At 70.7% G+C, this 57,179-nt stretch carries 47 protein-coding genes, 5 tRNA genes and 1 pseudogene (2 of these 53 running past the window's edge); 22 read left to right on the forward strand and 31 right to left on the reverse strand.

Annotation, left to right across the window (positions count from 1 at the left end):
* Window positions 1-21, reverse strand: partial view of a 3-isopropylmalate dehydratase large subunit gene (gene leuC / locus ACIBU0_RS27430; protein WP_398823346.1) — the 5' end (the start) only. Its footprint begins 1,410 nt before the window's first position; only the first 21 of its 1,431 coding nucleotides appear in the window; it begins with the start codon at window positions 19-21; its stop codon lies off the left edge, out of view.
* Window positions 22-222: 201 nt separating this feature from the next.
* On the opposite strand from leuC, the gene ndgR reads away from it, so the two are divergent.
* The gene (gene ndgR / locus ACIBU0_RS27435) at window positions 223-939 is read left to right on the forward strand and encodes an IclR family transcriptional regulator NdgR (RefSeq protein WP_003997614.1); all 717 of its coding nucleotides are present in this window, start codon (window positions 223-225) and stop codon (window positions 937-939) included.
* An 81-nt stretch (window positions 940-1,020) separates the two neighbouring features.
* On the opposite strand, the gene ACIBU0_RS27440 is transcribed toward ndgR, so the two are convergent.
* On the reverse strand, window positions 1,021-1,551 hold the full coding sequence (locus tag ACIBU0_RS27440) for a DUF4188 domain-containing protein (RefSeq protein WP_398823350.1): 531 nt from the start codon (window positions 1,549-1,551) through the stop codon (window positions 1,021-1,023).
* A gap of 89 nt (window positions 1,552-1,640) precedes the next feature.
* On the opposite strand from ACIBU0_RS27440, the gene ACIBU0_RS27445 reads away from it, so the two are divergent.
* On the forward strand, window positions 1,641-2,288 hold the full coding sequence (locus ACIBU0_RS27445; protein WP_398823353.1) for a MerR family transcriptional regulator: 648 nt from the start codon (window positions 1,641-1,643) through the stop codon (window positions 2,286-2,288).
* A 50-nt stretch (window positions 2,289-2,338) separates the two neighbouring features.
* Here ACIBU0_RS27445 and ACIBU0_RS27450 read toward each other — a convergent pair.
* The 10 genes from ACIBU0_RS27450 to ACIBU0_RS27495 form a co-directional block, all read right to left on the reverse strand.
* Window positions 2,339-2,411 (reverse strand) — tRNA-Glu (locus tag ACIBU0_RS27450).
* Between the two features lie 28 nt (window positions 2,412-2,439).
* Window positions 2,440-2,511: transfer RNA gene (locus ACIBU0_RS27455), tRNA-Gln, on the reverse strand.
* A gap of 20 nt (window positions 2,512-2,531) precedes the next feature.
* Window positions 2,532-2,604, reverse strand: a tRNA-Glu gene (locus ACIBU0_RS27460).
* Between the two features lie 29 nt (window positions 2,605-2,633).
* Window positions 2,634-2,706, reverse strand: a tRNA-Glu gene (locus tag ACIBU0_RS27465).
* Between the two features lie 21 nt (window positions 2,707-2,727).
* Window positions 2,728-2,799, reverse strand: a tRNA-Gln gene (locus ACIBU0_RS27470).
* A 93-nt stretch (window positions 2,800-2,892) separates the two neighbouring features.
* A complete protein-coding gene (locus ACIBU0_RS27475) occupies window positions 2,893-3,636 on the reverse strand; it encodes an HAD family hydrolase (protein WP_398823356.1) in 744 nt (247 codons plus the stop codon).
* Between the two features lie 156 nt (window positions 3,637-3,792).
* Window positions 3,793-6,006, reverse strand: a complete 2,214-nt coding sequence (locus ACIBU0_RS27480; protein ID WP_398823359.1) for a hypothetical protein — start codon at window positions 6,004-6,006, stop codon at window positions 3,793-3,795.
* Window positions 6,007-6,172: 166 nt separating this feature from the next.
* The gene (gene gltX / locus ACIBU0_RS27485; protein ID WP_398823362.1) at window positions 6,173-7,657 is read right to left on the reverse strand and encodes a glutamate--tRNA ligase; all 1,485 of its coding nucleotides are present in this window, start codon (window positions 7,655-7,657) and stop codon (window positions 6,173-6,175) included.
* Window positions 7,641-8,426, reverse strand: a complete 786-nt coding sequence (locus ACIBU0_RS27490; RefSeq protein WP_398823365.1) for a fumarylacetoacetate hydrolase family protein — start codon at window positions 8,424-8,426, stop codon at window positions 7,641-7,643. The genes gltX and ACIBU0_RS27490 overlap by 17 nt, the downstream gene beginning before the upstream one ends.
* A gap of 211 nt (window positions 8,427-8,637) precedes the next feature.
* Entirely contained in the window at window positions 8,638-8,823 is a 186-nt protein-coding gene (locus ACIBU0_RS27495) for a hypothetical protein (protein ID WP_398823369.1), read from the reverse strand.
* A gap of 602 nt (window positions 8,824-9,425) precedes the next feature.
* Here ACIBU0_RS27495 and ACIBU0_RS27500 point away from each other — a divergent pair.
* The 8 genes from ACIBU0_RS27500 (at window position 9,426) to ACIBU0_RS27535 (ending at window position 19,935) form a co-directional block, all read left to right on the forward strand.
* Window positions 9,426-13,112, forward strand: a complete 3,687-nt coding sequence (locus ACIBU0_RS27500) for a nitrate- and nitrite sensing domain-containing protein (protein ID WP_398823372.1) — start codon at window positions 9,426-9,428, stop codon at window positions 13,110-13,112.
* A gap of 9 nt (window positions 13,113-13,121) precedes the next feature.
* Window positions 13,122-13,535 carry a roadblock/LC7 domain-containing protein gene (locus tag ACIBU0_RS27505; protein WP_003973453.1) on the forward strand — a complete coding sequence of 138 codons (414 nt, stop codon included), beginning with the start codon at window positions 13,122-13,124 and terminating at the stop codon, window positions 13,533-13,535.
* A gap of 112 nt (window positions 13,536-13,647) precedes the next feature.
* The gene (locus ACIBU0_RS27510; protein ID WP_003997626.1) at window positions 13,648-14,046 is read left to right on the forward strand and encodes a DUF742 domain-containing protein; all 399 of its coding nucleotides are present in this window, start codon (window positions 13,648-13,650) and stop codon (window positions 14,044-14,046) included.
* A complete protein-coding gene (locus ACIBU0_RS27515; RefSeq protein WP_388801008.1) occupies window positions 14,027-14,602 on the forward strand; it encodes an ATP/GTP-binding protein in 576 nt (191 codons plus the stop codon). The genes ACIBU0_RS27510 and ACIBU0_RS27515 overlap by 20 nt, the downstream gene beginning before the upstream one ends.
* Before the next feature lie 387 nt (window positions 14,603-14,989).
* On the forward strand, window positions 14,990-18,283 hold the full coding sequence (locus tag ACIBU0_RS27520) for a nitrate- and nitrite sensing domain-containing protein (protein ID WP_398823376.1): 3,294 nt from the start codon (window positions 14,990-14,992) through the stop codon (window positions 18,281-18,283).
* Window positions 18,284-18,293: 10 nt separating this feature from the next.
* The gene (locus tag ACIBU0_RS27525; protein ID WP_004983065.1) at window positions 18,294-18,707 is read left to right on the forward strand and encodes a roadblock/LC7 domain-containing protein; all 414 of its coding nucleotides are present in this window, start codon (window positions 18,294-18,296) and stop codon (window positions 18,705-18,707) included.
* A 93-nt stretch (window positions 18,708-18,800) separates the two neighbouring features.
* On the forward strand, window positions 18,801-19,373 hold the full coding sequence (locus tag ACIBU0_RS27530) for a DUF742 domain-containing protein (protein WP_398823379.1): 573 nt from the start codon (window positions 18,801-18,803) through the stop codon (window positions 19,371-19,373).
* Window positions 19,354-19,935: an ATP/GTP-binding protein gene (locus tag ACIBU0_RS27535; RefSeq protein ID WP_031224757.1), complete on the forward strand. Its 582-nt coding sequence runs from the start codon at window positions 19,354-19,356 to the stop codon at window positions 19,933-19,935. Before ACIBU0_RS27530 ends, ACIBU0_RS27535 begins: the two co-directional genes overlap by 20 nt.
* 146 nt (window positions 19,936-20,081) lie before the next feature.
* Here ACIBU0_RS27535 and ACIBU0_RS27540 read toward each other — a convergent pair whose 3' ends face one another.
* The 3 genes from ACIBU0_RS27540 to ACIBU0_RS27550 all read right to left on the reverse strand — a co-directional run bounded on the left by ACIBU0_RS27540 (window position 20,082) and on the right by ACIBU0_RS27550 (window position 24,420).
* Window positions 20,082-20,276 (reverse strand): acyl-CoA carboxylase subunit epsilon, encoded by a 195-nt coding sequence (locus tag ACIBU0_RS27540; protein ID WP_398823383.1) that lies wholly within the window; start codon window positions 20,274-20,276, stop codon window positions 20,082-20,084.
* Between the two features lie 57 nt (window positions 20,277-20,333).
* Entirely contained in the window at window positions 20,334-21,917 is a 1,584-nt protein-coding gene (locus tag ACIBU0_RS27545) for an acyl-CoA carboxylase subunit beta (protein ID WP_398823386.1), read from the reverse strand.
* Window positions 21,918-22,071: 154 nt separating this feature from the next.
* Complete coding sequence (locus ACIBU0_RS27550) at window positions 22,072-24,420, reverse strand: polysaccharide lyase 8 family protein (RefSeq protein ID WP_398823389.1); 2,349 nt, start codon at window positions 24,418-24,420, stop codon at window positions 22,072-22,074.
* 154 nt (window positions 24,421-24,574) lie between these two features.
* On the opposite strand from ACIBU0_RS27550, the gene ACIBU0_RS27555 reads away from it, so the two are divergent.
* Window positions 24,575-25,129 carry a YceI family protein gene (locus tag ACIBU0_RS27555; protein WP_398823392.1) on the forward strand — a complete coding sequence of 185 codons (555 nt, stop codon included), beginning with the start codon at window positions 24,575-24,577 and terminating at the stop codon, window positions 25,127-25,129.
* Between the two features lie 73 nt (window positions 25,130-25,202).
* On the opposite strand, the gene ACIBU0_RS27560 is transcribed toward ACIBU0_RS27555, so the two are convergent.
* Window positions 25,203-25,580, reverse strand: coding sequence for a pentapeptide repeat-containing protein (locus tag ACIBU0_RS27560; RefSeq protein WP_398823395.1), 378 nt, complete (start codon window positions 25,578-25,580; stop codon window positions 25,203-25,205).
* Between ACIBU0_RS27560 and ACIBU0_RS27565 the strand changes: the two genes are divergently transcribed.
* The 3 genes from ACIBU0_RS27565 to ACIBU0_RS27575 all read left to right on the forward strand — a co-directional run bounded on the left by ACIBU0_RS27565 (window position 25,579) and on the right by ACIBU0_RS27575 (window position 27,283).
* Window positions 25,579-25,953 (forward strand): hypothetical protein, encoded by a 375-nt coding sequence (locus ACIBU0_RS27565; protein ID WP_398823397.1) that lies wholly within the window; start codon window positions 25,579-25,581, stop codon window positions 25,951-25,953. The two genes, ACIBU0_RS27560 and ACIBU0_RS27565, sit on opposite strands and share 2 nt — an antisense overlap.
* A gap of 119 nt (window positions 25,954-26,072) precedes the next feature.
* Window positions 26,073-26,297: a hypothetical protein gene (locus tag ACIBU0_RS27570; protein WP_398823399.1), complete on the forward strand. Its 225-nt coding sequence runs from the start codon at window positions 26,073-26,075 to the stop codon at window positions 26,295-26,297.
* A gap of 203 nt (window positions 26,298-26,500) precedes the next feature.
* Entirely contained in the window at window positions 26,501-27,283 is a 783-nt protein-coding gene (locus ACIBU0_RS27575) for a S1 family peptidase (protein ID WP_398823402.1), read from the forward strand.
* A 104-nt stretch (window positions 27,284-27,387) separates the two neighbouring features.
* Here the strand turns inward: ACIBU0_RS27575 and ACIBU0_RS27580 are convergent, their stop codons facing one another.
* Together ACIBU0_RS27580 and ACIBU0_RS27585 are read right to left on the reverse strand one after the other, a co-directional pair.
* Window positions 27,388-28,746, reverse strand: coding sequence for a hypothetical protein (locus ACIBU0_RS27580; protein WP_398823404.1), 1,359 nt, complete (start codon window positions 28,744-28,746; stop codon window positions 27,388-27,390).
* Between the two features lie 159 nt (window positions 28,747-28,905).
* The gene (locus ACIBU0_RS27585) at window positions 28,906-31,929 is read right to left on the reverse strand and encodes a glycoside hydrolase family 3 protein (protein WP_398823407.1); all 3,024 of its coding nucleotides are present in this window, start codon (window positions 31,927-31,929) and stop codon (window positions 28,906-28,908) included.
* 235 nt (window positions 31,930-32,164) lie between these two features.
* Here ACIBU0_RS27585 and ACIBU0_RS27590 point away from each other — a divergent pair.
* Window positions 32,165-33,727 (forward strand): annotated as a pseudogene (locus ACIBU0_RS27590) (glycoside hydrolase family 30 beta sandwich domain-containing protein); the annotation flags it as partial.
* A 165-nt stretch (window positions 33,728-33,892) separates the two neighbouring features.
* Here ACIBU0_RS27590 and cimA read toward each other — a convergent pair.
* The 8 genes from cimA to ureA all read right to left on the reverse strand — a co-directional run bounded on the left by cimA (window position 33,893) and on the right by ureA (window position 42,438).
* A complete protein-coding gene (gene cimA / locus ACIBU0_RS27595) occupies window positions 33,893-35,497 on the reverse strand; it encodes a citramalate synthase (protein WP_398823409.1) in 1,605 nt (534 codons plus the stop codon).
* A gap of 307 nt (window positions 35,498-35,804) precedes the next feature.
* Window positions 35,805-37,115, reverse strand: a complete 1,311-nt coding sequence (locus tag ACIBU0_RS27600) for a TolB family protein (RefSeq protein ID WP_398823411.1) — start codon at window positions 37,113-37,115, stop codon at window positions 35,805-35,807.
* Window positions 37,112-37,699 carry a hypothetical protein gene (locus tag ACIBU0_RS27605; protein WP_398823413.1) on the reverse strand — a complete coding sequence of 196 codons (588 nt, stop codon included), beginning with the start codon at window positions 37,697-37,699 and terminating at the stop codon, window positions 37,112-37,114. Before ACIBU0_RS27605 ends, ACIBU0_RS27600 begins: the two co-directional genes overlap by 4 nt.
* A gap of 123 nt (window positions 37,700-37,822) precedes the next feature.
* Window positions 37,823-38,434, reverse strand: coding sequence for a TetR/AcrR family transcriptional regulator (locus tag ACIBU0_RS27610; protein ID WP_398823416.1), 612 nt, complete (start codon window positions 38,432-38,434; stop codon window positions 37,823-37,825).
* Window positions 38,431-38,919: a hypothetical protein gene (locus tag ACIBU0_RS27615; RefSeq protein ID WP_398823419.1), complete on the reverse strand. Its 489-nt coding sequence runs from the start codon at window positions 38,917-38,919 to the stop codon at window positions 38,431-38,433. Before ACIBU0_RS27615 ends, ACIBU0_RS27610 begins: the two co-directional genes overlap by 4 nt.
* 9 nt (window positions 38,920-38,928) lie before the next feature.
* Entirely contained in the window at window positions 38,929-39,978 is a 1,050-nt protein-coding gene (locus ACIBU0_RS27620; RefSeq protein ID WP_398823422.1) for an agmatine/peptidylarginine deiminase, read from the reverse strand.
* A 25-nt stretch (window positions 39,979-40,003) separates the two neighbouring features.
* A complete protein-coding gene (locus tag ACIBU0_RS27625) occupies window positions 40,004-41,716 on the reverse strand; it encodes an urease subunit alpha (RefSeq protein WP_398823426.1) in 1,713 nt (570 codons plus the stop codon).
* Window positions 41,713-42,438 (reverse strand): urease subunit gamma, encoded by a 726-nt coding sequence (gene ureA / locus ACIBU0_RS27630; RefSeq protein ID WP_398823429.1) that lies wholly within the window; start codon window positions 42,436-42,438, stop codon window positions 41,713-41,715. The genes ACIBU0_RS27625 and ureA overlap by 4 nt, the downstream gene beginning before the upstream one ends.
* A gap of 143 nt (window positions 42,439-42,581) precedes the next feature.
* On the opposite strand from ureA, the gene ACIBU0_RS27635 reads away from it, so the two are divergent.
* Complete coding sequence (locus ACIBU0_RS27635; protein WP_398823431.1) at window positions 42,582-44,033, forward strand: cytosine permease; 1,452 nt, start codon at window positions 42,582-42,584, stop codon at window positions 44,031-44,033.
* Here ACIBU0_RS27635 and ACIBU0_RS27640 read toward each other — a convergent pair.
* Window positions 44,030-45,118: a branched-chain amino acid aminotransferase gene (locus ACIBU0_RS27640; RefSeq protein WP_398823434.1), complete on the reverse strand. Its 1,089-nt coding sequence runs from the start codon at window positions 45,116-45,118 to the stop codon at window positions 44,030-44,032. The two genes, ACIBU0_RS27635 and ACIBU0_RS27640, sit on opposite strands and share 4 nt — an antisense overlap.
* A 297-nt stretch (window positions 45,119-45,415) precedes the next feature.
* The gene (locus ACIBU0_RS27645) at window positions 45,416-46,459 is read right to left on the reverse strand and encodes a 3-isopropylmalate dehydrogenase (RefSeq protein ID WP_398823437.1); all 1,044 of its coding nucleotides are present in this window, start codon (window positions 46,457-46,459) and stop codon (window positions 45,416-45,418) included.
* A 142-nt stretch (window positions 46,460-46,601) separates the two neighbouring features.
* On the opposite strand from ACIBU0_RS27645, the gene ACIBU0_RS27650 reads away from it, so the two are divergent.
* On the forward strand, window positions 46,602-48,173 hold the full coding sequence (locus ACIBU0_RS27650; RefSeq protein WP_398823440.1) for a purple acid phosphatase family protein: 1,572 nt from the start codon (window positions 46,602-46,604) through the stop codon (window positions 48,171-48,173).
* 106 nt (window positions 48,174-48,279) lie between these two features.
* Here ACIBU0_RS27650 and ACIBU0_RS27655 read toward each other — a convergent pair whose 3' ends face one another.
* Complete coding sequence (locus ACIBU0_RS27655) at window positions 48,280-48,420, reverse strand: hypothetical protein (RefSeq protein WP_107083653.1); 141 nt, start codon at window positions 48,418-48,420, stop codon at window positions 48,280-48,282.
* Between the two features lie 347 nt (window positions 48,421-48,767).
* Between ACIBU0_RS27655 and ACIBU0_RS27660 the strand changes: the two genes are divergently transcribed.
* Entirely contained in the window at window positions 48,768-48,974 is a 207-nt protein-coding gene (locus tag ACIBU0_RS27660; protein ID WP_398823443.1) for a DUF5988 family protein, read from the forward strand.
* 64 nt (window positions 48,975-49,038) lie between these two features.
* On the opposite strand, the gene pruA is transcribed toward ACIBU0_RS27660, so the two are convergent.
* Window positions 49,039-50,670 carry an L-glutamate gamma-semialdehyde dehydrogenase gene (gene pruA, locus ACIBU0_RS27665; protein ID WP_398823446.1) on the reverse strand — a complete coding sequence of 544 codons (1,632 nt, stop codon included), beginning with the start codon at window positions 50,668-50,670 and terminating at the stop codon, window positions 49,039-49,041.
* A 184-nt stretch (window positions 50,671-50,854) separates the two neighbouring features.
* Window positions 50,855-51,781: a proline dehydrogenase family protein gene (locus tag ACIBU0_RS27670; protein ID WP_398823449.1), complete on the reverse strand. Its 927-nt coding sequence runs from the start codon at window positions 51,779-51,781 to the stop codon at window positions 50,855-50,857.
* A 128-nt stretch (window positions 51,782-51,909) separates the two neighbouring features.
* On the opposite strand from ACIBU0_RS27670, the gene ACIBU0_RS27675 reads away from it, so the two are divergent.
* The 4 genes from ACIBU0_RS27675 to ACIBU0_RS27690 form a co-directional block, all read left to right on the forward strand.
* Window positions 51,910-53,100 (forward strand): PucR family transcriptional regulator, encoded by a 1,191-nt coding sequence (locus ACIBU0_RS27675; protein WP_398823829.1) that lies wholly within the window; start codon window positions 51,910-51,912, stop codon window positions 53,098-53,100.
* 111 nt (window positions 53,101-53,211) lie between these two features.
* Entirely contained in the window at window positions 53,212-54,702 is a 1,491-nt protein-coding gene (locus tag ACIBU0_RS27680; protein ID WP_398823452.1) for an ABC transporter substrate-binding protein, read from the forward strand.
* Window positions 54,699-56,471 (forward strand): ABC transporter permease subunit, encoded by a 1,773-nt coding sequence (locus tag ACIBU0_RS27685; protein WP_398823455.1) that lies wholly within the window; start codon window positions 54,699-54,701, stop codon window positions 56,469-56,471. Before ACIBU0_RS27680 ends, ACIBU0_RS27685 begins: the two co-directional genes overlap by 4 nt.
* Window positions 56,461-57,179, forward strand: the 5' portion of a protein-coding gene (locus ACIBU0_RS27690) for an ABC transporter ATP-binding protein (RefSeq protein ID WP_398823458.1). The gene runs 259 nt beyond the window's last position; the window shows 719 of its 978 coding nt (coding positions 1-719); the start codon lies at window positions 56,461-56,463; its stop codon lies off the right edge, out of view. Before ACIBU0_RS27685 ends, ACIBU0_RS27690 begins: the two co-directional genes overlap by 11 nt.

The raw sequence follows: 57,179 nt of genomic DNA on the forward strand, positions 1-57,179 counted from the left end.
CTCCGCGAGTGTCCTACCCATCGCTTTCCCTCCGGCCGGTTTACGGTCCACCGGCCCAACTAGAGATCTTGAGAAGGCGGCACCGCCCGCGCCCCTGTTTCCGGGCGTCCGCCGCCAGGCCCGTTCTGGTTTACGGGCCGCTCTGCCTTCGTTCTTCCAGAGTGGCGTGTTCCACGGAAAATTGAACTTGCGTTTCACAGAGTGAGACGCGAGTATCGTTTCATGGACAACAGTAGCGGCGTCGGCGTTCTGGACAAGGCAGCCCTTGTCCTGAGCGCCCTGGAGTCCGGTCCGGCCACCCTCGCAGGGCTCGTCTCGGCCACCGGACTGGCACGACCCACGGCCCATCGACTGGCCGTGGCTCTGGAACACCACCGCATGGTGGCGCGTGACATGCAGGGCCGTTTCATTCTCGGCCCTCGCCTGGCAGAACTGGCCGCGGCGGCCGGTGAGGACCGTCTCCTCGCCACGGCGGGCCCGGTCCTCACCCACCTCCGCGACGTCACGGGCGAGAGCGCGCAGCTCTACCGACGCCAGGGCGACATGCGCATCTGCGTCGCCGCGGCGGAGCGTCTGTCCGGTCTTCGGGACACGGTCCCGGTCGGCTCGACGCTCACGATGAAGGCGGGCTCCTCCGCGCAGATCCTCATGGCGTGGGAGGAGCCGGAGCGCCTGCACCGGGGCCTGCAGGGCGCCCGCTTCACGGCCACCGCGCTCTCGGGCGTACGACGCCGTGGCTGGGCCCAGTCGATCGGTGAGCGCGAGCCGGGCGTCGCGTCCGTCTCCGCGCCCGTACGCGGCCCGTCGAACCGCGTGGTGGCCGCCGTATCGGTCTCCGGCCCCATCGAACGCCTGACCCGCCACCCGGGCCGTATGCACGCCCAGGCGGTCATCGACGCCGCCGCCCGCCTCTCCGAGGCCCTGCGCCGCTCCGGCTGACGGCTCTGGAACTCCCGGGAAACGCGGGGAGGGCCTGCCTCAACGCCGCGGCAGGCCCTCCCCGTCCCCCGATCCCCCCGGTCATCCGGCTTCTTCGGTCACCTTCACCTTCGCCTTCGCCGACCGGTGCGCGAACCGGTCCTTGGCGTAGCGCCCCCGCCGCTCCAGCGGCACCTGGCCGTGGGCCCCCGCGAGGCCGAACGCCGGCATGTCGAAGTAGATCGACTCGTACGACCCCTCGGGCACCACGTACGCCTCGTGCCACAGGCCCACGTGCCCGCGCACCTTCCCGGCCCGCTCCTTGCGGTTGACGACCGCCCAGGCCCGGTGGTGGAACAGGTCCGGCGAGTGCGCGTACGTGTACAGCTTCTCCTTGGACTCCCAGTACTGGACGACGTAGTACGTCCGCGGCGAGGCCGTCAGCAGCACGTGCCCCAGCAGCCCCCGGTCACGGTCCCGCGCAAGCTCCCCAAGCATGCGGAACATCGACAGCATGACCGGCAGCCACTGGTGCACCGCCCAGAAGTGATTGACCCGCATCCCGATCAACAGGACCACCACGTCGCCTTCGGCATCCGCGGTCGTACGGCCCGGCACCGGCTTCGCGAACATGGCAGCCCCCTGATTCCCTCATCGGATAGCGGCACTATCCTTCTCGTCGATGCTTGGATAGTGACACTCCTCAAGGAAAGGCGCAAGAGATGAGGCTGGCAGAGCTGAGTGAGCGCAGCGGTGTGTCCACGGCGACGATCAAGTACTACCTGCGCGAAGGGCTGTTGCCGCCGGGCCGCCAGGTCAACACCACGACCGCCGAGTACGACGAGGAGCATCTGCGCCGGCTGCGGCTGGTGCGGGCGATGATTCAGGTCGGTGGGGTGCCGGTGGCGAAGGTGCGCGAGGTGCTCGGGCACGTGGACGACGACTCCCTGCCCCGCGCGATCCGCCTCGGCGCCGCGATGTGGGCGCTGCCGCAGGTACCGGAGCCGGACGAGGACGACGAGTACGTCCGGGCCGCGCACGAGGAGGTCAGCACACTCCTGGACCGGCTCGGCTGGCACAACGCCAAGCGGCTTTCGACCATCTCCCCCGCCTACCGCTCACTGGTGGTGTCGGTGGCCGCGTTCCGCCGGCTCGGCTACGACTGGGGGTCCGAACTGATGGCGCCGTACGCCGAGTTGATGCACCGGACAGCCGTCCTCGACCTGGACAACATGGAGACGCACCCCTCGGAGGAGGAGCGGATCGAGTTCGCGATCCTTGGGGCGATCATCAACGAGCCGATCCTGCAGTCGCTGCACCGACTGGCCCAGGAGGAGGAGACGACACGGCGGTACGGGTTCGACGAGTAGCCGACGGACACAACGAAGGCCCTCCGCCGAAGCGAAGGGCCTTCCGGTTGTACCCCCGACCGGATTCGAACCGGCGCTACCGCCTTGAGAGGGCGGCGTGCTAGGCCGCTACACAACGGGGGCGTGGAGCCTGCGTTTCCGCAGGTCCGAGCTGGTCTACCTGGACTCGAACCAAGACTAACTGAACCAGAATCAGTCGTGCTGCCAATTACACCATAGACCAATGTGGTTTAGACCAGTCAGTACCCCCGACCGGATTCGAACCGGCGCTACCGCCTTGAGAGGGCGGCGTGCTAGGCCGCTACACAACGGGGGCCCTAGCGATCCCGAGTTGATCGAGATCAGTACCCCCGACCGGATTCGAACCGGCGCTACTGCCTTGAGAGGGCAGCGTGCTAGGCCGCTACACAACGGGGGCTTTGCAGATGAGCTCTGCGAGCTGGCCTACCTGGACTCGAACCAAGACTAACTGAACCAGAATCAGTCGTGCTGCCAATTACACCATAGGCCACTGGAACGCAAGCCCCTGAGGGGGATCTTGTTCTAGTTCGCTCCTCCGGGTTTCCGGCCTTTCGGCCCGCTCCCCGGCGGCGCAGGAAGAACATTACCCGAAGGTGGACGGGGCTCCAAAACGGGTATCCGCGCCAAGAAGCGCGGGGAGTTCGGCGAGGGAGGCGATCCGGTGCGGTCTGCCGTCCCCCGGAGTGGGCGCGTCATCGCCGGTGTACGCGCCGTCACGGTCGATCCACACCGACAGCAGTCCCGCCTCCGCGGCACCGCGCCCGTCGATCTCCGGGTGGTCGCCGACGTACGCCACCTGGTGCGGGGCGAGCTCCAGAGCGGCGCAGGCGGCGTGGAAGGCGCCTGCCTCCGGCTTGGAGACACCGAGCTCGGCCGCGCACAGGACGGCCTCGAAGCGGTCGTACACACCGAGGGCCCGCAGCTTGCGGTCCTGGACATGGATGCTGGAGTTGGACAGCACCGCGTGCCGGTGGCTGGCGGCGAGGGCGTCCAAGGCCGGCAGGACGTCCGGGAAGAGGCTCCAGACGGTCTCGTAGTGCGCGATGTACCGCTGGAACCACGCGTCGGCCTCGGCGTCGCCGAGCTCCTCGCCCAGGAACACCCGCACGCGGTCCCGGCGCTGCCCCTCGAAGGACACCTCACCGGCCGAGAACCGCGCCCACTGCACGTCGGTGATCTCCCGCCAGCGCACGATGGCCTGCTCGACGCTGTCGTACGCGTCCAGCAGGCCCTCGGCCGCCAGATGCAGGCGCATTCCGGCGCGATCGGCGCTTGTGTAGTCGAAGAGGGTGTCGTCGACGTCCCAGACCACGGCTTGGATCGGCATGACACCGACGGTACTGCCGGACGGCTGGGGGTTCGGGGGTTATCCCCCGATGAAGGCAGCGTCGAAGAGGGTGTCGTCCACGTCCCAGACCACGGCTTGGACCACGGCCCGAATGCTCATGATCCGACGGTAACCCGGACGCCGGGAGCGTGTCCCTCAGTTGACCGTCGTCGTGCCGGTCACCGTGAGGGCGGGGCCCTCGTTGTCGCGCGGCTCCGCGGTCAGCTTCCAGGTGTACGTGCCCGCGACCCGGCGGCCGTCGCTCCAGGAGCCGTCCCAGGTGGCGCGGACCGCGGCGCCCTTCGTGCTGCCGGTGAGGGTGCGGACGGCCGTGCCGGAGCCGTTGCTCAGGGTGAGGGTCCAGGTGGCGGGCTTGTTGAGCTGCCAGACGGGCTGCCAGGGGGTCATCGAGGTCGAGCCGGCAGGGGGCGGGTCCGTCTGGGCCTCCATCTGCGCGAGCGGCGAGGCAGGGACGCCGCTGGGGACGATCGACACCTCGCCGTACGTGCCGTTGAGGTAGGCGATGTGGCCGCCGAAGCGGTCGACGGCCCAGCGGCCGTTGCTGCCTCCGGTGTTCTGGTCCGCGGTCGGCAGCTTGACCAGGGTGCGGGTGGCAGCGGCGCCGGTGTGGAAGTCGGTGAGCAGCAGTTCGTGCGTGGTGCGGTTCTCGCGGAGCAGGAAGCCGTCGGCGAGGCGGGCCGGGCCGTTGTCGGCCGGGACCGTGATCTTCCGGCCCGTCGCCCGGTCGTAGACGCCCGCGGTGGAGCCGCAGGACCAGTACAGCCAGGTGTTCACGGCCTGGATGTCGGTGGGGGTGCAGGGGGCGCCGGTGGCGATCGTGGCCGCCGTCTGGCCGGTCTTGAGGTTCTTGCCGACGACCGTGCCCTGGGTACTGCCGGGCGTCCACATCGTCTGGCCCCAGACCGCGGCGGCGGTGCGCGCGCGGCTGAGGGCGGTCTCGCCGCCGGTGGTGCCGTTCGGGAAGTCGACGACCTTCTGGGTGCCGGAGGCGCCGTTGTAGAGCACATAGCGGCCGCTGCCGCTGGGGATGCGGCCTCGGGCGTCGCCCGTGGGCTCGTTGCGGCTGGTCGTGGTGTCGAGGCCGACGCTGATGACGGATTCCTGGCCGTCGGCGCCGGCCCACAGGTAGGCGACCCGGCCGTCGCCCAGGGCCTCCAGCTGGGGGCAGGCGGCGTCGCCGGTGAGGCAGGTGGTGTCAGTGAGGCCCGGGCTGCGGGGGGTCTGCTGACCGGTGGGCCTGCCCGTGGCGTCCAGCTGGAAGCTGCTGAACCGGTTGGATGCGCCCGGCGTCGCGCCGTACAGGAACAACTCGCCGCCGGCGAGGGCCAGTCCCTGCACACCGACCGCGTAGGGCTGGATCTGGTTCACCTTCTCGGTGGCGAGTCCGCCGTCCTGGACGGGGGTGATCCGGTGGACGTTCCAGTCGAGGCTGGAGGGCCCGGCGGTGGCGAGCGCGCCGCCGTCGAGGGTCGGGCCGATCCCGCCGAAGGACGGGCTGAGCACGGTGGTCGCGGCACCGGTCACGAGGGAGCGGGCGTTGAGTGCGGGCTGGGTTCCGGCGGGGAGGAAGTCCGGGTTTCCGGCGAGGACTTGGTCGCCCACGACGGCTTCGGGCCGGCCGGGCAGCCCGGTGACCGCGGCGGGCTGGGTGCCGGGCTCGGCGTCGACGCGGACCGCCTTCCAGTCGGCGACGAGCCAGCGGTCGTTGAAGACGGCCTCCGAGTCCGCGCTCAGGCCGGAGACGTACGGGCGGAAGGCGCCGTCCGCGAGGTCGACGAGGCCGACGGACCTCGTACCGTCCAGCGTGTGGACGACCGCGAGACGACGGACGGAGCCGCCGGTGACGAAGGCGGTGATCTGGGCGCCCGCGGGGAGCCCGGTGACCGGGAGGTCCGTGGTGGTGCCGTCGGCGGCGGCGCGCAGCACGTGCAGGGCGCCGCCGGTGTCCTGGGTGAGCACGCTCCAGCCGACGGCGGTCTTGTAGGTCTGGCCGGAGGGGATCGTGACGGTGGCGGTCGCGCCGGTGGAGCGGTGCTTCTGTGTGACGGTGGAGCCGCTGCGGCCGGTGATGACGACGTCGGTCCCGGTGGCCAGGTCGTCCGGGCCCGCGTGGGCGGGCGGGACGACGTCCGGGTAGTCCACCCACGTGGTGGAGCCGCCGCTCGCCCCGCGGTACTGGAATCCGGACGCGCCGGCCCAGGTGTACTCGATCTCCACCCGCTTCTCCGTGCTGAGCCGGACCGTCCCCACGAGTGAGTCCGCGGCCTGCGCGGGTGTGATCGGCAGGGCGCACGTCAGGGCCACCGCACCGCTGAGCGCCACCGTGGCAAGTCTTCGTGAACGAGTCACGTTCCCCTCCCCCTGTAACAGGGTGCACACGCACCTCATGTGCACAGGGAGCATCCAACGCGCCTTCGGAGAGCGGGAGTTGGCCGGAGAGGTGAATTCCGGGCGACGGCTGGGTGGATACGACGAGGGCGGCGCCCGAACCGGACGCCGCCCCGCTGTGAACGTGCTATGCGGCCAGCTTCGCCAGCGCCGCGTCGACCCGGGCCAGGGTCTTCTCCTTGCCCAGGACCTCCAGGGACTCGAAGAGGGGCAGGCCGACCGTGCGGCCGGTGACGGCGACCCGCACCGGGGCCTGGGCCTTGCCGAGCTTGAGGCCGTGGGCCTCTCCGGCGGCCAGGACGGCCTCCTTCAGGGAGTCCGGGGAAGTCCAGTCGGCGGCCTCCAGCTTCTCGCGGGCGGTGCGCAGCAGGGCGTCGCTGCCCTCCTTCATCGCCTTCGTCCAGGACGGCTCGTCGAAGACCGGCTCCGGCAGGAACAGGAAGTCGACGTTGTCCGTGATCTCCGACAGGACCTTCAGGCGGGTCTGCGCGTGCGGGGCGATCGCCTGCCACTTCACCTCGTCGAAGGCCTCCGGCGCCCAGGGGGCGAACGGGGCCTGGAGCCACGGGCGGCAGCGCTCGGTGAAGTCCTTCACGTCGAGCAGGCGGATGTGGTCTCCGTTGATCGACTCGCACTTCTTCAGGTCGAAGCGGGCCGGGTTGGGGTTCACGTCCGCGATGTCGAAGGCCGCGACCATCTCGTCCATCGTGAAGATGTCCTGGTCGGCCGAGAGCGACCAGCCGAGGAGGGAGAGGTAGTTGAGGAGGCCCTCGGGGAGGAAGCCCCGCTCGCGGTAGAGGTTCAGCGACGACTGCGGGTCGCGCTTGGAGAGCTTCTTGTTGCCCTCGCCCATCACGTACGGCAGGTGACCGAACTCGGGGACGCCCTTGGCGATGCCCAGCTCCATCAGCGCCTGGTACAGGGCGATCTGACGGGGCGTCGAGGAGAGCAGGTCCTCGCCGCGCAGGACGTGGGTGATCTCCATCAGGGCGTCGTCGACCGGGTTGACGAGGGTGTAGAGCGGGGCGCCGTTCGCGCGGACGATGCCGTAGTCGGGGACGTTCTCCGGGGTGAAGGTCAGCTCGCCGCGGACCAGGTCCGTGAAGGTGATCGTCTCGTCGGGCATGCGGAAGCGGACGATCGGCTCACGACCCTGCGCCTTGTACTCCTCGACCTGCTCGGCCGTGAGGTCGCGGCAATGGCCGTCGTAGCCGGACGGCTTGCCTGCGGCGCGGGCGGCCTCGCGGCGGGTGTCCAGCTCCTCCTGGGAGCAGTAGCAGTGGTAGGCGTAGCCGCCGTCGAGCAGCTTCTGCGCGACCTCCTTGTAGAGGTCCATGCGCTGCGACTGGCGGTACGGCGCGTGCGGGCCGCCGACCTCGGGGCCCTCGTCCCAGTCGAAGCCGAGCCAGCGCATCGAGTCGAGCAGCTGGTTGTACGACTCCTCCGAGTCGCGGGCCGCGTCGGTGTCCTCGATGCGGAAGACCAGAGTGCCCTGGTGATGCCGGGCGAACGCCCAGTTGAACAGGGCGGTGCGGACCAGGCCCACGTGCGGGTTACCGGTGGGCGAGGGGCAGAAACGTACGCGGACGGGTGCGCTAGCCACGCTTGACAACCTTGTTGGTGAGAGTGCCGATGCCTTCGATGGTGACGGCGACCTCGTCGCCGACGGTGAGCGGCCCGACGCCTGCCGGGGTGCCCGTGAGGATCACGTCGCCGGGGAGCAGCGTCATGGCCTCGGAGATGTTGACGATCAGGTCCTCGATGGGGTGGATCATCTCGCTGGTACGGCCGAGCTGGCGCTGTTCGCCGTTGACCGTGAGCTGGATGGTCAGATCGGACGCCCGCTCGAGGTCGAGGTCCGTCTCCACCCAAGGGCCCAGCGGGCAGGAGGTGTCGAAGCCCTTGGCCCGGGCCCACTGCTTCTCGCGCCGCTGCACGTCACGGGCGGTGACGTCGATCGCGCAGGTGTAGCCGAAGATCACGTCCTTGACGCGTTCGCGCGGGACCTCGCGGCACATGCGGCCGATGACGACGGCCAGTTCGGCCTCGTGCTGGAGGTCCTCGGTGAAGGACGGGTACTGGATCTCGTCGCCGGGGCCGATCACCGCGGTGGACGGCTTGAAGAAGGCGAACGGCGCGTCGGGCACCTCGTTGCCGAGTTCGCGGGCGTGCTCGGCGTAGTTGCGGCCGAAGGCCACGACCTTGTTGGGGAGCACCGGCGGCAGCAGCCTGACCTTGCTCAGCGGCACCTTCGTACCGGAGAGCTCGAAGTCCGCGAACGGGATGCCCTTGATGATGTCGAGGACGAGCTCGTCCGGCTTGTCACCCTCGACCGCGCCGAAGGCGACGTTCCCGTCGATGGAGAATCTGGCGATGCGCACGGGATCCTTGCGCCCCTCACTGAGCTGGCTGGAGTCTGACGCTCCAGGCTAGCGCGGGCGGGGGCGGGCGCCTCGCGCAATAAGGCGCGGGCGCCCCGACCGTCGTACGGACGGAGTCCGCCATGAACCGCCGTAGTCCGCCATAGTCCGCCATGGAACCGCGTGACCGAATGTTCGTACGTGGTTGAACAACCGGTCGTCCGGCCGCGTACTACTGGGCGGCGGCGGTGACGGGGATCTCCTGGAGGATGGTGCGCTTGGGGTTGGCGGTCTGAGCGGGAAGGTCGACGGAGTGCTCCGGCTGCTGCGGGATCTGCAGTTCGTCGGCGTCGTCGAGGTGCGCCAGCGTCGTGCGCCGCGGGTTGGCTATCGTGCGGAACATCGTCGTCGTCTTCACGGCTGTACTGAGTCCTGTCGTGACGAAGCGCCGGGGCGGGGCCGATGCGGCCTGCCGGCCGACGCGAGTGGGCGGAAACACTTCTCTTGTAAAGCGTCAGGCTAAACATGCGATTCCCGCGAGAAGTCGCCGGGGTCCCCTGAAGTGCGTGTGAGTTTGCTCACGGCTTGACGGATAAACCGGTCAATTCAGGCCTGCAATCCACCCCAACGAAACGGACATTGACCCCCTGAAGCGCTCATTCCGCTCCTGATCATGTCGACTGGGACACCCCCGACACCTGAGCGGCTCGCGGGCATAAGTCCGTTATGGGTGGGATAAGTTTCTACGGCAGGTAATCTCGCACTCACTTGGTGTCACGTATGTCACGGCTCGACCTACGGGCCTTGTTGGAGATCCTGCACTGTGCTGGAATTCCACGGACCGCCGCAGGATCGAGCCGGCGCACAGGGGGCGCACCGAGCGCCTGGTGGCGGCGAGAAGGGGGAGCCAGCGCCGGTCACTCGACCATCAGGGAGCGTGTTCAGGACGCTCTCCAATACGCCGACACCGTGTCCGTCCGTTCACGCGGAAGGGCGCCTGGTCCAGAGGTTGCGACGCTAGTGCAGGGACGTTTCAAGAGGGATGGCAGCGCTTCGGCGGAGCCGGAGCACGGCGGGACCGACCGAGGTCCCTCGCCCCAGCACGCCCAGAACCCGGGCCCGGCCCCGTCCGTCGAGGGCGGTGAGCGCTCCGGGCGCCCCGCCGTGTCGGCGTCCTCGGGGGCGGCGACCCCTCCATCACCGCCGGCCGCAAAGCCGCCGACGGGCCCCACTGGCCCCGGTTCGCGAATAGCCCTGCGCAACTGGCGTATCTCCACGCGTCTCGTGGCGCTCCTGACGCTCCCCGTGGTCGCGGCCACCTCGCTGGGCGCACTGCGCATCAGCGACAACATGAAGGACATCCAGCAGCTCGAGAACATGAAGCTGCTGACGGACATGACCAAGCGGGCCACCGAGCTCGCCACCGCGCTCCAGGAGGAGCGCGACCAGTCCGCCGGTCCGCTCGCGCACGGCGCCAAGGCGACCGACTACACGGTCAAGGGCTACCGGGACAAGACGGACCGGGCCTCGGACAGCTTCCGTGAAGCCGCCGAGGAGATCGACAACGCCAGCAAGGACGGCACCCTCAAGGGCGTTCGCGACAACATCGTCCAGCTCGTCCGGGAACTGAACACCGTCTCCGAGATCCGCAACGGCGCCTACCAGGCCGAGGGCAACTCCACGCAGACCGTGGAGGCCTACCACCGGCTGATCAGCCACCTGCTCGACCTCTCGCAGGACATGGCCGAGGCGACCAGCAACCCGGAGATGATCCAGAGCACGCGTGCCCTGGCCGCCTTCTCCTCGGCCAAGGAGTACTCGTCCATCCAGCGCGCGGTCCTCGCGGCGGCGCTGCCGGCCAACACCACCTCCGACAGCGACCTGTCGGAGAACGACCGGCTGTACGCCGACTCGGCGCTGAAGAGCCAGAAGTCCGAGATCAGCAGCTTCAAGAACATCTACGGCACGGAAGCCGCCGAGGAACTGCTGAAGCCGATCGGCGACGGCAACGCGACGATCAAGGCCAGCGACACCTACGCCAACCGTGCCCTCACCACCTCGACCGGTCTGCAGTCGCTGGACAAGCGGTCGTACCGGGACTGGGTGGACGACAGCACCACCAAGATCCAGGGCATGCGCGCCATCGAGACCACGCTGCTGGAGCAGATGGAGCAGAAGGCCCGCGAGCTGCGCAACGAGTCCGAGCGCGAAGCGATCATCTCCGGTGCGCTGATCCTGCTCGTGCTCGGTGTCTCGCTGGTCGGCGCCTTCGTCGTGGCCCGCTCCATGATCCGCTCGCTGCGCCGCCTGGAGGAGACCGCCACCAAGGTCGCCCAGGACCGGCTGCCCGAGCTGGTCAAGCAGCTGTCCGAGTCCGACCCGCAGGACGTCGACACCTCCGTCGAGTCGGTCGGTGTGCACTCCCGGGACGAGATCGGCCAGGTGGCCGCGGCCTTCGACGACGTGCACCGCGAGGCGGTCCGCCTCGCCGCCGAGCAGGCCCTCCTGCGGGGCAACGTCAACGCGATGTTCACCAACCTCTCGCGTCGCTCCCAGGGCCTCATCCAGCGTCAGCTGTCGCTGATCTCCGAGCTCGAGTCCCGTGAGGCCGACCCGGACCAGCTGTCCTCGCTGTTCAAGCTCGACCACCTCGCGACGCGTATGCGCCGTAACGGTGAGAACCTCCTCGTCCTCGCCGGTGAGGAGCCCGGCCGCCGCTGGACCCGTCCGGTCCCGCTGGTCGACGTGCTCCGCGCCGCCGCGTCCGAGGTGGAGCAGTACGAGCGCATCGAGCTGGCCTCCGTGCCGACCACCGAAGTGGCCGGCCGTGTGGTCAACGACCTCGTGCACCTGCTCGCCGAGCTGCTCGAGAACGCGACCTCGTTCTCCTCGCCGCAGACCAAGGTCAAGGTCACCGGTCACGCGCTGCCCGACGGCCGCGTCCTGATCGAGATCCACGACACCGGTATCGGCCTCTCCCCCGAGGACCTCGCGGCGATCAACGAGCGGCTCGCCTCGCCGCCCACCGTGGACGTCTCCGTCTCCCGCCGCATGGGCCTCTTCGTGGTCGGCCGGCTGTCGCAGCGGCACGGCATCCGCATCCAGCTGCGCCCGTCCGACTCCGGCGGTACGACCGCGCTGGTCATGCTCCCCGTCGATGTCGCCCAGGGCGGCAAGAAGCCCGGCCCGGGCAAGCCCGGCCCGAACGGCCCCGGTGCCTCCGGTGGTCCGGCAGCGGCGCAGGCCGCCGCCGGTGCCGCGGCGGCGCGTCGCCAGGCCCAGGCCGGCGGCGGCTCCCTCGGCGCGGGTGCGCCGGGCGGCGGTGCCCTCGGTGCCGGTGCTGCCGCGGGTGGCCGGCTCGGTGCCGGTCAGGGTCCGCGCGCGGCGCTGACCGGTCGTGACGGTGGCGGGCTTCCGGGTGGACCGGGCGCACCGCGCGGGCCGCAGGGTCCGGGCGCGCCTGCGCAGGGCCGGCCCCCGGCCGGTGCGGGTGCCGGGTTCGGTGGCCAGGCGCCGGGTGCTCCGCAGGGGCTGCAGGCCGCCGGTACCGGTCAGGATCTGTTCGGCTCGGGCCAGGACGCCTTCGGCGGCTCCGCCGGCCGCGAGCAGTCCCGGCCGCAGGGGCCCGCGTCGCAGCCGTCCGCCGGTGCCGAGCAGGGCGGGCGTCGTGGCCGTCGGCCGCAGCTGCCGCCGCGCGGTGGTGCGCGGGCCGAGCTGCCGGGCGGCAACCAGCCCTCCCGCCCCAGCTGGAGCGACGAGAACGCCCAGCCGCCCGTGCCGCGCGCCTCGCTGGACGCCCCGCGCGGGCACGACGAGGACCCCGCACAGACCTCCCGGATGCCGCGGATCGACGACCGTCAGGGCCCGGGCTCGACGTCCGAGATCCCGGCGGTCCCGCGTCCCGACGCCTACCAGGGCCCCGGCTCGACGTCCGAGTTCGGCCGCCCCGGTGCGAACGGATCGCAGGAGACGGGCCAGTTCGTCCGCTCGGACGTCTTCGGCGCCCCGGGCGGGCAGAACGGCTCGTCGCCGACGGGTCAGTTCCCCGCGCCGCAGGCGTACGACGGCAGCTCGACGGGCCAGCACGCCCTGCCCGGCCGCCAGAACGGCGACTCCACCGGCCAGTTCGAGCGGCCCCAGGTCAACGGAACGTACGGCGGCGGCTCCGGCTACGGTGCTCCGCAGCCCCCGGCGCCGGCGCGTCCGCAGCAGCGGCCCGCCCGCCAGGAGCCCGAGGCCCTGCCGCCCGCGACGGGTCCCGGTGACGGACGTACCCCGCTGTACGACACGCTGGAGACCAACTGGTTCCACGGCGGCCAGCAGGGACGCCAGTCCGGTGCCGGCGGCTCGGCTCCGGCTCCCGCTCCGCAGCAGCCGCAGGCTCCCGCGGCTCCTTCCCAGCCTCCCGCCTCGGCCTCCTGGCGCAGCTCGCCGAACGACGACCTCGTCCGGCAGGCGGAACGCGTCCGGCAGCCGGCCGCGGGCGGTGTCACCACCTCCGGCCTGCCGCGCCGGGTGCCCAGGGCGAACCTCGTCCCGGGTACGGCTCAGCAGCAACAGCACCAAGCCGGTCCGCAGGTCTCGCGTGCGCCTGACGACGTACGCGGCCGGCTGACCAATCTCCGTCGGGGTATCGCGCAGGGTCGTCAGGTCGGCAACGGCCAGACCGGCAGCTTCCCGAACCCCACTCACCAGCAGGAGCGTTAGTTGAGCCAGATGAGCCAGGCGGCACAGAATCTCAACTGGTTGATCACCAACTTCGTGGACAACACCCCGGGTGTGTCCCACACCGTCGTCGTGTCCGCCGACGGTCTTCTGCTGGCCATGTCGGAGGGGTTCCCGCGTGACCGTGCCGACCAGCTGGCGGCCGTCGCGTCGGGTCTGACCTCGCTGACGGCGGGGGCTTCCCGGATCTTCGAGGGCGGCAACGTGGCACAGACCGTCGTCGAGATGGAGCGGGGATTCCTCTTCCTCATGTCCGTCTCGGACGGTTCGTCGCTCGCCGTCCTGGCACACCCCGAATGCGACATCGGCCTCGTCGGCTACGAGATGGCGCTGCTGGTCGACCGCGCGGGCGCGGTACTCACGCCCGACCTGCGCGCCGAACTCCAAGGCAGTCTGCTCCACTGATCACTTCCGGATCCACCCGTCTCACCAAATCACCGTCCGGCCGCCACAATCCCCCCACCGGCCATGTCAGACGGCTTGACTGACCGACTTGCTGTCCCCGCCCGGAGGATTCATGACCCCGCCCACCGCCTCTCATGATCCGTACGCGGAGCCGTACGAGGATGAGGGCGACCAGCCGCTGGTACGTCCGTACGCGATGACCGGCGGCCGGACCCGGCCGCGCTACCAGCTGGCCATCGAGGCCCTGATCAGCACCACGGCCGACCCGGCAGCGCTCATGGGGCTCCTCCCGGAGCACCAGCGCATCTGCCATCTGTGCCGTGAGGTGAAGTCGGTCGCCGAGGTCTCCGCGCTCCTGTCCATGCCGCTGGGCGTGGCCAGGATCCTGGTCGCGGACCTCGCGGAGGCCGGCCTGGTCGCCATCCACCAGCCGGGTGGCGACGAGAACAACGGCGGCGCTCCGGACGTGACGCTGCTCGAAAGGGTGCTCAGTGGACTTCGCAAGCTCTGAACCGGGGCGGGCCACCACCTCCGCCAAGATCGTGGTGGCGGGCGGCTTCGGCGTGGGCAAGACCACGTTCGTCGGCGCCGTCTCGGAGATCAACCCGCTGCGCACCGAGGCCGTCATGACGTCCGCGAGCGCGGGCATCGACGACCTCACGCACACCGGTGACAAGACCACCACCACGGTGGCCATGGACTTCGGCCGTATCACCCTGGACCAGGACCTGATCCTGTACCTCTTCGGTACGCCGGGCCAGGACCGCTTCTGGTTCATGTGGGACGACCTGGTGCGCGGCGCGATCGGTGCCGTCGTCCTGGTCGACACCCGCCGTCTCGCCGACTGCTTCCCCGCGGTCGACTACTTCGAGAACAGCGGCCTGCCGTTCGTGGTCGCGCTCAACGGCTTCGACGGGCACCAGCCGTACCAGCCCGAGGAAGTGCGCGAGGCACTGCAGATCGGTCCGGACACCCCGATCATCACGACGGACGCCCGGCACCGCTCGGATGCCAAGAGTGCGCTGATCACGCTGGTGGAGCACGCGCTGATGGCACGGCTGCGGTAGATCAAATCAGAAGCGCCATACGGCAGTTGTCGTAGATGTGGCGGAGCCGGCTGTGGCCTTTGACACGGTCGGCTCCGTTGTTCATAACGTTTCGGCAGAGGAATCGGGTGGTACGGCCACTCGTCGCGGTCAAGCGGTCTCGCTGCGCGTACAAAGGCCCCGTCTTTTGACGGGGCTCGTTCTTTATGACCGTTTTATCTGGGGCTTACATCACTCCGAATCCGCCGCTCCCACTGTTTGGAAGAGCGCAGGCCGACGTGCTGGAATGCCTGAACTGCCTATTAGTCAAAGACGTACTCAGCAGTACTGCGTACTCAATGACGAACTGGGCTCTGAGACACTGCGGCACAACGTAGGTGCCGACCCCGCCGGAAGGTTGTTGGTCGAGTGAGGCGAAGCAAGAACAGTCCCGAGCCGTCGGCCCGGGGCAACTTCACCCCGCCGCCGCGCGGAGCGGCGCCCGCCCATGTGCCCGGATCGGAACCAACGGCGGCGCCCGCGCCCAGCGGCGGCCGTCTCTCGCCGCGCAACTGGCGCGTGCCGACCCGGCTGAACGCGATCCTGCTCATACCCGTGCTGGTCGGCCTCGTCATGGGCGGCTTCCAGGTCAAGAGCTCGATCGACACCTGGCAGGAAGCCGAGGACGCGGAGAACACCGCGCGTCTGGTACGTGCCTCCCTCAACTACGCCGACGCCCTCTACAACGAGCGTGACGTCACCGCCGCCCCGCTGCTGAAGGGCTCGGCCCAGACCCAAGAGGACAAGGCAACCGTCAGCGCGGCCCGCGACGCCACCGACAAGGCCGCCGACGAGTTCGACCAGGCCGCGCAGAACATGCCGGAGAAGGCGGGCCTGGAGCGCCGCCTGCGGTTGTTCCGCGAGGCCGAGCCCGGGCTCACCGAGCTGCGTGACAGGGCGTACACCTCGAAGCTCACCGGTGTGAAGACCGAAGAGGGCTACGTCGAGGTCGCCCACCCCCTGACCGAGTTCGCCAACGAGCTGGGGCTGGGCACCGGCAACATCACCTCCTACGGCCGCACCGTCTACGCGATGGAGCTGACCAAGGCGGCGCTGTCACTGCAGCGCTCCATCGGCATGCACCTGCTGATCAAGCCCGGTCCGACCGCCGGCAGCTTCGCCAGCCAGCGGGTCGCGCTCTCCTCGTACGCCTACCTCGAAGGGATCGCCGTCGAGGAGTACATCGGCGGTGGCACCGAGGCCGACGCGCAGAAGCTCGAGGACGCCAAGAAGGACATCGAGGCCGAGGGCAAGCAGCTGGCCACGCAGGCCGCCGCGGCCGCCAAGGCCAAGGGCGAGACATATGTGCCGCCGCCGTCCAATCCGACCGACATGATCAAGGCCATCGTGGCCCTGAAGACCACGGACGCCGGCGAACGTCTCGCGCTCGCGCAGAAGGGCGTCTCCGCTCAGAACTTCTGGGCGGTGAACACGCTCAAGTTCAACGCCTACCGCCAGATCGAGAACGACCTCGCCAACACCGCGGTGAACGAGGCCGCCACCATCTCCGACGACGCCAAGCGCGACGCCCTGATCACCGGTGCCGTGGTCGTGGTCGCCCTGCTCGTCGCGTTCATCCTGGCCGGTGCCGTGGCCCGCCAGATGTCCCGCTCGATGCGCCAACTGCGCAACGCCGCCTTCGGCATCGCCGAGCAGCGCCTGCCGATGCTGGTCGACCAGCTCTCGCGCACCGACCCCGGCCGCGTGGACACCCGTGTCGCGCCCATCCCGATCAACACCCGCGACGAGATCGGCGAGGTCGCCCGCGCCTTCGACCAGGTCCACCGCGAGGCCGTCCGGCTCGCCGCCGAGCAGGCCCTGCTGCGGGGCAACATCAACGCGATCTTCACCAACCTTTCGCGCCGCAACCAGTCGCTGATCGAGGGCCAGCTGACCCTGATCACCGACCTGGAGAACAACGAGGCCGACCCGGACCAGCTGGAGAACCTCTTCAAGCTGGACCACCTGGCGACCCGTATGCGCCGCAACGGCGAGAACCTCCTCGTCCTCGCCGGCGAGGAGCCCGGCCGCCGCTGGGACCAGCCGGTCCCGCTGGTCGACGTGCTGCGCGCCGCCTCCTCCGAGGTGGAGCAGTACGAGCGCATCGAGCTGTCGGGCGTCCCGGAGGCCGAGATCCACGGCCGTGCCGTGACCGACCTCGTGCACCTGCTCGCCGAGCTGCTGGAGAACGCGACGACGTTCTCCTCCCCGCAGACCAAGGTCCGCGTCACCGCGACCCGTCTCCCCGACGGCCGCGTCATGATCGAGATCCACGACAAGGGCATCGGCCTCACCGCCGAGGACTTCGCGGACATCAACCACAAGCTCGCCAACCCGCCGACCGTGGACGCCGCGATCTCCCAGCGCATGGGCCTGTTCGTGGTCGGCCGGCTGTCCGACCGGCACGGCATCCGCGTCCAGCTGCGCCCCTCCGGCGAGCAGGCCGGCACCACCTCGCTGGTCATGCTGCCGGACGCGATCACGCACGGCGGTGGCGGCGAGCAGCAGCCCGCTCACGACGAGTTCACGGTCTCGCAGATCATCCCGGAGCAGAGCTTCCAGGGTGAGGACTTCAACAACGGTCTGCCGATGCGCACGGCCGCCGAGCTCGGCTTCGACGACAGCCGTTACTCCGAGGTCCCCGACGACATACGCGAGCTGGACCCCGTGGGCCGCTCCCTGATGCGTGAGGAGCGCCGCGCGGCTCTGGAGGCCCAGGCGCACGGCCAGCAGCCGGGCCAGGAGAATCCCGAGGCGCCCGCGTACGACGACTTCACCGGCCCGCAGGGCTACGACGGCCGGAACGGCTACCCCGAGCAGACCGGCGGGTACGACCCGCAGCGGGCGTACGAGGAGCAGCGGCAGACGTCGTACGAGGAGCAGCAGCAGGCTGCGTACGACGAGCCGCAGCGGGCCGCCTATGACGAGCCGCAGCGGCCGTCGTACGACGACCAGTACTACGCGCCGAACGGCGGTCTGCCGCAGAACGACTCCTTCTCGTCGGGCGGCGGCTACCCCGAGCCCTCGTATCCGGAGCCTGCGCGCGAGGAGCCCGCGGCTGCGAGCGCGTCCGCCCCGGAGACCTTCACGGCCTTCGAACAGCGGCGTCAGCAGGACGACTGGCCGCAGCCGAACGGCTACCGCAACGGTTACCCGGACAGTTACGCTCCGGAAACGGAATCCGCGCAGGCCGATGACGCGAACGAGCGCGACCGCGTAGGCTTCGACCGTCCGGAACCGGCTCCCTCCGCCGGCCACGCGCTGACCGACGCCGGGCTTCCGCGCCGCGGATCCGTCGCGAGCGGCACCAACGGCGCACGGCCCGCGCGGCAGGAAGCGCCGGCCCCCACACCGGAGAGCAACGGCGACAGCAGCTGGCGTTCACAGAACGACGACCGCTGGCAGCAGGCCGCGCAGCTCCGGAAGCCCAAGGCAGGCGGGGTGACCTCCTCCGGTCTGCCGCGGCGGGTACCCAAGGCCAACCTGGTCGAGGGAGCCGCCGCAGCCACCCCACAGGGCGGCCCACAGGTCTCCCGCGCTCCCGAGGACGTCCGGGGCAGGCTGAGCAACCTGCGCCGGGGTGTCCAGCGGGGTCGCAGTGCGGGAAGTGAAACGAACGGCCAGGGCTTCGGTCCTGACAGCACCTACAACCAGGAGCGTTAGTGTGAGCCCGATGAGCCAGGCGGCACAGAACCTGAACTGGTTGATCACCAACTTCGTGGACAACACCCCCGGGGTGTCGCACACGGTGGTGGTCTCCGCCGACGGACTCCTTCTGGCGATGTCCGAAGGCTTTCCGCGCGACCGCGCCGACCAGCTCGCGGCCGTCGCCTCCGGTCTGACGTCACTGACGGCAGGCGCCTCCCGCATCTTCGAGGGTGGCAGCGTGAACCAGACGGTTGTGGAGATGGAGCGGGGATTCCTCTTCATCATGTCCATCTCCGACGGTTCCTCGCTCGCCGTCCTCGCACATCCCGAGGCGGACATCGGCCTCATCGGGTACGAGATGGCGCTTCTGGTCGACCGTGCCGGTACGGTCCTGACACCGGATCTGCGTGCAGAGCTTCAGGGAAGCCTGCTCAACTAACAGACAGTCGGTGCGTTTTGGCGTCCCGGGGCCGTAAGGTTTCGGGACGCGGCTCCACATGATGGGTGCCAGGCACAGTCGGAGGAGGAGAAAGTGGCAACACCCCCAGACGGTTCGTCAGCGGGCAACTGGTCGTACGGCCCTGCCCAGGGCCACAACGACGGTTCCCAGAACCGGTACAACTTCCCCTCCTCGCCGAGCCAGCGGCAGCCGTACGCCCCGCAGGGCCCCGGGCCCTCGCCGTACGACCAGCCGCCGGCGCCGCGCATCCAGCCGGTGCAGCCGCAGCGACGCGCCCCTGAGCCGGCGCCCGCCGGGGCGTCGAACAATCCCCTGGTGCGCCCGTACGCCATGACCGGCGGCCGGACGCGCCCGCGCTACCAGCTCGCCATCGAGGCACTGGTGCACACCACCGCGCAGCCGCACCAGATGCAGGGCCAGCTGCCCGAGCATCAGCGGATCTGCAACCTCTGCCGGGAAATCAAGTCGGTAGCCGAGATCTCCGCGCTCCTGACGATCCCTCTCGGCGTGGCCAGGATCCTCGTCGCCGACTTGGCGGAGGCGGGCCTGGTCGCCATCCATCAGCCGGGCGGCGACGAGAACGCCGGCGGCCAGCCAGACGTGACACTGCTCGAAAGGGTGCTCAGTGGACTTCGCAAGCTCTAGCGGCGGTCCTTCCCGCTCCACCACCTCCGCGAAGATCGTGGTGGCGGGCGGCTTCGGCGTGGGCAAGACCACGTTCGTCGGCGCCGTCTCGGAGATCAACCCGCTGCGCACAGAGGCCGTCATGACGTCTGCTTCGGCGGGCATCGACGACCTCACCCACACCGGAGACAAGACGACCACGACGGTCGCCATGGACTTCGGCCGTATCACCCTGGACCAGGACCTGATCCTGTACCTCTTCGGTACGCCGGGCCAGGACCGCTTCTGGTTCATGTGGGACGACCTGGTGCGCGGTGCCATCGGCGCGGTGGTGCTCGTGGACACCCGGCGCCTGGCGGACTGCTTCCCCGCGGTCGACTACTTCGAGAACAGCGGCCTGCCCTTCGTCATCGCCCTCAACGGCTTCGACGGCAACCAGCCGTACAACCCGGACGAGGTCCGCGAGGCCCTCCAGATCGGCCCCGACACCCCGATCATCACGACGGACGCCCGCCACCGCGCGGACGCCAAGTCGACGCTGATCACCCTCGTCGAGCACGCGCTGATGGCACGGCTGCGGTAGCGCTGCCGCGCGGTTGACGACAAGGGGGGCCCTCTCCGAGACGGAGAGGGCCCCTTGTATTGCCTGTGTGCCGCCGCCGCTGGTGTGGGGGCACACGAAGGGGGCCCACCCGGGCGGGTGGGCCCCCTTCGAGGTCCTACGGGCCGTCAGCGCCAGCTGTGCGGGGCCCGGAAGCCCGGCTCGCGCTCCAGGCGGCGCCAGCCCGCCTTCGCGCGGCCTCGGTGGGCCGGGGCGGGCTCGGAGGGCTGGGCGGCGGCGCGGGCCAGGAGGATCGCCGTGATGGCGGCGACTTCCTCGGGCTCGGCGTGGCCCTTCTCGACGCGGATGTCAGGGAGGTTCATGGGTGTCAGTCTCCGTGGATGAGGTTTCCGCGGGGGTACCGCGAAGGATCCGCTGGGTTACTGCGGGGGGTTGCCGTGCTTGCGGGAGGGCAGGTCGGCGTGCTTGGTCTGGAGCATCGCCAGGGACTTGATCAGCACCTCGCGGGTTTCCGAGGGGTCGATCACGTCGTCGACGAGACCGCGCTCGGCCGCGTAGTACGGATGCATCAGCTCGGACTTGTACTCCTTGACCATGCGGGCCCGCATGGCGTCGGGGTCCTCGGCCTCGGCGATCTGCCGGCGGAAGATGACGTTGGCCGCGCCCTCCGCGCCCATCACGGCGATCTCGTTCGTCGGCCAGGCGTAGGTGAGGTCGGCCCCGATGGACTGGCTGTCCATGACGATGTAGGCACCTCCGTACGCCTTGCGCAGGATCAGCGAGATCCGCGGCACGGTCGCGTTGCAGTAGGCGTAGAGGAGCTTCGCGCCGTGGCGGATGATTCCACCGTGCTCCTGGTCGACACCGGGCAGGAAGCCGGGTACGTCCAGAAGAGTGACGATCGGGATGTTGAAGGCGTCGCACATCTGCACGAAGCGCGCGGCCTTTTCGCTGGCCTCGATGTCCAGCACACCCGCGAGCACCTGCGGCTGGTTGGCGATGATGCCGACCACCTGGCCGTCCAGCCGGGCCAGCGCGCAGATGATGTTCCGCGCCCAGCGCTCGTGGACCTCCAGGTAATCGCCGTCGTCGACGATCTCCTCGATGACCTTCGCCATGTCGTACGGCCGGTTGCCGTCCGCCGGGACCAGGTCCAGCAGGACGTCCGAGCGGCGGTCGGCGGCGTCCGTGGAGTCGACCCGGGGCGGGTTCTCGCGGTTGTTCTGGGGCAGCAGCGACAGGAGGTAGCGGACCTCCGCGATGCACGTCTCCTCGTCGTCGTACGCGAAGTGGCAGACGCCGGAGGTCTCGGCGTGCACGTCGGCGCCGCCCAGGCCGTTCTGGGTGATCTCCTCGCCGGTCACCGCCTTGACCACGTCCGGGCCGGTGATGAACATCTGGGAGGTCTCGCGGACCATGAAGACGAAGTCGGTCAGGGCGGGCGAGTACGCCGCGCCGCCCGCGCAGGGACCGAGCATGACCGAGATCTGCGGGATGACGCCGCTGGCCTTGGTGTTGCGCTGGAAGATGCCGCCGTAGCCGGCGAGGGCGGAGACGCCCTCCTGGATGCGGGCACCCGCACCGTCGTTGAGCGACACCAGGGGTGCGCCCGCCGCGATGGCCATGTCCATGATCTTGTGGATCTTGGTGGCGTGGGCCTCGCCCAGCGCGCCGCCGAAGATGCGGAAGTCATGGGCGTAGACGAAGACCGTACGGCCCTCCACCGTGCCCCAGCCGGTGATGACACCGTCGGTGTACGGCTTCTTGGCCTCCAGACCGAAGCCCTGGGCGCGGTGCCGGCGCAGCTGCTCGACCTCCCGGAAGGAGCCCGCGTCCAGCAGCAGCTCGATCCGCTCCCGGGCGGTCAGCTTGCCCTTGGCGTGCTGCGCCGCGGTCGCCTTCTCGCTCGGGCCGGCCAGCGCCTGCGCACGGATCTCGTGCAGCTCGGCGGTCCGCCCGCGGGCGTCGATCGGCTCACCCGGTGCCTCTTCCAAAACGGTCATGTAGCGACCTTACGAAGGACACGAAGGAAAGCGAGCCGTTGACTCCGTACAGTCTCCGGAGCGTTTTCCTGGTACCACTGAACAGAACCATCGCGGCATGCAGCCCTTCCGACTGCTCAGAGGGCATGCGGATTGTCGGGGTCGCACAAAGACGTCAGCCGAGAGCCACCTCACATCGATGGCTCGTACATACCATCCCCGGGGTGACACGGACGCGCAGTCGGCGGCCTGTCGAGAGGACCTCGACCGAGTCGTCCGCCCGCAGGATCCGGCGTACCGGATGGTCCCAGGTGATCTCCAGCGGCTCGCCCGTGCGCGGCGGTTCGCTCACGCAGAGCGTAGCGCTGCGGCCGCGGCGGCGGAGCAGCACGCTCGCGCCGGCGGAGGCGGTGAGCGGGCCGGATGTGCCGGGCTGCCAGAAGTTCGCTGCCGTCAGGCCGAGGGAGGGGACGCGGACCGCCTGGCACGCCGCGTCGTTGGCGAGGATCGACAGCCACCGCCGGTCGGCGGCCCGGGCGGCCACCGTATGCCGGCCGGCGCCGGGCATGAGCAGGTAGACGTACGTCGCGTCGGCCGGGTCCGTGCCGTGGTCCAGCCAGAGGGTCTGCCAGCGGCGGGTGCGGCGCTCCGTCGTACTGCCGGTGTTGATGTCGGACCAGGCGCCGGTGCGGTCCTCGCGCAGGGTGCGCAGATCGCCGTACGGCACCACCCAGCCGCCGTGGCCCGCCAGGTGGGCCCAGCCGGGTCCGCGTACGAAGGCCTGGGAGCCGCGCTCCCCCAGATTGCGGTTGTCGACGACCGTCTCGACGGGGACGCCGTCGGTGCAGCTGATCCCGGCGCCGAGGCAGATCACGGCGTCGGCGACGCAGAACCACGACTTGCGGGCTTGGAGGGTCGAGCCCAGTCCTTTCACGTGCTGCCCGATCGCCGCGTACTCGCCGTCCGTCGTGCCCCCGACCCACCGCACGTCCGGCTTGGGCTCGCCCCACTCGCCGCCCGCCTTGTCGGGAAGGCGCTTGCTGGAGACGGTCGTACCGGGGAGGCGGTACCAGTCGACGGTCGGCCAGTACCAGTCCGTGTACTGGTCACCCTGGCCCTGCGTCCACCAGGAGAGCATCCCGGCTCCCGTGTGCCAGCCGCGCGGGTTCTCGCCGTTGCCGCACTCGTAGTGGGCGATGCGGTCACTGGCCATGGCGATGTTCGCGACGAAGCCCGGGCGGCGGTGCACTGCCCGGTCCATCGCGGCGAAGAGGTGGTGGCCGGTGGGCTCGGGCGCGGCGGGGACCGGCGAGGCGGCGACCGCGTGCAGTCGGGCGAGGTCGGCGACGCCGAACTGACGGGCCGTCAAGAGTGGTGTGACGGTGTCCCGTTCGATCCATCCCTTGATACGGCCGTACCAGCGCTCCCGTTCCGCCGCGCTCGCCCCGGTCGCGAGGAGGGCCATGGCGGCGATGACGCCCTGGCCGTGGAAGTGGTCGCTGCGCATCACGTGCCGCTCGTCGCTCTTGAGGTAACCGCGGCTGATGGCACGGCCGTTGACGCTGTCCATCATCAAGCCGTCGTGGACGAGGGGGGCGTAGGCACGCTCGACGCTGTCGAGGACGATCTGCTTGTGCGGGTCGGTCACCGCCCACTCGGATCCGGCGAGCAGGGCGAAGAGACGGCCGAGGCCGTCGAGGAGGACCTGGCCGTAGGTGCCGGAGTAGGCGACCCAGGTGTGCTGGACGAAGGAGCCGTCGGCGTAGAGGCCGTCGCCCTTCGTGACGTACGGGAAGACCGGCGAGAGCGCGTCACGGGCGAGCGCGATCTTCGCGGGTGTCCGGCCGAGGATGCCGCGCAGGGCGACGCTGCGGCACAGGTCGACGCGGTTGGCGCCGGTGGAGGTGCCGGAGTAGTCGGTGAGCATCGCGTCCGGGACGAAGTGGTCGACGGCCGCGCAGGCGGCGGCGATCCGGGCGTCGCCGAGGTGGCCGTACAGGGCGGCCATGAGGTCCATCAGCAGACGGGGGCTGCCGATCTGCCACTCCCACCAGTTGCCGTAGCGGGTGGTGGAGGGGTTGTAGACGGTGGCGGAGAGGTGGTCGAGGCCGCGCAGGACGTCGGCGAGCAGGGCGGGGTCGGCGGTGGAGCCGGTGCCCGGCTGGACGTAGGCCTGGGCCATGGTCCACAGGCGGCCGTAGCTCTGGGTGATGCCGGCGGGCGGGTCGTAGGGGTGGCCGGGCCACAGCGAGATGGGGGTGGGGGCCATGGTGGCCTGGAAGGCGCGGGCGAGGGTGCCGGTTTCGGCGAGGCGGGAGGCGTACGGCTCTGCCTCGGGGTCGTAGCCGGTGCCGAGGGCGATGTCGAGCCAGCGCAGGCGGAGGGTGTCGTAGGGGTCTGCGACGGCGGCGCGGGCGGCGGGAGCGGGGGCGCTCAGGAGCGCGGCAGCGAGTAAGACGGCTCGGCGGCTGGGCCCCGTGGAGGCTCTTCCGAAGGCTCTCGAGGCTCTTCGCTGTGGGTTCATGGGTGGGTTCATGCCCTGGGCATCTACCACCTCACAGTAATCACGCCAACACCTTGCGGATGATGTTGAATCCTGAACGGAATAGGTCTAGGGTCGGTCGCGTTGATGTAGTTCAAGATTCAACATCCTCGACATTCTCTCGAAGGAGCACGTCATGGTGAACACCGACCTCTCCGCACTGACCGGCGACTACACGATCGACACGGCCCACTCCACCATCGGCTTCACCGTCCGCCACGCCATGGTCACCAACGTCAAGGGCAAGTTCCTCGACTTCAGCGGCTCGCTCCACCTGGACGGCAGTGACCCGTCCGCGTCCACGGCGTCCATCGACGTCAAGATGGACAGCATCGACACCGGCTCCGCGGACCGCGACGGCCACCTCAAGAGCGCCGACTTCTTCAAGATCGACGAGTTCCCGACGATGACCTTCCGCTCGACCGCGGCCGAGGCCCTCGGCGGCGAGGACTACCGCATCACCGGCGACCTGACGATCCTCGGCACCACCAAGCCGATCACCATCGACCTGGAGTTCAACGGCGCGGCGAAGGACCCCTTCGGCAACGAGCGCGTCGGCTTCGAGGGCAAGGCGGAGATCAAGCGCTCCGAGTGGGGTCTGACCTGGAACGCGGCCCTGGAGACGGGCGGCGTACTGATCTCCGACAAGATCAAGCTGAACTTCGACATCTCGGCGATCAAGAACGCGTGAGCCCACGTCGACACCGCCGGCACCTGCGGCCTGGACCTCCACGGCCCGCGGAAGGCCGGCCGGGACCGCCCGCTCAGCCCTGCCGGCGGGCGGTCCTGGGCGGCCGGTAGCCGAGGGGCCACTCGGTCGTGGACGAGTACTTCGCCCCGGTCAGGTCGGCCTGCCCGAGCTCGGCGAAGGTGAGGGTGGCACCCGTCAGGTCGGCACCGGAGAGGTCGGCCCCCGTGAGGTCGCCGCTGACGAGATCGACGTGGGTCAGGTGCGCGCCGGAAAGATCGGCGCCCTGCATGTCGGCGCCGCTGAGTTCGTTGTTGGCCAGGTCCGCGCCGGAAAGATCGGCGCCGTGGAGGTCGGCCGCGCTGTTCGGGGCGGGGTCGTTCGCGGGTGTCGCTGCCGGGGGGCGGCTGGCCGACCGGTGGGCCGGTGCGGTGCTGGTCGGAGGGGGAGGCATGCTGTGCCTCGGCTGGGGGGCCTTCGCGCTCGGTGCCGGAACGCCGGCCGTGGCGCTCGCGTTCGTCTGCGGGCAGGGCGCCCTGTCCTTCGGCGTCGGGTCCGTGCTGATCGCCCAGGCGCTCTACGCCGCGCCCGGCGCCCCCACACTGGCCGACGGCTTCGCCACGGCCGCGTTCAACGTGGGCGCCGCACTGGGGCCATGGCTCGGCGGTACGGCCATCGGGGCCGGCCTCGGGTACCGGTCGCCCCTGTGGATCAGTGCCGTGCTGGTCGCGACGGCCCTCGCCGTGGCCGGCGTGGCGGGCGGACCTGCCGGGCGGGGAAATCGGGGCGCGGTCAGGCGTCGGGCTTCGACATCATGGCCGGCATGACCATCACGTCCCGGCCCTCTTCCGCATGGGTCGCCATCACCTCGTACGAGATCCGGACGGGGCGCCCCCACCCCTTGGCCGCCGTTCGCGCCTGACTGCGTGAACGCGGCATCGACTGGATGCCGTTCACCGCGGGGGAGGTCCGCTGGGACCGGGTGTGCGCGCCCGGTCCCGATGGGCACTGGCACGCGTGGATCACGGTCCATGCCGATGCCGGTGCCCTGCGGCGGCTCGGGCTGCACCCGGATCAGCCGACCGCCGTCGTCAACGCACCGTCGCCGCCCGGCTGGTGGCATGCCGCCGGGGAGCGGTACGGACGGCGGTTCCCGGACGCCAGGCCTTAGGTCGGACACGGCCTGGCGGGGGTGGCCGGATTTGGCCACTTGTCGGGGCGCACCCGGCCTTCCCATAATCCAGCAACACATTTGACCGGCGCATGCCACAAGGAGGGCAGCTCTTTCCCTCTCCTTTCCCCTTGCGTGGCATGCCCCTGACAGACCAGCGCTCTCCACGTTCGCATGTCCAACCCCCCACGGAAGGCATCACGTTGAAGAAGCTCCTCACCGCGCTCAAGAGATGCGCGGCCATCGGCGCCACCGCTCTGGCGATCGCCAGCCTTCAGCCCGTCTCGGCCGCTGAGGCCGCTCCGCAGCCCGTGGTCGGCGGAACCCGTGCCGCGCAGGGCGAGTTCCCGTTCATGGTCCGGCTCTCCATGGGCTGTGGCGGCGCGCTCTACACCCAGCAGATCGTGCTCACCGCCGCGCACTGCGTGGGCTCGACCGGCCCCAACACCAGCATCACCGCCACCGCGGGCGTCGTGGACCTGCAGTCCACCAGCGGCCGCGTCCAGGTCCGCTCCACGTACGTGTACCGGGCCCCCGGATACAACGGCGACGGCAAGGACTGGGCCCTCATCAAGCTCGCCCAGCCCATCAATCTGCCGACCCTGAAGATCGCCACCACCACGCAGTACAACACCGGCACCTTCACCGTCGCCGGCTGGGGCGCGGCCACCGAGGGCGGCGGCCAGCAGCGCTACATGCTCAAGGCCAACGTGCCGTTCGTCAGCGACGCCCAGTGCCGCTCCTACAGCGGCTACAGCGGCCTCATCGCCAACGAGGAGATCTGCGCCGGCTACCCGCAGGGCGGCGTCGACACCTGTCAGGGCGACTCCGGCGGCCCGATGTTCCGCCGCGACGCCAACAACGCCTGGATCCAGGTCGGCATCGTCAGCTGGGGCATAGGCTGCGCCCGCCCGAACGCCCCCGGCGTCTACACCGAGGTCTCGACCTTCGCCTCCGCGATCGCGTCGGCGGCGGCCGGTCTCTGACACACGTCGCATGCACGGGCCCGGCGTCCTCCGACGCCGGGCCCGTGTCCGTATCTGATCCGTACCTGATGCCGCACCTGATCCGTACCTGTGGCAGGTACGGATCAGAATCCTCCGCCGCCGTCGAACCCTCCCCCGCCGAAGTCCCCGCCACCGAACCCTCCGCCGTCGAACCCGCCCCCGAAGTCCCCGGCGTCGAAGTCCGCCCCGGACACGTCGCCGCCCTCGTAACCGCCGCCGCCGTACCCGTACCCCGCCCCGTAGTCGGCCGCGTAGGACGGCGTGGCCATCATGCTGCCCAGCATCGTGCCGATGAGCAGACCGGGAAGGATGCCGCCGCCGAAGTAGCCGCCGGCCCAGGGGCCGTAGGCGGGGCCGGCCTCCCAGTACGGCCGGCGGCCGTACTCCGTGTCCACCTCGCGGACCACGGGGTCGCGGCCGGCGGCCAGGCGGGTCCGGTCGGCCGCGCAGACCGGGACCTCACGCGGGGTTCCGCCGGGCGGCGTCCAGGTCTCGTCGGCCACCGCCGTTCCGTGCCGCGGGTCGAAGAAGCAGGGCGGGCGGCGTTCCGGCAGGGGCCGGTGATCCCGGCGGGCGGCCAGCTGGGTGAGGGAGAAGCGGCCGTCCGCCAGGGCCTGGGTGACCGCCTTGACGTCCTCCGGTCTGCGGGCGCCGTCCATGAGCCGCCGCGCCTGCTCGTAGGCGTCCAGGGCGCGTTCGTAGTCCGCGCGCATCGCGTCGTCGGCGCCGGGCTCGGCCGGGTGGAAGTCCAGGCGGTCCATTTCCTCGCCGAAGGCGGTGATGTCCTCGTCGACCACGACCCGCAGCTTCTCCAGCGCCGCCCGCTGCTCCTCCTCGTGGCGCCGCCGGTTGCGCCGGACCAGCGCGTACGCGCCCGCGCCGCCCGCCGCCAGCACCACGCCGACCGCGATCAGCCCGCTGACGTCCACGCCCGTGCTCCCGCCGTCGCTCCAGCTCGCGGGCGCCGTGCCGCGCACGTTGCGCAGCGCCGCGTCGACGAAGTCGTTCAGCTGGGCCTTGGCGTCGCCGGCGCCCTGCACCGAGGTGACCAGGTTGTCCACGCCCTGCCGGGACAGCACGACGGAGTCGGCCGCCGCGTCGAAGCGGTCACCGACGCGGACGCCGTACAGGCCCGTGACACCGGTCTCGGTACGGAGGTTCAGCAGGAGATTCTGCGTCGGCTGATCGGCCGGGAGGACGGCGACGAAGACCGGCTTGTCGGCGTCCTTGATCTTGTCGGCGAGCGCTTCGGCGTCCGCGGACGACAGCTGGTCCGAGGCGGCGGGGGCCACATAGACAGGATCCTCGCGCAGCGCCTCGGCGACCTGGGAAAGGTCCGTGGCCGCATGTGCGCCGGGCGCGCCGGCCATGAACACCGCGGCAGCCGCGGCGACCGGCACGATCAGCGAGCGCATGAGGCCCCGGAAGAGCGGAGTCCTCATACCCTCGACGCTACCCGATGGGCCGGGTGATGGCGTCGGTCCCGGTGGGCGGATTCCCACCGCGACCGACCTCCTCGCGACCCACCTCCTCCCGACCGGCCTGCTCCCGACCGCCGGCCCCTACGGCATCCCGTGCCGCTGTCTGCCGCCCACGACGGCTCACGCCGCCCGGTACGCCGCGCTCAGCCTCTCCACCGCTGCCCCGTACCGGCCCGTCAGCAGCAGATGGTCGGCGTCGGCGAAGGGCTTTGCCACCGCCTCGGTGATCTCCGTCCCTGCCTTCTGCTGGACGATCAGCCGGGCCTTGGTGACGAGCGCGCGCCCCGCCTCCTGCGCCCCGGCCTTCTCGGCGGCCGCGGCGGCGATGCCCAGCGCCTTCAGGGTCGCGGCGCCGCCCCCGGGCACCTTGGTCAGCGTGGTCAGGCCCCAGCCGTAGGGGAACCTGGGGTCGTACGACGCGTCCCCGACGTTGATCGGCAGCTGGGCCTCGCTCTTCGGCCAGGTGACGGGGAGCTGCCCGGTGAAGGGCCGCTTGCCGTAGAGGACGTCCGCGACGCCGTCGCCCTCGGTGCCCGGCAGCCAGGACGCGACCAGCGCGTCGATCCCGACCAGCGTCTCGTCGTCGATCAGCTGCGGGCGCCCGGAGACGATCAGCACCGCGCACTTCATCGCGCCGCACACCCGGTCGACGGCGGCCCGGTCGGCGGCGCTCAGCCGGAGGTCGTGGCCGTTGCCGACGTCACCGACGCCCTCGGCGTACGGGGTCTCGCCGACGACGACCACCCCGACGTCGTAGCCGGTCAGCGGCTCGGAGGCGTCCTTGGACCAGGTCAGCCGGGTGGCGTTCTTCCGCAGGGCCTCCAGGATCGTCGTGCCGGGGGTGATGTCGCCGGACGAGCCCTGCCAGGTGATCGTCCAGCCGCCGCTCTGGTTGCCGATGTCGTCGGCGTTGGATCCGGCGACGTAGACCTTCTGCGACTTCTTCAGGGGCAGCACACCGTTCGCGTTCTTCAGCAGCACCTGTGACTCGGCCACCGCCTTCCGGGCCACGGCCCGGTGTTCGGCGGACCCGATCTCCGACGCGCCGCTGGTGTCGGCGTACGGCTTCTCGAAGAGGCCGAGGCGGAACTTCTGGGTGAGGATGCGGGAGACGGCGTCGTCGATCCGCTTGTCGCTGATACGCCCGGCCCGGACCTCCTGCACGAGCGTCGTCCGGAAGTCCCGGAAGGCGTACGGAGCCATGATCATGTCGAGGCCGGCGTTGACCGCCGTACGGATGTCGGAGGCGTAGTCGCCGGGGATCTGGTCGATGCCGTTCCAGTCGCTGATCACGAAGCCGTCGAAACCCATACGGTCCTTGAGCACGCCGTTGATCATGTCGGCGCGGGCGTGCATCCTGACCGGGCCCTGACCGTCGCCGATCAGGTCGAGCGAGGAGTACGAGGGCATGACCGTGCCGACACCGCGGTCGACGGCCGTCTCGTACGGCGCCAGGTGGACGGCCTCCAGCTGTTGCCGGGTGACCTTGGTGACGCCCTGGTCGACGGTGTAGGTGCCGGTGGTGGAGGAGCCGTACGCGGTGCCGCCGTCGCCGACGAAGTGCTTGGCGGTGGCGAGGACCTTGTCGTCGTCCTTCAGGTCCTTGCCGTCGGGGGCGCCCTGGAGGCCCTGGATGATCGTCTCCATGGACTCGACGAGGGCCGGGTCCTCACCGAAGGACTCGTACGCCCGTCCCCACCGGTCGTCCCGCGTCACGCACAGGCAGGGCGCGAAGTCCCAGGGGATGCCGGTGGCCCGTGTCTCGGCGGCCGTCACCGCGCCCGCCCGGTAGGCCAGGCCCGGGTCGCGGGTCGCACCGAGTCCGACGTTGTGCGGCATGATCGTCGCGCCGGCCAGGTTGTTGTGGCCGTGCACCGCGTCGACGCCGTAGATCAAGGGGATCTGGAAGCGGGTGGCCTGCGCCCGCAGCTGGAACCCGTCGATCATCTCGGCCCAGGCCTCGGCGGTGTTGGGCGTCGGCGTCGAACCGCCGCCCGACAGGATCGAGCCGAGGTCGTACGCGGCGATGTCGCCCTGGTTGGACAGGGCCCCGCGTTCGGCCTGGGTCATCTGGCCGGCCTTCTCCGCCAGGGACATGCGGGAGAGGAGGTCGGCGACGCGCTTCCTCACGGGCAACTTGCTGTTCAGATACGGCAGTCCGTGCGCGTCGACCACGACCTGCGGGGTCTCGCCGGGGGCCTTGGCGCCGGTGACCGTCAGTTTCAGCGGGATCGTCTCGGCGGGTTCGGCGGACCTGTCCTCGAGGGTGGCGATGCGGACGGTGCGGGAGGTGCCGGAGACGGTGCCGGCGGGGAAGGTGACCGTGCCGCCGACCGGCGTGTAGTCCTCGCCGGAGTCCGCGGTGCCGCCCGCCGTCTCGTACGTGACGGTCACCGGCTCCTCGATCGGGGCGGACCCGGTGGTGGCGACCGAGATCCTCACGGCCGCCGTGTCCCCCTCCCGCACCGGGTACACGGCGGCGTCGGTGAGGACGGAGGCACGGAGCGACTGGTCGGCCTTGCCGTACAGCTCGACACCGTCCATGGCGAACTCGCCCTTGACGCCGACGGGGAGGGTGACGGAGTAGCCCCAGATCTCGGTGAGGCCGAGGATGTGGTCGATGCCGCCGACGGGCTGGTAGTCCGTGCGATACGTGAAGTCGGTGAAGGGCAGCTCGATCTGTTTCCAGCCGGTGAAGTCATCGGTGAAGGACGTCGTCCACAGCTCGGAGGCCTCGCCGTTGGCGCCGCCGTCCTTGAGTTCGAGGGGGATCTTCCTGCCGTCGTTGTGGCCCTCCCACCACAGCCGGAGGCCCTTGTGGGCCGACCAGTCGTGGGCCGGCTCGGCGAAGGCGAAGTCATGCGTGAAACCGCCGTAGCCGCTGATGTCGTACGTGCCGGCCAGGACCTTCCCGCCCTCGGGGGCGTCGGCGCGGGCGGTCAGCGTCAGGGCGGGCGGGTCGTCGGTGTCGCTGCCCCAGGTGAAGATGCCCTCGGCGGGCGGACGCGCGAACGGGACCTCGCCCTCGAAGCGGTCGACGGGGACCGGGGCGGGGTCGTCGGCGCCGGACGCGGGGGTGGCGGCGGTGAGCGGGAGCAGGGTGGTGCAGAGGGCTGCGGAGACGAGCAGGGCGGTTCTTCGCATGGACGTCCCTCGACTCTCAGGCGGCACTGATGACTTACCTCACGCCATGAGTTAACTGGGGGCGCCGATTGCCGTCAAGACTTCACGTCAGAACCCGTGGTCGCTCAAGTCCTGGCCGGATCAGGGACGTTGTCCCTTCATCTCGTGAACGCGCAACCCCTTGACGCATCCAGGAAGCCGTCATTTACTCACGCCTCGCACGCCCCCATCCCCCACTCCAGAAGGGCGGCGCTCCATGAGGAGATCCATTCGGACGCTCGGGCTGCTTTGCGCCGGGCTCCTCACCACGGCCGGCTTCTCGGCGGCCACCCCCGCGCAGGCCACGGGCGAACAGGTCACCGCCTGGCTCACCACGACGGACGACGCCGGCGGACGCCATGTGGTCCGCGGGCTGCAGGCGCAGACACCGTTCGCCTTCCAGTCCGGCTCCGGCGGCAGTGGTGAGAACATCACCGTCGACGAGAACACCCGCTATCAGACCTTCACCGGCGGCGGTGCGTCCTTCACGGACACCGCGGCCTGGCTGATGGACGGCAGCGGCGCGCTGTCGCAGGCCGCGAAGGACGACACGATGCGCAAGCTGTTCTCCCCGACGGACGGCATCGGGCTGTCCTTCCTGCGCAATCCCATGGGCGGCTCCGACCTGGCCCGGTTCGGCTACACCTTCGACGACCTGCCGGCCGGGCAGACCGATGCGGATCTGTCCGAGTTCTCGATCGCACATGACCTGGAGGACGTCGTGCCGCTGACCAGGCAGGCACGGCAGCTGAACCCGGGCCTGACGGTGATGGCCTCGCCGTGGACGGCGCCCGCCTGGATGAAGGACGGCGGGCAGCTCAACGGGGGCTGGCTGAAGGCGGAGTACTACGGGGCGTACGCCTCGTACTTCGTGAAGTACGTGCAGGCCTACCAGGCCCAGGGCATCCCGGTCGCGTACGTCACGGCGCAGAACGAGCCGACCTGCTGCTCGGGTTATCCGTCGATGAGCTGGAACGCGAACGGGCTGGCGTACTTCACGAAGAACGAGCTGCTGCCGAAGCTGCGGAGCGCGGGCCAGTCGACGAAGGTGCTCGCGCACGACTGGAACTGGGACACCTACGACGCCTACGCCGCGCAGACCGTCGACGACGCGGCGATCCGCTCCCACCCGAACTTCGGCGGGATCGCCTGGCACGGCTACGGCGGTGACGTGAACAAGCAGACGCGGGTGCACGACCAGTACCCGCAGCTGGACGCGTTCGGCACCGAGCACTCGGGCGGCACCTGGATCGCCGACCAGCAGCGCGAGGACATGCTGAACATCGTCGACTACACACGGAACTGGGCGAAGTCGGTGACGAAGTGGTCGCTGGCGGTGGACCAGAACCGGGGGCCGCACAACGGCGGCTGCGGGGTCTGCGACGGCCTGATCACCGTCCACAACGGCGACTCCCGGCACGGGCAGGTCGACTACACCGTCGAGTACTACACGATGGGCCATCTGACGAAGTTCGTACGGCCGGGCGCGCAGCGGATCGCGTCCACGGCATCGTCGTCCGTGCCGAACGTGGCGTGGCGGAACCCCGACGGTTCGAAGGCGCTGATCGCCTACAACGACGCGTCGACCGCCAAGACGGTGACGATCAACTGGGGTTCACAGCACGCCACTTACTCGCTGCCGGGCAAGACGTCGGCGACCTTCACCTGGTCGGGCACGCAGACCCAAGGCCCTTCACAGTAGGGCGCGTTCGTGGGCCTGGCGGGCAAGTGCCTCGACGTGACGGACAACTCGTCGGCGAACGGTGCCCGTGCGCAGATGCAGTAGGGCGTGGTGCGGGGCCGTGGGCTGAGCCCCGCCTCTCGGCGCCGGGGCGGCACATGCAGCCCGTCCGGCGTTTGAGGACGAGGCCCCTTCAGGGCCGAAGCGGGGGTCTGGGGGCCGCAGGCCCCCAGCGCTGACCGCACCGACGCCGGGCGACGTCGGCTACTCCGCCGGCGTCACACCGGCCCGCAGCAGCCCGTACGCGTACGCGTCCTCCAGCGCCTGCCACGACGCCGCGATGACGTTGTCGGCGACGCCCACCGTGGACCACTCCCCCGCCCCGTCGGACGTGGAGATCAGGACGCGGGTGGTGGACTGGGTGCCGTGGACGCCCTCCAGGATGCGGACCTTGTAGTCGACGAGGTCGAGCTTGGCGAGCTGGGGGTAGATCTTCTCCAGGGCCACGCGCAGGGCGCGGTCCAGGGCGTTGACCGGGCCGTTGCCCTCCGCCGTGGCGACGATGCGCTCGCCCTTGGCGAAGAGCTTGACCGTGGCCTCGTTGGCGTGGGTGCCGTCGGGGCGGTCCTCGACGATCGCGCGCCAGGACTCGACGTCGAAGTACTTGAGGGGCCTGCCCTCGACCTCCGCGCGCAGGAGCAGCTCGAACGAAGCGTCCGCCGCCTCGTACGTGTAGCCCTTGAGCTCGCGCTCCTTCACCCGCTCGACGACGCGGCCGACCAGCTCACGGTCGCCGCCCAGGTCGATGCCGAGTTCCTTGCCCTTGAGCTCGACCGAGGCGCGGCCCGCCATGTCGGAGACCAGCATCCGCATGGTGTTGCCGACCAGCTCGGGGTCGATGTGCTGGTACAGGTCCGGGTCGACCTTGATCGCGGAGGCGTGCAGGCCGGCCTTGTGCGCGAAGGCCGAGACGCCGACGTAGGGCTGGTGGGTGGAGGGGGTGAGGTTCACGACCTCCGCGATGGCGTGGCTGATGCGCGTCATCTCGCGCAGGTGTCCTTCGGGGAGGACCTTCTTGCCGTACTTGAGCTCCAGGGCCGCCACGACCGGGAAGAGGTTGGCGTTGCCGACGCGCTCGCCGTAGCCGTTGGCCGTGCACTGGACGTGGGTCGCGCCCGCGTCGACGGCGGCGAGAGTGTTGGCCACCGCGCAGCCCGTGTCGTCCTGGGCGTGGATGCCGAGGCGGGCGCCGGTGTCGGCGAGGACGGTCGAGACGACCGCCTGGACCTGGGCGGGGAGCATGCCGCCGTTCGTGTCGCAGAGGATCACCACGTCCGCGCCGGCCTCCGACGCCGTACGGACGACGGATTTCGCGTACTCGGGGTTGGCGCGGTAGCCGTCGAAGAAGTGCTCGCAGTCGACGAAGACACGGCGGCCCTGCGAGCGCAGGTACGCGACCGTGTCGCGGACCATCTCCAGGTTCTCGTCGAGGGTGGTGCGCAGGGCCAGCTCCACGTGCCGGTCGTGGGACTTGGCGACCAGGGTGATCACCGGGGCGCCGGAGTCCAGGAGCGCCTTGACCTGCGGGTCCTCGGAGGCCTTGCCGCCCGCGCGGCGGGTGGAGCCGAACGCGACCAGCTGGGCGTGCCGGAAGTCGATCTCCTGCCGGGCGCGCGCGAAGAACTCGGTGTCCCTCGGGTTGGCGCCGGGCCAGCCGCCCTCGATGAAGCCCACGCCGAACTCGTCCAGGTGACGGGCGATGGCCAGCTTGTCGGCGACGGTGAGGTTGATGCCCTCCCGCTGGGCGCCGTCGCGCAGGGTGGTGTCGAAGACGTGGAACGAGTCGTCGAGCTCGCTGGTTACCGTCATGGTCGTAAGGCTCCTGTGTTGGATCTCGGTCTACCGGAATGACCGGCTCCACCGCCCCCACCTATGGTCCCTCGCGCTCTCCGCCCGGCTGCGGGTGGGCCGGGAAACAGAAAAACCCCTCGCGGGTGCGAGAGGTCTGCGCGCGGGTCGAGGACGACGGTGTCCACCCGTACCTGGTCGTACGCGGTGGTCACTGCGGACCGGCGCGCCTGCTGCCAATAATCATGGCGAACGAGAGCACGGGGGCAGTCTGGCACAAGTCGCCCCCGTGCTCACCGTCCGTCTCAGGATGCGAGCACTGTGCTGATCACCGCACGTGCCGGACGAAGCCGTCGTCCGCGCCGTTGGTGTCGCCGGCGACGAGCTGGGCCGAGGCGCTGCCGAGGCCGATGCGCTTCGCCCCCGCGCTCACCGTCGTCAGCCGGACGTAGGTGTCCGTCACGGGCCCGCCGGTGACGGACTCGCTGATCAGGCGGGTGGATCCGGTGCGCAGGTCGCGCAGGTAGACGTTGGCCGGGCCGAGCGTTCCGTCGGGCAGCCTCGGGGTGGCCTCGTATCCCACGTAGCGGCCGTCCGCGCTGATCACGGGCCGGTCGGGCATGGTCTCGCCGCCGGGGCCGGTGTCGACCCGCCGGGTGATGTCCCCGCGCAGGTCGCGGACGTAGAGGTCGGACGCGTCCGGGCCGCCGCCGGGGACCAGGTCCTCGTCCCAGTTCTGGAAGGCGACGGTGCGGCCGTCCGCGGAGAGCGTGGCGGGCATCGCGTACCGCTGGGCCGGGGAGCCGTCCGCCTTGACGTTGACCCGCTCCTCGGTGCCGGTGCGGCGGTCGTGCACCCAGGTGACGCCGTTGGAGCTGCGCGGGACGAACTGCGTGTACAGCACATAGCGGCCGTCGTCGCTCACGTCCTGGAAGAGCGCCGGGTTGGTGGGGCGGTCGGGGTTGCTGACCCGCTGCGTCGTGCCGGTGCGGCGGTCGAAGACGTACACGGCGCCGAAGAGGTCGCGGGCGCCCTCCTCCATCCGGGAGGCCTTGGCGTTGAAGGCGATGTAGCGGGCGTTCGCCGAGAGGTCGGCGCCGGCCGCGTAGGCGGAACCCCCGTCGAAGCCGACGCTGATCCGCTGCGTGCTGCCGGTGCGCCGGTCGTGCAGATAGATGTCGGTGGCGCCCGCGTCCGCGGGCGGGGTGTCCCACGGGACCAGGTTCCGCGCGGTCGAGCCGAACAGGACGTACCGCCCGTCGGCGCTGATGGCCTGCACGGACGACTCGCGGTCGGCCTGCGTGCCGGCGGAGCTGACGCTGACCCGCTCGACGGTCCCGTTGCGCAGGTCGCGCACGAAGACGTCCGACGCGCTGTTGGTGTCGCCGGGCACCAGGTTGGACGCGTCGGCCGTGAAGGCCGCGAAGCGGCCGTCGGCGCTGAGCTGCGGTCCGTAGGAGTCGCCGTTGCCCTGCTCCCCCGTCGCCGACCGGGTGACCCGCTCGGTGGAGGGGACGCGCGGCTGGGCGCTCGTCGAGGTTCCGGTCAGGGCCACCGTGGCGGCGACGAAGGCGGCGGCGAGCGCGACGGCCCGCTTGGTGCTGTGCATGGTTGTTCCCCCGTGGTCGGTCGTGCTCATTTCACTGTCCTGAGGAAGATGTCCGACACCCCGTTGGTGTCCCCCTCCACCAGATCGGGTGACGCCGATGCGAACGCGACGACGGTGCCGTCGGCGTTGACAGAGGGGTGCCCGGCCGGGAGGTCGTTGCGGCCGCCCCAACGGTGCCGGTCGGCGTCGGTGGCCGGCAGCGTGGCCGCGTAGGTGATCCACGAGCAGGTGGGATCCACCGCGGGCTGTCCCATCCAGGTGAAACGGACGCCCTGGTAGTGGCCGATGCCGGTCAGCCTGCCGACCGTGCGGTTGCGGATGTGGACCTGCGGGCCGCCGTCGGACTCGGCCACATAGCCGACCATGCGCCCGCTGTAGCAGGGCGTGCACGGCGTGAAGTGCGCGCAGCCGAGACTCGGCGCGGTGGACGTGAACGCGACGTGACGGCCGTCGGCACTGAGCGCGGCCCCGCTCGACGGCCCGTCGGCCTGGGTGCCGTCGGCGGCGGTGCCGACCCTCTCGGTTCTCGGCGTGTGCGGCGCGGCTGACGCGGTCGTTCCCGTGACCGCGAGCAGTGAGGCCGCGCCTGAGAGGCATGCTGCGGCTCTGGACAAGTTCCCCCCTGTATTCCCCGTTGACGCTTCTCCCCCGGCCCCGCGCCGAGGGCTCCCCACGAGGCAAACGCACCACGCGCTACAGGGTCAATCGGCAATATTGCGTACAACCAGGACGTGCGCTCAGGCGTCCGCGAGGAGGCCGTCGCCCAGGAACTCCCGTACGTGGCGCAGAACTTGCGCCCGGTCCGTGCCGCGCAGCCCGATCGCCACATGGATGGAGAAGCCGTCGAGCAGGGCCCGCAGGCGGGACGCGAAACGGTCCGGGTCGACGGGCCGGAACTCCCCCCGCGACACCCCCTCCGCGAGCAGCGCCACCAGATCCCGGTGCCAGGCGCCCTCGATCGCGGCCTGCCGGTCGCGGGCGGCGGCGTCGGCGTTCTGCGAGCGGTTCCAGACCTCCAGCCAGAGCGTCCAGTGCGGGTCGCGGTGGCCGTCGGGGACGTACAGGTCGACGTAGGCGTCGAGCCGTTCACGGGCCGGTGCCGTGCGGGTGAGCAGCCGGCCGCGCTCGGCGCCGAGCCGGCCCTCGCTCCACTCCAGGGTCTGCAGGAGCAGCTCGTCCTTGGAGTGGAAGTAGTAGAGGAGATGGCCGCTGCTCATGCCGACCTCGCGGCCGAGCGCCGCCATGGTGAGCTTCTCCAGACCGCGCTCGGCGATCATTTCCATGGCGGCGGCGAGGACGTCCTCGCGGGGCGGGGCGGGGGTGCGGCGGCGGGCGCCGGGCGTACTCATGCGGACTCCACCCGTACGGCGTCGGGCAGGAAGTGGGTCTCGTAGGGCCCGTAGCACTCGCTGAGTTCCGTCGCGACGGGGGTACCGCAGCTCCCGCACAGTTGGTCGGGTCCCTCCCTGCCGTGGCGACCGCAACAGCCGGGGTCCTGCATGTCCCGGCGGGGGGACAGCCGCCCGAGCGTGTCCTCCGGGTGGACCACCAGGGTGTCGCGCGGTCCGGCCGGGACCAGCTGTTCGCCGTTGTACGCGAAGGCACCCTGGGTGCCCATCCAGGTGTCCCAGTCGGGTTCCGGCACATACGGTGCCCCACTGGGCTGCGGGTCCACGGCGTAGGTGCCGCGCGGCACGGTCGGCGGGGCATGCCGCGAGCCGTCCGGATTACTGTTCCGCGGGTCACGCGCGGGGCGCTCCGGCAGTTCGGGCAGCCGACGCAGGGGCTCGGTGAGGCGGTGGCCGCAGGCCGTGCAGAGCAGCTGTACGTTCACCCGTACGTTCTACCTGACCACGGCCCTCGGCTGCTGCTGGGTGATGCAGTGGATGCCTCCCCCGCCCGCGAAGATCGTCCGCGCGTCGACCAGCGTCACCGTCCGCTCCGGGAACAGTCGCCGGAAGATCCCGGCGGCGATCTCGTCGCGCGGATCGTCGAAGCCGCACAGCACCAGGCCGCCGTTGCAGAGGTAGTGGTTGATGTAGGAGTAGTCGGCCCAGTGCCCGTCCGCCTCCAGGACGGTCGGCGCGGGGACCTCGACGACCTCCAGCCGACGCCCGCGCGCGTCCGTCGCCGCCTTCAGGATGCGGATGACCTCCTTGCTCACCTCGTGGTCGGGGTGGGCCGGGTCCGGCTGGTGGTGGGCCACGACCACACCGGGGCGGGCGAAGGCGGCGACGATGTCGACATGGCCGAGGGTGCCGAAGCCGTACGGGGGGTAGTCGCCGGTGAGGCCGCGCGGCAGCCAGATCGCCTTGCGGGTGCCGAGCATGGCGTGGATCTCCGCCTCGACCTGCTCGCGCGTCCAGTGCGGATTGCGCTCGGGGCCGAGCTGGACGGTCTCCGTGAGCAGCACCGTGCCCTCGCCGTCCACATGGATCGCGCCGCCTTCGTTGACGAGTTCCGAGGCGTACGTCCGCACCGACCCCGCGAGGTCGGAGACATACGCGGCGATCTTCGCGTCGTGCTCCCAGCGGGCCCAGTCCTGGGCGCCCCAGCCGTTGAACGTCCAGTCGACGGCCGCGAGTTGCCCCTTCCCGTCGGTCAGGAAGGTGGGGCCGATGTCCCGCATCCAGGCGTCGTCGAGGTCCCGCTCGACGGTGTCGACCCCCGGCCCGAGCAGCGCCCGGGCCTCCTCGGACTGTCCGGGGCCGCACACCACCGTCACCGGCTCGAAGCGGCGGACGGCGCGGGCGACCGCCGCCCAGGCCAGCCGGGAGGCGGCGAGTTCCTCAGGGTCCTCGAAGGTCGCGTTCGGGCCCGGCCACGCCATCCAGGTGCGCTCGTGCGGGGTCCATTCGGCGGGCATGCGGAAGCCGTCGGCGGCAGCGGACATCGGTGATCCTCACAGGCTGGGAACGTCAGAAGAAATAGAGGCGGTTGAGGGAGACGGACTCGGCGGGCCCGGAGCGCAGCGGCTCTCCGTCGAGGGTGACCAGGCCGGTGCGCTGGTCCACGTCGACCGCTCCGGTACGGGAGTTCAGCCGCAGGTCGGCCGGCCCGATGCCGCGTGTGCCGCGCACGGCGACCCTCCGGCGCCGGGTGGGCATCGTGTCGTGGCCCTGGTCGACGGCGGCCCGGGCGACGAAGGCGACGGAGAGGTCGGCGGGTGTGGCGCCGTACGCCCCGAACTGCGGGCCCAGGACGAGCGGTTCGCAGGTGTCCGTGGCCGCGTTGGGGTCGCCCACCACCCCGTACGCCGGGAAGCCGGCCTTCAGCACGAGCTGCGGCTTGGCGCCGAAGTACTCCGGCCGCCACAGCACGATGTCGGCCAGCTTGCCGACCTCCAGCGACCCCACCTCGTGTGCGAGGCCGTGTGCGATGGCCGGGTTGATGGTCAGCTTGGCCATGTAGCGCAGGACGCGCTCGTTGTCATGGCCGTCCTCCGGGGCGCCGAACTCGGCCTTCATCTTCCCGGCCATCGCGAAGGTACGGCGGACCGTCTCGCCGGCCCGGCCCATGCCCTGCGCGTCCGAGGAGGTGATGCCGATCGCGCCCAGGTCGTGCAGGACGTCCTCGGCGCCCATGGTGCCGGCGCGGATGCGGTCGCGGGCCATGGCGGCGTCGCCGGGCAGGTCGGTCTTCAGGTCGTGGACGGAGACGATCATGCCGTAGTGCTCGGCGACGGCGTCCCGGCCGAAGGGCAGGGTGGGGTTGGTGGAGGAGCCGATGACGTTCGGGACGCCGGCCATCTTCAGGACGTTCGGCACGTGTCCGCCGCCGCAGCCCTCGATGTGGAAGGCGTGGATGGTGCGGCCCTCCAGCACGCGCAGGGTGTCCTCGACGGACAGGCACTCGTTCAGTCCGTCGCTGTGCAGGGCGACCTGGACGTCGTGCTCCTCGGCCACGCGCAACGCCGTGTCCAGCGCCCGGGTGTGGGCGCCCATGTCCTCGTGCACCTTGAAGCCGCTCGCCCCGCCCTCGGCCAGCGCCTCGACCAGGGGGGCGGAGTCGGAGGACGAACCCCGGCCCAGGAAGCCGATGTTGACCGGCCAGGCGTCGAAGGCGTTGAACGCGTGCCGCAGCGCCCACGGCGAGTTGACGCCGACGCCCCATACGGGGCCGAACTCCTGCCCGATGACCGTGGTCACCCCGGAGGCCAGCGAGGCCTCCATGATGCGCGGCGACAGCAGATGGACATGCGTGTCGACGGCTCCGGCGGTGGCGATGAGCCCCTCGCCGGAGACGATAGAGGTCCCGGTGCCGACGACGACGTCGACCCCGTCGAGGGTGTCGGGATTCCCGGCCCGCCCGATCGAGCAGATCCGTCCCTCCCTGATCCCGATGGAGACCTTCCGGATGCCCAGCGCCGCGTCGATCACGACGACGTTGCTGATGACGACGTCACAGGTCTCCCGGACGGCGGCCGCCCTGAGATGCAGCCCGTCCCGGGCGGTCTTGCCGAACCCGGCGAGGAACTCGTCGCCGTAGCGCTGGGAGTCGGACTCGACGCGGATGGTCAGCCCGGAGTCGCCGAGCCGGATGCGGTCACCGGCCCGCGGACCGTGGGTGGCGGCGTACTCGTACGGGGTGAGGCGGCGGGCCTCGGCGGGGTGGCCTCCTGGGCGGCTCATCGCTCGACCTCCTGATCAGCTGCTTCCGACACGCCACCAGGCGCTTCCGGTACGCCGAGGTAGCCGCAGGCCGCGGCGCGGCGCAGTGCCTCCTCGCGGGCGCCGGGCGCGTCCAGCGCTCCGTCGACCAGGCCGGCGAACCCGATGGCGATCCGCTCACCCCCGATCGGCAGGAGCCCGACCTCGACGCTGTCCCCCGGCCCGAAGCGCACGGACGACCCGGCGGGTACGGCGAGGCGCATGCCGTAGGCCGACGCGCGGTCGAAGTCGAGGCGCGGGTTGGCCTCGAAGAAGTGGAAGTGGGAGGTGACGGAGACGGGGACGGTCGCGGTATTGGTGACCGTGAGCCGTACGACCGGTTCGGGCTCGGCGTGCTCGGGCCCCGGCAGCAGCGCGCCGGGAGCCTGCGGACCGAGCCCGCCCCCTATCGGGTCGGACACGACCGCGAGCCGTGAGCCGTCGTCGAAGACCGCCTCGACGTGCACCTCGGTGACGATGTCCGCGACACCCGGGAGCACATCGTCCGGACCGAGCACCGACCGGGCGCGGTCAATGGCCTCCGTCAGCCGGGCCCCGTCCCGGGCGGCCTCGCAGACGGTGTCCGCGATGAGCGCGGTCGCCTCCGGCACATTGAGCCGGAGCCCTCGGGCCCGGCGGGCGCGGGCCAGCTCGGCGGCTCCGAAGAGCAGCAGCCGGTCACGTTCCGTGGGGGTCAGTCTCATGACGCGGGCACCTCCTTGCCTCGCCCACATTAGAGCATCACTCTAAACATGAATTCCAGAGAACCGAAGTGTTGACTCAGCCAAACCGATCCCCCACATTGAACGTCGCTCTAACTCTGGCGGCCGATCGAAGGAGACCTGCCATGCCGATGGAACAGCGCGGAGTCGACACCATCCCCGACGAGGAACGCACCAGCGGACCACGCGATCTCGTCTCGATCCTCCTGGGGTCGAACCTCTGCCTAGGAGTGATCGTCTTCGGCTGGCTGCCGCCGTCGTTCGGCCTGGGCTGGTGGGCTTCGGTCAGTTCGATCGTGGTCGGCACCCTCGTCGGCACGGCCCTCACCGCCCCGCTGGCCCTGATCTCCCTGCGTACGGCGACGAACCTGTCCACCTCCTCCGGCGCCCAGTTCGGCGTCCGGGGCCGCCTGGTCGGCTCGGTCGTCGGTCTCCTGCTCGCCCTCGGTTACACGGCCCTGACCGTGTGGATCGGCGGCGATGTGATGGTGGGCGTGCTGGGCCGACTGGTCGGGCTGCCGACGGGCGGAGTGTCGTACGGCGTCGTCTACGGAATGCTGGCCGCCGCGACCGTCGCCGGTGCGGTGTACGGCTACCGCGTGCTGCTCGCCATGTCCCGCGTCCTCGCGATCGGCATGACGGCACTGCTGGTCCTCGGGGTGATCGCCTACGCCCCGCACTTCACGACGGCCGCGCTACCGGAGGCGGGCGGCTATCTGCTGGGCGGCTTCTGGCCGACCTGGCTGCTGGCGACGGTGGCGGCGGGACTGTCCGGCCCGATCGCCTTCATCACCCTCCTCGGCGACTACACCCGCTACATCTCCCCGGCCCGCCACACCTCCCGCCGGGTCCTGCACGCCACGTGGCTCGGCCTGATCCTGGGCCTGCTGGTCCCGCAGCTGTTCGGCACGTTCACGGCGTACGCGGCACAGGCCGCCCTCGACTACGCCGGACCGCTCGTCTCCGCCTCCCCCACCTGGTACCTGGTCCCGCTGCTGCTGGCCGCCTCCGCCGGCTCGGTCGGCAACGCCGGTCTGATGCTCTACTCCATGGGCCTCGACCTGGACGCCATCCTGCCGCGCGCCTCCCGAGCCCAGGCGACGTACGCGGTCGCCGTCGTCGCCACGGTCTGCGTCTTCGTCGGCCACTACGCCTCGACGGCGCAGGACGCGATGACGTCGTTCGTCCTCCTGCTGACGGCGATCGGCACCCCATGGGCCGTCATCACCCTCATCGGCTTCGCACGGTGTCGCGGAGTGTACGACGCGGAGGCGCTCCAGGTGTTCAACCGGCGGGCGCGGGGCGGGATCTACTGGTTCCGCGCCGGCTGGAACCTCCGGGCGACGGTGTCATGGGCGCTGGGTGCGGCGGTCGGCATGCTGGCGGTCGCGCTGCCGACGTACGAGGGGCCGCTGCTGAGCCTGACCGGTGGGGTGGACTGCAGCTTCGTGTTGTCGGGGCTGGTGGGCGGACTGGCGTACGTGCTGCTGACGATCGGTGACTCGGCACCGGCACACGAAAGGGCCGCCACGGACACGGAGTCCGCAGCGGCCCTGACGGTCCCGGCCGAGAACTAGCCCAGCTTGTGCATCCAGCCGTGCTTGTCCTCGGACTTGCCCCGCTGGATGTCGAGGAGAGCCTGGCGGAGCTTCATCGTGACCTCGCCGGGCTCTCCGCCGCTCTGCTGCCACTCGGCGCCCGTGCGCTTCACGGTGCCGACCGGCGTGATGACGGCGGCCGTGCCGCAGGCGAAGACCTCGGTGAGGGTGCCGTTCTCGGAGTCGCGCTGCCACTGGTCGACGGAGATGCGGCCCTCCTCGGACTCGTAACCGAGGTCGCGGGCGACCGCCAGGAGGGAGTCACGGGTGACGCCCTCCAGGATGGAGCCGGTGAGGGACGGGGTGACGATCTTGTCGCCGTACACGAAGTACAGGTTCATCCCGCCGAGCTCCTCGACCCACTTGCGCTCGACCGCGTCCAGATAGCAGACCTGGGCACAGCCCTTGGCGGCGGCCTCGGCCTGCGCCAGCAGGGACGCGGCGTAGTTGCCGCCCGTCTTGGCGTCGCCCATGCCGCCCGGCACGGCGCGCACATGGTCCTCGGAGACCCAGATGGACACCGGCTTGACGCCGCCGGGGAAGTAGGCGCCGGCCGGGGAGGCGATGACCATGAACAGGTACTCGCTGGCGGGCTTCACGCCCAGGCCGACCTCCGTGGCGAACATGAACGGACGCAGGTAGAGGGACTCCTCGCCGCCGTGCGCCGGGACCCAGGCCTCGTCCTGCTGCACCAGCACGTCGCACGCCTCGATGAACGTCTCCACGGGCAGCTCCGGCATGCCGAGCCGACGGGCGGAGGCCTGGAAGCGCACCGCGTTCTTCTCGGGACGGAACGTGGCGACGGACCCGTCGGGCTGGCGGTACGCCTTGAGGCCCTCGAAGATCTCCTGCGCGTAGTGCAGCACCATGGTGGCCGGGTCGAGGGAGATCGGCGCGTACGGCACGAGCTCGCCGTCGTGCCAGCCCCGGCCCTCGGTCCACTTGATCGTCACCATGTGGTCGGTGAAGTGGCGGCCGAACCCGGGGTTGGCCAGTATCGCCTCGCGCTCGGCGGCGGAGAGCGGGCTGGCGGAGGGCTTGAGCTCGATCGTGGGCGTCGTCATGAGTTGATGTCCTTCACCGGTTTTCGTTGTGGCGGGCCGCACTCACGCCTGTACTGCCCGTGGCCAGTGCTAGGACGTCCGAGCATTCCCTCAATCCGCGGCTCCGCGTTCGATTATCGCAAGCGGGTGCCGTGGAAGAAATCGGCCTGTTCGGCGTGATCGGCGTGAAACCGCGACCCAGGGGTCGATGGTGTCACCCGGCGGCGGACATGGGGAAGCCGCCGGGTGTGAATGACCCGGCGGCTTCTGGGAGTCCCCCCGCTTGTGGGGGAGTCCGAGTTCGAGTGGCGCGCCGGATCAGCCGGCTACTCGTGCGGCCAGCGCGTCGCCGATCTCCGACGTGCTGCGGGCGGGCTTGCCGGTGCGCTCGGCGAGGTCCGTGGAGACCGCCTCGTCGATGCGGGCGGCCTCGGCGTCGTAGCCGAGGTGGCGCAGGAGCAGGGCGACGGACAGGACCGTGGCCGTGGGGTCGGCCTTGCCCTGGCCGGCGATGTCCGGGGCCGAGCCGTGGACGGGCTCGAACATGGACGGGAACTCTCCGGACGGGTTGATGTTGCCGGAGGCCGCCACGCCGATGCCGCCGGAGACGGCCGCGGCGAGGTCGGTGATGATGTCGCCGAAGAGGTTGTCGGTGACGATGACATCGAAGCGCTCGGGCTGGGTCACCAGGTAGATGGTGGCCGCGTCGACGTGCATGTACTCGGTGGTGACCTCGGGGAACTCCTCGGCCACCTTGTTGAAGATGTTCGTCCACAGGTGACCGGCGAAGGTCAGCACGTTGTTCTTGTGGATCAGCGCCAGCTTCTTGCGCGGGCGGGCCTGCGCGCGGGCGAAGGCGTCGCGGACCACGCGCTCGACGCCGTACGCCGTGTTGACGGAGACCTCGGTGGCGACCTCGTGCTCGGTGCCCTTGCGGATGGTGCCGCCGTTGCCGGTGTACGGGCCTTCGGTGCCTTCGCGGACCACGACGAAGTCGATGCTCGGCTCACCGGCGAGCGGGGTGGCGACGCCCGGGAGGAGCTTCGACGGACGCAGGTTGACGTGGTGGTCGAAGGCGAAGCGGAGCTTGAGCAGGAAGCCGCGCTCCAGGACGCCGGAGGGGACGCTCGGGTCGCCGATGGCGCCGAGCAGGATGGCGTCGTGCTGCTTGAGGGCGTCGAGGTCGGCGTCGGTGAGGGTCTCACCGGTGGCGTGGTAGCGCCGGGCGCCGAAGTCGTACTCCTTGGTCTCCAGCTTCACATCCTGCGGAAGGACGGCGGAGAGGACCTTCAGGCCTTCGGCCACGACCTCCTGGCCGATGCCGTCACCCGGAATCACTGCGAGATTGAGGCTGCGAGACATGTCGGCACCCTACTCCTCGTCCCATGGGATGACATGCCGCGTCCGCGATACGGACAGCGCGGCGCGGGGCGGTGTCCGCCGTTCGACTGGCGTTCACCCGTATGTGTGGCGGGCGTTGGGGCACGCTGGGAACTTCCTTCCCATGGACATCCCGGACTTCGGCATCCCCCCGCGGCTGGCCCGCCGTATGAGCATGGCGGAACAGCACGAGTACCTGCGCACGAAGCTGACCCGACGGCGCACGCTGGTGACGGCGGGCGCGGTGGCGGGCGGGCTGCTGACCGGGTGCTCGGCTTCGGGATCGGGTGACGGAACGGCGGCCGGCCCCTCGGCGTCCGCGTCCACCCTCACGAAGGTGCCGGGCTCCGCCGTCGCCCCCTTCGGCCGCCACCTCGCCTTCGGCGCCGACCCCAAGACGCAGATGCGGATCTCCTGGCAGGTGCCGGCCGCGGTGAAGAAGCCGTACGTCCGCATCGGTCTGCGCCCGGACGACCTGGACCGCAGGATCGAGGCGGAGGTGCGCGACCTGAAGACCCCGGCGCTCCAAGGCATCCGCCCGGCGTTCGAGCAGTACTACGTCCACGCTGCCCTGGACACCCTGCGCCCCGGCACGACGTACTACTACGGCGTGGGCCACGACGGCTTCGACCCCGCCGAACCTCGGCACCGCTCGACGATCGCCTCCTTCCGCACGGCGCCCGCCACCCCGGAGAGCTTCACCTTCACGGCCTTCGGCGACCAGGGCGTCAGCGAGGCGGCTTCCGCCAACGACCATGTCCTGCTGCGCCAGGACCCCGCCTTCCACCTCCACGCCGGCGACATCTGCTACGCGAACGTGGGCGGCCGGGGCAAGGAGTCGGACGGCTACGACCCCGGTTTCTGGGACCTGTTCCTCAAGCAGAACGAGTCGGTGGCGAAGTCGGTGCCGTGGATGGTGACGACCGGCAACCACGACATGGAGGCCTGGTACTCGCCGGACGGCTACGGCGGCCAGCTCGCCCGCTTCTCCCTCCCGGACAGCGGCTTCGACCCGCGTACGGCGCCGGGGGTGTACGCCTTCACCTACGGCAACGTCGGGGTGGTCGCGCTGGACGCGAACGACGTGTCGTACGAGATTCCCGCCAACCTCGGCTACACGGAGGGACGGCAGACGAAGTGGCTGGACCGCACGCTCGGCGAGTTGCGCGCCGACCGCTCGGTCGACTTCGTCGTCGCCTTCTTCCACCACTGTGCGTACTCGACGTCGACACACGCCTCCGACGGGGGCATCCGCGCCGAGTGGGTGCCGCTCTTCGCCAAGCACCAGGTCGACCTGGTGATCAACGGGCACAACCATGTGTACGAGCGGACCGACGCGATCCTGAACGGCGAGGTCGGCGCGCAGGTCCCGATCGGCGCGACGACGGACCCGACGCGCGACGGGATCGTGTACGTCACGGCGGGCGGCGGCGGCAGGGACCTGTACGGCTTCCCGGCGGGCGTCGAGGAGAGCTACGAGGGCCATGTCACCGATCGGGAGTCGGTCGACTCCTTCACGTGGACCAGGTCACGCGACACAAAGGCGGAGAGCGTCCACTGGTCGCGGGTGCGCTACCGCGGCTTCTCCGTCCTCGCGGTGGAGGCGGAGACCGGCGCGAAGCCGAGCCTGAAGGTATCGGCGCTGACACCGACCGGGGAGCGCGTGGACCATTTCGAGGTACGGCGCGGCCGCTGATCGACCCGAGGTGCAGCGCCCCTTGAGGGGCGCGGGGAACTGCGCGACCAGCCACGACGGCGCCGCAGACGAACTACGACACATCGCGGCACTACCGGCGGAGCGCTTACGCAGCCTGGTGACCTGTGGCGCCGCCGTTGTCCCGGCGGTCGAGGGCGCGCTGGAGGGCGGCGGCTGCGTTCTTGCGGTCGGACTCGCTCGTACGGGAGAGGTGACGGACTCGACGGCGGGCGGTCGTCTCGGCCATGGGAAATCGACTCCTTCGACAATCCTGGAGTACAACAGGGGGTTACGAGACGCCGGGTGGGGCGGGGAGCGGTGCCGCAGGGGTTGCCTGCACGGGGCCCGGCTCACGACCGCCATTCGCTTGATCGAGCGAGACGTTCGGCTTCTACAAAGCTAAGCGAGGACAGGGCATCTGTCTCCACAATTACTCGGACTTCCTACTATCTGAGACGGTGGAGTGAGTCACACGCCGCTGACCTGCGCTTTCATCATCACGCGGAACAGACGGACCTGACGGCGGATCGCCCACCCGGCTGATGATCCGCGCGGCACGGGAGGGACGGCCACGACGAGGGGAACGCTGACGTCATGAACGACACGGCGAAGGTGTTCCTCGAAGGCGGCCCGGACGATCTGCCCGACCGGATCGTCCCGACCCCGTCCCCCGGCCCGGATGTGAAGATCAAGCTCCGCGGCGGATACGAGCACTTCCGGCCGACGTCACGGCAGGCGGACACCGCGGAGGGCGCGCTGCCCGTGTACGAGTGGTGGGAGCGGACGGAGATCGCCGAGTAGGCCGCCACGACGGCGCGAGGGGCCAGGCACATCGCCCGGCCCCTCGACGCATGCTGACCTACCGTCAGCCCATGTGCGGGTAGGCGTAGTCGGTCGGCGGGACCAGCGTCTCCTTGATGGCGCGGGTCAGGGTCCAGCGCATCAGGTTCTGCGGGGCGCCGGCCTTGTCGTTGGTGCCGGAGGCGCGGCCGCCGCCGAAGGGCTGCTGGCCGACGACGGCGCCGGTGGACTTGTCGTTGATGTAGAAGTTGCCGGCCGCGTAGCGCAGCTTCTCCATCGTGTACGCCGCCGCCGCGCGGTCGGCCGAGATGACCGAGCCGGTCAGGGCGTAGGCGGACACCGACTCCATCTGCTCCAGCATCTCGTCGTACTTGTCGTCCTCGTAGACGTGCACGGCGAGGAACGGACCGAAGTACTCGGTGGTGAAGACCTCGTTCTCCGGGTCGCTGCACTCCACGACGGTCGGGCGCACGAAGTAGCCGACCGAGTCGTCGTAGGAGCCGCCCGCGACGATCGTGCAGGTCGGGTCGGACTTCGCGCGGTCGATCGCGTCCTTGCTCTTGGCGAAGGCGCGCTCGTCGATCACGGCGCCGATGAAGTTGGACAGGTCGGTGACGTCACCCATGGTGAGGTAGTCGACCTCGGCCGCGAACTCCTCCTTGAAGCCGGAGTTCCAGATCGACGCCGGGATGTACGCCCGGGAGGTCGCCGAGCACTTCTGGCCCTGGTACTCGAAGGCACCGCGGGTCAGCGCGGTCTTCAGCACCGCCTTGTCGGCGCTCGGGTGGGCGACGACGAAGTCCTTGCCGCCGGTCTCGCCGACGATGCGCGGGTAGGAGCGGTACTTCTCGATGTTGTTGCCGACCGTCTTCCACAGGTACTGGAAGGTCTTGGTCGAGCCGGTGAAGTGGATGCCCGCGAGGTCGCGGTGCTCAAGGGCGACCTTGGAGACCTCGATGCCGTCGCCGGTGACGAGGTTGATGACGCCCTTGGGGAGCCCTGCCTCCTCCAGGAGCTCCATGAGCAGCACGGCGGCGTGGGTCTGGGTCGGGGACGGCTTCCAGACGACGACGTTGCCCATCAGCGCGGGCGCGGTGGGCAGGTTGCCCGCGATCGCCGTGAAGTTGAACGGCGTGATCGCGTAGACGAAGCCCTCCAGCGGGCGGTGGTCGAGGCGGTTCCAGACGCCCGGGGAGTTGGCGACCGGCTGCTCGGAGAGCAGGTCGCGGGCGTACTTGACGTTGAAGCGCCAGAAGTCGACCAGCTCGCAGGGCGTGTCGATCTCGGCCTGCTGGGCCGTCTTCGACTGGCCGAGCATGGTGGAGGCGGCGAGGGTCTCCCGCCAGGGGCCGGCCAGCAGCTCGGCGGCGCGCAGGATGATCGCCGCGCGGTCGTCGAAGGACATCGCACGCCAGGCCGGCGCGGCGGCGAGGGCCGCCTCGATGGCGTCCTGGGCGTCCTGCTGGGTGGCGTTGCCGTAGGTGCCGAGGCGGGCCTTGTGGTTGTGCGGCTGCACGACGTCGAACCGCTCACCGCCGCCCATCCGCTTCTCGCCGCCGATGGTGCAGGGCAGGTCGATCGGGTTCTCGGCCAGCTCCTTCAGCTTGGCCTCCAGCCGGGCGCGTTCGGGCGAGCCGGGGGCGTAGCCGTGCACCGGCTCGTTGACGGGGGTGGGGACCTGGGTCACAGCGTCCATGTGTTCCGTAACTCCTTAGTGAGCGGTGTGTTTCGAGCCGTTGTGTCGGGGCTCAGCCCTTGCTGACCATTGACCGGAGGAAGAACCGCAGGTTGGCCGGCTTCTCAGCCAAGCGCCGCATGCTGTGTCCTCCCGGGGGACAACCCCCGGACCCCCGGCAGACGCCGCGGCACTCCAAGTCGCGTCAGCCATGGCTGATCATGCTCCGCAGGAAGAAGCGCAAGTTCGCCGGCTTCTCAGCCAAGCGCCGCATGAAGTAGCCGTACCAGTCGGTGCCGTAGGCGGTGTAGACGCGCATACGGTGGCCCTCGGCGGCCAGGCGCAGGTGTTCGTCGCCGCGGATGCCGTACAGCATCTGGAACTCGTACTCGTCGGGCTTGCGCCCGGCGCGCCGCGCGAGCTCCTGGGCGATGGAGATGAGGCGCGGGTCGTGGGAGCCGATCATCGGATACCCCGCGCCCTCCATCAGAACCTTGAGAATGCGGACGTACGCCTTGTCGATCTCGTGTTTCTGCTGGTAGGCGACTTCGGCGGGCTCCTTGTAGGCGCCCTTCACCAGGCGCACCCGGCTGCCGTTCGCGGCGAGGCGGCGGGCGTCGGTCTCGGTGCGGAAGAGGTAGGCCTGGATGACGCAGCCGGTCTGCGGGAAGTCCCTGCGCAGTTCCTCGTGGATGGCGAACATCGAGTCGAGGGTGGTGTGGTCCTCCGCGTCGAGCGTGACGGTCGTGCCGATGGCGGCAGCGGCCTCGACGACCGGACGGACGTTGGCGAGGGCGAGCTCGTGGCCGCCGTCCAGCGCCTGGCCGAACATCGACAGCTTCACGGACATCTCGACGCGCTCGCCCAGCTCCAGATCCTTGATCCGGTCGATGAGGCGCAGATAGGCGTCCCGGGCGGCTGCGGCCTGCTCGGGGCGGGTGATGTCCTCGCCGACGACGTCCATCGTCAGCTCCAGGCCCCTGCCGGTGAGGTCCTCGATGATCGGCACGACCTCGTCGACGGTCTCGCCGGGGATGAACCGGTCGACGACCTGCTTCGTCACCGGGGCCGCCGAGATCAGGCGTCGCATCCGGTCGCTGCGCGACGCGGCAAGAATCACGGGACCCAGCACGGGGCACCTCCACAAACCAGCAGATAGAACCACCGTGAAACCTAAGGATCCCTCCGATCGTCGACCATCGACAGCTGTCACGCATCCGTGCCGCAGATCTCAGACAGATGTATGAAGCGACCGCGATGATGCGGGAGAATGTCCGGGTGACAGCCGATTACAAAGGGGACTACCAGGAGCTGGTCGACGAGATCTCGGAGCTCCTCGGCGCCCCGGCGACCCTGGAGAACCGGGACTTCGAGCTGATCGCCTTCGGTGCGTACGACAGTGAGGGCGACCTCGACCCGTCGGCGCTGGACCCGGTGCGCACCCGGTCGATCCTGACCCGTCGCTCGACCGCCGCGGTCCGGGCGTGGTTCGAGGGCTTCGGCATCACGCGGGCGACGAGCCCGGTCCGGATCCCGCCCACCCCGGAGGCGGGGGTCTACCGCGGACGGATCTGTCTCCCGGTACGCCATCGGGCGGTCGTCCTCGGTTACGTCTGGCTGCTGGACTCCGACCCCGGCCCGACCGACAGGCAGTTGGCCGCGGCCATGGAGGTGACCGACCGCATCGGCGCGCTGCTCGCGGACGAGGTGCAGCACGGGGCGGATCTGAGCCGGGAGCTGCGGGCGGTGCTGACCGCGGAGCGGGGCTGGCAGGGGGAGATGGCGGTCGCGGCGCTGCGCACCGCCCTCGGCCCGCGCGGCGAGGGCGGGCACGCCGTCGTGTGCGTCGCACCGTGGCCGTCGGCCGACCCCGACGACGCCCCGTCCGTCCGTACGGTGCCGCACGCGACCGCGCTGTGCACGGTCCCGTGGGGCGCAGACGGACAGAGCCTCGCGGTACTCGTCCGGCTGCGCTCGCCGGAGGTGCGCACACCGGCCCAGGCCGCGGCGTCCCGGCTGCTCAAGGACGAGGCGGCAGCGGCGGCCGGCATCGGCGCACCCCGTACCGGCCTCGGTGAACTGGCCGCGGCCTGGCAGGAGGCGTCCGCCGCGGCCCGCGCCGCCCTGGCCGAACCCCGCCTGGGCCCGGTCGCCGAGTGGGACCGCATCGGCCCGTACCGCCTGCTGACCTCCCTGCCCTCGGAGACGGCACACGACCCGGCCGTGGCCCCGCTCCTCTCCTCCGCCCACCAGGAACTCGCCCGCACCGCCGAGGTCTACCTGGACTGCGCGGGCCAGGCCGGCCGCACGGCCGCCGAACTCGGCATCCACCGCCAGACCCTGTACTACCGCCTGTCCCGCGTGGAGCAGCTCACGGGCCTGGACCTGGACGACGGGGAGGACCGGCTGCTGCTGCACATGGGACTGAAGGGCGCACGGCTCGGCTTCTGAAGACGAGCTTCTCCGGGCGAGCTTCCCCGGGCGAGCTTCTGAAAACGATTATCATCATGCTACGGTCGGTGCGCGTTCAACCTTTGACCACGCCTTTACCCGGAGTGTCCCGTGCGCGTCCCCGCCCGTCTCCTCCCCCTGTCCGCGGCCGCCGCGGCCTCCGCCCTGCTCACCGGCTGTTTCTCGGCGGCGGGATCCGACGAGGCGGCCGCCGGGGGCAAGCGCATCCGTGTCGCGCACATGCAGCCGCCCAACTCGGGCCTGTCCCCCCTGAGCGACGACGCGTACAAGCTGTCCCGCTGGTCGACCACCGAGACCCTGGTCAAGCTCGGCAAGGAGGGCGACGCCAAGCCCGCGCTCGCCACCGAGTGGCGGCAGTCCGGCCGCACCTGGACCTTCGAGATACGCGACGGCGTCACCTTCCACGACGGCACGAAGCTCGACGCGGACGCCGTCGTGCGGTCGCTCACCAAGGCCGCCACCGCCTCCCCCAAGCCCCGCATCCTCGACGGCGTGAAGCTCACCGCGAAGGCAAAGGACGCCGACACGGTCACCGTCACCACCGGCACCGAGGACCCCCTCGTCCCACAGCGGCTGAGCTCGCCCCAGATGTCGATCCTGGCCGCCAAGGCCTACACGGGGAAGACGGTGAACCCGGTCGGCGCCGGCACCGGCCCCTTCGAACTCGTCAAGGTCGACGGCACCTCCTCCGCCACCCTCGACCGCTACGACAAGTACTGGGGCGGCAGGGCCAAGGCCCCGGGTATCGACGTCAGGTTCGTGCCGGACGGGACGGCCCGCGCCGCCGCCCTGCGCAGCGGCGAGGCCGACATCGTCGAGGCGATCCCGGTCTCCCAGGCCGCCGTCCTCGACCAGGACCTGATCGCCGAGGTCCCGATGCCGCGCACCAACACCCTCTACCTGAACACCGGGAAGGGCGCCTTCAAGGACGCCTCGCTGCGCGCCGCCGCCCGGGAGGCGATCGATGCGAAGGCGCTCGTCGAGGGTGTGTACGAGGGGCGGGCGGATGTCGCCGAGGGGCTGCTCGGGCCCGCGCTGCCGTGGGCGGCCGGACTGCGTACGCCGGTCAAGCGCGCCAAGGCCGGCAAGCCGAACGGTGCGGCGATCACCATCGGCACCTACACCGACCGGACCGAGATGCCGGAGGTCGCGGCCGCGCTCCAGCAGCAGCTCCAGAAGGCCGGGTTCAAGGTGAAGCTCGATGTCCGCCAGTACGCGAACATCGAATCCGACCTGCTCGCGGGCAAGTTCGACGCGTTCGTCCTCTCCCGCGCCACCGTCCTCGACTCCGGCGACCCGGCCGCCTACCTCTACAGCGACTTCGCTTCCGACGGCTCCTTCAACCTCTCGCAGTTCTCCGACAAGGACGTCGACAAGGCCCTGAAGAAGGCCGCCGCCATCAAGGTCGGCGACGCCCGCCGCAAGGCGATCATCGAGGCGGAGGCCGCCGTGCTCGCCGAGGACGCGGCGATCCCCATGCTTCACGAGCGGGTGATCCAGGGCGACGGCGCCGGTGTCGTGGACGCCGCGCACGACCCGCGCGAGCGCGAGCTCGTCACAGTGGACACCTACGTCAAGTGAAGCCCACAGTAAGGACGTCGGCCGGCCCGGCCACGCTGACCCGCTTCCTCTGTCTCGTCGCCGTCCTGGCCGCCGTCGGCCTGCTGCCCTGGCTCTCCCACAAGGACCCGGCGCTCACCGTGCTGCGCGCCCGGTCGGCCGAGCAGGAGGCGACCGACGAGGCCCTGTCCGCGATCCGCGAGGACCTCGGCCTGGACGCCGGTCCCCTTTCCCTGCTGGGGAGGTGGGCCGCGGACCTGCTGCACGGCGACTTCGGCACCTCCTGGGTGTCGGGGTACGACGTCCTGCCGTCCGTCGCCGCCGGGCTCCAGGTGTCGCTGGGCCTGATGGGCGCGGCGCTCGCTGTGGCGGTCGCGCTGGCCGCCGTCCTGGTGGCGCCGGTGCTGGTGCGCGGACGCGGGTCGGCGGGGGCGTTCGCCGCGATGCTGGCCGCGGTACCGGAGTTCCTGCTGGCCACCGTCGCGCTGCTGGTGTGCGGGGTGTGGCTGGGGTGGCTGCCGACGGCCGGCTGGGCGGGGCCCGCGTATCTGGTGCTGCCCGCGATCGCCCTCGGTGTCCCGGCGGGCGGTCTGCTCGGCCGGCTGGTCGCGGACGCGCTGCCCGCCGTCCTCGACGAGCGGTGGGTGGAGCTGTGGCGGGGCGCGGGAGTGAGCCGTACGAGGATCTCGGCGGCCGCCCTCAAACGCGTACTGCCGCCCCTGGTACCGCAGTTCGGGATGGTCGCCGTCGGCCTGACCGGAGGCGCGGTCGCGGTGGAGGTGGTCTTCGCGGTGCCCGGCATCGGCCGTACGGCTCTGGGCGCGGCCAAGTCGCAGGATCTGCCGCTGCTCCAGGGCTCGGTGCTGGCCCTGCTGCTGCTCGGCCTGCTCACCGGCGCGGCGACGGCGCTCACCCGGCGGCGGCTGCTGGGCCCCGCCCTGCGGGACGCCGGTCTGACACTGCCCCCGGCGCGCCCGGCCCGCACCCGCCCGGCGATCCCGTTGACGCTGTTCTGCGTCCTCGCGGTGACCATCGGCTGGGGCCTGCTGCGCGACCCGTACACGGTGGACACGGCCGCCCGCCTCGCCGCCCCCTCCTGGGCGCACCCGCTCGGCACCGATGCCCTCGGCCGTGACGTGCTCGCCCGGCTCGGCCACGGCGCCGCCTCGACGGTCGGCACGGCCGCCGCCATCTGCGCGCTGAGCCTGCTGGTCGCGCTCGCGCTGGGCTTCCTGCCCGGCATCGCGGCGGGCGCGGCGGACATCGCCAACGCCCTGCCCCCCGTGATCGTCGGCATCCTGGTCGCGGCGGCGACCGGTCCCGGCACCGGGGGCGCGGCCCTCGCGGTCGCGCTGATCTCCTGGCCGGCGCTGTCCGCGCACGCCGCCGCGCTGGTGCAGGAGGTGCGGGCGTCGGCGTTCCTCACCGCCCAACGGGCCATGGGCGCCACCCCGTTGTGGATCCTCACCCGGCATGTCCTCCCGTCCGTCGCCGCCCCGGTCGCCCGGCACGCCCTGCTGCGCCTGCCCGGCATCGCCCTCGCCCTGGCGTCCCTGGGCTTCCTGGGCCTGGGCGCGCAGCCGCCGGCTCCCGAGTGGGGCCTGCTGCTCGACGAGTCCCGCGCCTACGTCGAACGCGCCCCGTGGGCGGCCCTCGCCCCGGCCGTCGCGCTGGCGCTGCTGGCGGGGCTGGCGGTGTCGGGGGCGGCGGCCGTGCAGGGCGGGCGGGTACGGCGGGTCGCGCCGGCGATGAAGAAGAGGAAGAAGAAGGGGGCCTCCGTTGCCGTCTGATGTACTCCTCTCGGTGCGCGATCTGCGGATCGCCTTCGACGGCGTCGAGGCCGTGCGTGGCCTGTCCTTCGACGTGCGCCCGCGCGAGGCCCTCGCGATCGTCGGCGAGTCGGGCGCGGGCAAGTCCCTCACCGCCCGGGCGCTGCTGGGCACGCTGCCCAGGGGCGCGGCGACGAGCGGGACGATCGAGCCGGACCTCACGCCCCACCGCGGCCGCCGCATCTCCCTCGTCCCGCAGGACGCCCTCTCCGCCCTGTCCCCCGTGCACCCGGTGGGCGACCAGCTCGCCGCCGCGGTGCGCTCGGTGGCCGGTGTCTCCCGCAAGGAGGCCCGGGCCCGAGCGGTCGCCGCGCTCGACCGGGTGGGCATCCCGGACGCGGCCCGCAAGGCACGGGCGTATCCGCACGAGTACTCCGGCGGCATGCGCCAGCGCGCGGTCATCGCCATGGCGACGATCAACGAACCCGACATCGTCGTCGCCGACGAGCCCACCACCGCCCTCGACGAGGAGCGCCGCGACCAGGTGCTGCGGGTGCTCGCCGAGCAGCGCGAGGCGGTGGGCGCGGCGCTCGTGCTGGTCACGCACGACATGGAGGTCGTACGGCAGCACGCCGACCGCGTGCTGGTCATGTACGCCGGCCGCCTCTGCGAACTCGGCCCGGCGCACGAGGTGCTGGGCCGCCCGCGCGCCCCCTACACGGCGGGCCT

It is taken from the genome of Streptomyces sp. NPDC049627 (genome assembly GCF_044465645.1).
In the GTDB taxonomy this organism is placed as follows: Bacteria; Actinomycetota; Actinomycetes; order Streptomycetales; family Streptomycetaceae; genus Streptomyces.

Coding starts and splice junctions, on each gene's coding strand:
- ACIBU0_RS27650 (WP_398823440.1), top strand. CDS start 46,602: ATGGACATCCCGGACTTCGGCATCCCCCCGCGGCTGGCCCGCCGTATG.
- ACIBU0_RS27555 (WP_398823392.1), top strand. CDS start 24,575: ATGGTGAACACCGACCTCTCCGCACTGACCGGCGACTACACGATCGAC.
- ACIBU0_RS27565 (WP_398823397.1), top strand. CDS start 25,579: ATGCTGTGCCTCGGCTGGGGGGCCTTCGCGCTCGGTGCCGGAACGCCG.
- ACIBU0_RS27445 (WP_398823353.1), top strand. CDS start 1,641: ATGAGGCTGGCAGAGCTGAGTGAGCGCAGCGGTGTGTCCACGGCGACG.
- ACIBU0_RS27675 (WP_398823829.1), top strand. CDS start 51,910: ATGCGGGAGAATGTCCGGGTGACAGCCGATTACAAAGGGGACTACCAG.
- ACIBU0_RS27585 (WP_398823407.1), bottom strand. CDS start 31,929: ATGCGAAGAACCGCCCTGCTCGTCTCCGCAGCCCTCTGCACCACCCTG.
- ACIBU0_RS27625 (WP_398823426.1), bottom strand. CDS start 41,716: ATGAGCCGCCCAGGAGGCCACCCCGCCGAGGCCCGCCGCCTCACCCCG.
- ACIBU0_RS27505 (WP_003973453.1), top strand. CDS start 13,122: ATGAGCCAGGCGGCACAGAATCTCAACTGGTTGATCACCAACTTCGTG.
- ndgR (WP_003997614.1), top strand. CDS start 223: ATGGACAACAGTAGCGGCGTCGGCGTTCTGGACAAGGCAGCCCTTGTC.
- cimA (WP_398823409.1), bottom strand. CDS start 35,497: ATGACGGTAACCAGCGAGCTCGACGACTCGTTCCACGTCTTCGACACC.
- ACIBU0_RS27645 (WP_398823437.1), bottom strand. CDS start 46,459: ATGTCTCGCAGCCTCAATCTCGCAGTGATTCCGGGTGACGGCATCGGC.
- ACIBU0_RS27635 (WP_398823431.1), top strand. CDS start 42,582: ATGCCGATGGAACAGCGCGGAGTCGACACCATCCCCGACGAGGAACGC.
- ureA (WP_398823429.1), bottom strand. CDS start 42,438: ATGAGACTGACCCCCACGGAACGTGACCGGCTGCTGCTCTTCGGAGCC.
- ACIBU0_RS27525 (WP_004983065.1), top strand. CDS start 18,294: ATGAGCCAGGCGGCACAGAACCTGAACTGGTTGATCACCAACTTCGTG.
- ACIBU0_RS27540 (WP_398823383.1), bottom strand. CDS start 20,276: ATGAACCTCCCTGACATCCGCGTCGAGAAGGGCCACGCCGAGCCCGAG.
- ACIBU0_RS27440 (WP_398823350.1), bottom strand. CDS start 1,551: ATGTTCGCGAAGCCGGTGCCGGGCCGTACGACCGCGGATGCCGAAGGC.
- ACIBU0_RS27580 (WP_398823404.1), bottom strand. CDS start 28,746: ATGAGGACTCCGCTCTTCCGGGGCCTCATGCGCTCGCTGATCGTGCCG.
- ACIBU0_RS27610 (WP_398823416.1), bottom strand. CDS start 38,434: ATGAGTACGCCCGGCGCCCGCCGCCGCACCCCCGCCCCGCCCCGCGAG.
- ACIBU0_RS27655 (WP_107083653.1), bottom strand. CDS start 48,420: ATGGCCGAGACGACCGCCCGCCGTCGAGTCCGTCACCTCTCCCGTACG.
- ACIBU0_RS27600 (WP_398823411.1), bottom strand. CDS start 37,115: ATGAGCACGACCGACCACGGGGGAACAACCATGCACAGCACCAAGCGG.
- ACIBU0_RS27545 (WP_398823386.1), bottom strand. CDS start 21,917: ATGACCGTTTTGGAAGAGGCACCGGGTGAGCCGATCGACGCCCGCGGG.
- ACIBU0_RS27475 (WP_398823356.1), bottom strand. CDS start 3,636: ATGCCGATCCAAGCCGTGGTCTGGGACGTCGACGACACCCTCTTCGAC.
- ACIBU0_RS27660 (WP_398823443.1), top strand. CDS start 48,768: ATGAACGACACGGCGAAGGTGTTCCTCGAAGGCGGCCCGGACGATCTG.
- ACIBU0_RS27550 (WP_398823389.1), bottom strand. CDS start 24,420: ATGAACCCACAGCGAAGAGCCTCGAGAGCCTTCGGAAGAGCCTCCACG.
- ACIBU0_RS27570 (WP_398823399.1), top strand. CDS start 26,073: ATGCCGTTCACCGCGGGGGAGGTCCGCTGGGACCGGGTGTGCGCGCCC.
- ACIBU0_RS27620 (WP_398823422.1), bottom strand. CDS start 39,978: ATGTCCGCTGCCGCCGACGGCTTCCGCATGCCCGCCGAATGGACCCCG.
- ACIBU0_RS27640 (WP_398823434.1), bottom strand. CDS start 45,118: ATGACGACGCCCACGATCGAGCTCAAGCCCTCCGCCAGCCCGCTCTCC.
- ACIBU0_RS27510 (WP_003997626.1), top strand. CDS start 13,648: ATGACCCCGCCCACCGCCTCTCATGATCCGTACGCGGAGCCGTACGAG.
- ACIBU0_RS27560 (WP_398823395.1), bottom strand. CDS start 25,580: ATGCCTCCCCCTCCGACCAGCACCGCACCGGCCCACCGGTCGGCCAGC.
- pruA (WP_398823446.1), bottom strand. CDS start 50,670: ATGGACGCTGTGACCCAGGTCCCCACCCCCGTCAACGAGCCGGTGCAC.